56 protein-coding genes and 2 pseudogenes (1 of these 58 cut by a window edge) are annotated in these 55,329 nt (G+C 61.7%); 34 read left to right on the forward strand and 24 right to left on the reverse strand.

From position 1 onward, the window contains the following. Window positions 1-497: 497 nt before the first annotated feature. Window positions 498-1,700 carry a pyridoxal phosphate-dependent aminotransferase gene (locus GGD57_RS10350; RefSeq protein WP_097610875.1) on the reverse strand — a complete coding sequence of 401 codons (1,203 nt, stop codon included), beginning with the start codon at window positions 1,698-1,700 and terminating at the stop codon, window positions 498-500. A gap of 512 nt (window positions 1,701-2,212) precedes the next feature. On the opposite strand from GGD57_RS10350, the pseudogene GGD57_RS10360 reads away from it, so the two are divergent. The 3 genes and pseudogenes from GGD57_RS10360 to GGD57_RS10370 form a co-directional block, all read left to right on the forward strand. Next, window positions 2,213-2,458, forward strand: a pseudogene (locus GGD57_RS10360) (marine proteobacterial sortase target protein); the annotation flags it as partial. Beyond that, window positions 2,448-2,705 (forward strand): annotated as a pseudogene (locus GGD57_RS10365) (class GN sortase); the annotation flags it as partial. The pseudogenes GGD57_RS10360 and GGD57_RS10365, both read left to right, overlap by 11 nt. A 115-nt stretch (window positions 2,706-2,820) precedes the next feature. Beyond that, window positions 2,821-3,963: a PQQ-dependent sugar dehydrogenase gene (locus GGD57_RS10370; protein WP_184469385.1), complete on the forward strand. Its 1,143-nt coding sequence runs from the start codon at window positions 2,821-2,823 to the stop codon at window positions 3,961-3,963. 4 nt (window positions 3,964-3,967) lie between these two features. Here the strand turns inward: GGD57_RS10370 and GGD57_RS10375 are convergent, their stop codons facing one another. Beyond that, window positions 3,968-4,441 carry a DUF3052 domain-containing protein gene (locus tag GGD57_RS10375; RefSeq protein WP_184469387.1) on the reverse strand — a complete coding sequence of 158 codons (474 nt, stop codon included), beginning with the start codon at window positions 4,439-4,441 and terminating at the stop codon, window positions 3,968-3,970. A gap of 97 nt (window positions 4,442-4,538) precedes the next feature. On the opposite strand from GGD57_RS10375, the gene GGD57_RS10380 reads away from it, so the two are divergent. The 3 genes from GGD57_RS10380 (at window position 4,539) to GGD57_RS10390 (ending at window position 6,733) form a co-directional block, all read left to right on the forward strand. Then, window positions 4,539-5,429, forward strand: a complete 891-nt coding sequence (locus GGD57_RS10380) for a DMT family transporter (RefSeq protein WP_184469389.1) — start codon at window positions 4,539-4,541, stop codon at window positions 5,427-5,429. A 485-nt stretch (window positions 5,430-5,914) separates the two neighbouring features. Next, window positions 5,915-6,130, forward strand: coding sequence for a cold-shock protein (locus tag GGD57_RS10385; RefSeq protein WP_003561293.1), 216 nt, complete (start codon window positions 5,915-5,917; stop codon window positions 6,128-6,130). A 147-nt stretch (window positions 6,131-6,277) separates the two neighbouring features. Then, a complete protein-coding gene (locus GGD57_RS10390; protein ID WP_085739007.1) occupies window positions 6,278-6,733 on the forward strand; it encodes a BA14K family protein in 456 nt (151 codons plus the stop codon). A 56-nt stretch (window positions 6,734-6,789) separates the two neighbouring features. Here GGD57_RS10390 and GGD57_RS10395 read toward each other — a convergent pair whose 3' ends face one another. The 3 genes from GGD57_RS10395 to GGD57_RS10405 are packed head-to-tail and all read right to left on the reverse strand — an operon-like array spanning window position 6,790 to window position 9,383. Continuing rightward, on the reverse strand, window positions 6,790-8,166 hold the full coding sequence (locus GGD57_RS10395; RefSeq protein WP_184469391.1) for an ATP-binding protein: 1,377 nt from the start codon (window positions 8,164-8,166) through the stop codon (window positions 6,790-6,792). Window positions 8,167-8,189: 23 nt separating this feature from the next. After that, window positions 8,190-8,891 carry a response regulator gene (locus GGD57_RS10400; protein ID WP_010068070.1) on the reverse strand — a complete coding sequence of 234 codons (702 nt, stop codon included), beginning with the start codon at window positions 8,889-8,891 and terminating at the stop codon, window positions 8,190-8,192. Continuing rightward, complete coding sequence (locus GGD57_RS10405; RefSeq protein WP_184469393.1) at window positions 8,892-9,383, reverse strand: MarR family transcriptional regulator; 492 nt, start codon at window positions 9,381-9,383, stop codon at window positions 8,892-8,894. A 126-nt stretch (window positions 9,384-9,509) separates the two neighbouring features. Between GGD57_RS10405 and GGD57_RS10410 the strand changes: the two genes are divergently transcribed. Then, complete coding sequence (locus tag GGD57_RS10410) at window positions 9,510-9,776, forward strand: hypothetical protein (protein WP_184469395.1); 267 nt, start codon at window positions 9,510-9,512, stop codon at window positions 9,774-9,776. Window positions 9,777-9,814: 38 nt separating this feature from the next. Here GGD57_RS10410 and GGD57_RS10415 read toward each other — a convergent pair whose 3' ends face one another. Together GGD57_RS10415 and GGD57_RS10420 are read right to left on the reverse strand one after the other, a co-directional pair. Next, window positions 9,815-10,084: a hypothetical protein gene (locus GGD57_RS10415; RefSeq protein ID WP_184469398.1), complete on the reverse strand. Its 270-nt coding sequence runs from the start codon at window positions 10,082-10,084 to the stop codon at window positions 9,815-9,817. Between the two features lie 185 nt (window positions 10,085-10,269). Beyond that, complete coding sequence (locus GGD57_RS10420; RefSeq protein WP_184469400.1) at window positions 10,270-10,887, reverse strand: DUF1236 domain-containing protein; 618 nt, start codon at window positions 10,885-10,887, stop codon at window positions 10,270-10,272. A gap of 287 nt (window positions 10,888-11,174) precedes the next feature. Between GGD57_RS10420 and GGD57_RS10425 the strand changes: the two genes are divergently transcribed. Further along, complete coding sequence (locus GGD57_RS10425; protein ID WP_184469402.1) at window positions 11,175-11,828, forward strand: MBL fold metallo-hydrolase; 654 nt, start codon at window positions 11,175-11,177, stop codon at window positions 11,826-11,828. A gap of 191 nt (window positions 11,829-12,019) precedes the next feature. On the opposite strand, the gene GGD57_RS10430 is transcribed toward GGD57_RS10425, so the two are convergent. From GGD57_RS10430 to GGD57_RS10445, 4 genes are all read right to left on the reverse strand, one after another. Beyond that, window positions 12,020-12,361, reverse strand: a complete 342-nt coding sequence (locus GGD57_RS10430) for a tRNA-binding protein (RefSeq protein WP_184469404.1) — start codon at window positions 12,359-12,361, stop codon at window positions 12,020-12,022. Window positions 12,362-12,372: 11 nt separating this feature from the next. Further along, window positions 12,373-13,200 carry a pyrroline-5-carboxylate reductase gene (proC, locus tag GGD57_RS10435; protein ID WP_184469406.1) on the reverse strand — a complete coding sequence of 276 codons (828 nt, stop codon included), beginning with the start codon at window positions 13,198-13,200 and terminating at the stop codon, window positions 12,373-12,375. Window position 13,201: 1 nt separating this feature from the next. After that, entirely contained in the window at window positions 13,202-13,702 is a 501-nt protein-coding gene (locus tag GGD57_RS10440; RefSeq protein ID WP_085737921.1) for a YbjN domain-containing protein, read from the reverse strand. A 476-nt stretch (window positions 13,703-14,178) separates the two neighbouring features. Further along, on the reverse strand, window positions 14,179-14,439 hold the full coding sequence (locus tag GGD57_RS10445) for an accessory factor UbiK family protein (RefSeq protein ID WP_010065892.1): 261 nt from the start codon (window positions 14,437-14,439) through the stop codon (window positions 14,179-14,181). A gap of 202 nt (window positions 14,440-14,641) precedes the next feature. Here GGD57_RS10445 and lgt point away from each other — a divergent pair, with 202 nt between their 5' ends. The 6 genes from lgt to GGD57_RS10475 all read left to right on the forward strand — a co-directional run bounded on the left by lgt (window position 14,642) and on the right by GGD57_RS10475 (window position 20,622). Then, window positions 14,642-15,490 carry a prolipoprotein diacylglyceryl transferase gene (gene lgt / locus GGD57_RS10450; protein WP_184469408.1) on the forward strand — a complete coding sequence of 283 codons (849 nt, stop codon included), beginning with the start codon at window positions 14,642-14,644 and terminating at the stop codon, window positions 15,488-15,490. Between the two features lie 16 nt (window positions 15,491-15,506). Beyond that, window positions 15,507-16,607, forward strand: coding sequence for a class I SAM-dependent methyltransferase (locus GGD57_RS10455; protein WP_184469409.1), 1,101 nt, complete (start codon window positions 15,507-15,509; stop codon window positions 16,605-16,607). Between the two features lie 111 nt (window positions 16,608-16,718). Next, window positions 16,719-17,513: a peptidoglycan editing factor PgeF gene (pgeF, locus tag GGD57_RS10460; protein WP_184469411.1), complete on the forward strand. Its 795-nt coding sequence runs from the start codon at window positions 16,719-16,721 to the stop codon at window positions 17,511-17,513. Window positions 17,514-17,518: 5 nt separating this feature from the next. Next, window positions 17,519-18,670: a M24 family metallopeptidase gene (locus GGD57_RS10465; protein ID WP_184469413.1), complete on the forward strand. Its 1,152-nt coding sequence runs from the start codon at window positions 17,519-17,521 to the stop codon at window positions 18,668-18,670. Between the two features lie 104 nt (window positions 18,671-18,774). Next, on the forward strand, window positions 18,775-19,584 hold the full coding sequence (locus GGD57_RS10470; protein ID WP_184469415.1) for a hypothetical protein: 810 nt from the start codon (window positions 18,775-18,777) through the stop codon (window positions 19,582-19,584). A 105-nt stretch (window positions 19,585-19,689) separates the two neighbouring features. Next, complete coding sequence (locus GGD57_RS10475; RefSeq protein WP_085737927.1) at window positions 19,690-20,622, forward strand: ribose-phosphate pyrophosphokinase; 933 nt, start codon at window positions 19,690-19,692, stop codon at window positions 20,620-20,622. A 213-nt stretch (window positions 20,623-20,835) separates the two neighbouring features. Here the strand turns inward: GGD57_RS10475 and GGD57_RS10480 are convergent, their stop codons facing one another. Beyond that, a complete protein-coding gene (locus GGD57_RS10480; protein ID WP_184469417.1) occupies window positions 20,836-22,422 on the reverse strand; it encodes a hypothetical protein in 1,587 nt (528 codons plus the stop codon). 46 nt (window positions 22,423-22,468) lie between these two features. Here GGD57_RS10480 and GGD57_RS10485 point away from each other — a divergent pair, with 46 nt between their 5' ends. The 6 genes from GGD57_RS10485 to GGD57_RS10510 all read left to right on the forward strand — a co-directional run bounded on the left by GGD57_RS10485 (window position 22,469) and on the right by GGD57_RS10510 (window position 28,002). Next, on the forward strand, window positions 22,469-22,630 hold the full coding sequence (locus tag GGD57_RS10485; RefSeq protein WP_184469419.1) for a hypothetical protein: 162 nt from the start codon (window positions 22,469-22,471) through the stop codon (window positions 22,628-22,630). 206 nt (window positions 22,631-22,836) lie between these two features. Next, the gene (locus GGD57_RS10490; protein ID WP_184469421.1) at window positions 22,837-23,442 is read left to right on the forward strand and encodes a 50S ribosomal protein L25/general stress protein Ctc; all 606 of its coding nucleotides are present in this window, start codon (window positions 22,837-22,839) and stop codon (window positions 23,440-23,442) included. Window positions 23,443-23,634: 192 nt separating this feature from the next. Continuing rightward, entirely contained in the window at window positions 23,635-25,986 is a 2,352-nt protein-coding gene (locus GGD57_RS10495) for an EAL domain-containing protein (RefSeq protein WP_184469423.1), read from the forward strand. A 25-nt stretch (window positions 25,987-26,011) separates the two neighbouring features. Next, entirely contained in the window at window positions 26,012-26,725 is a 714-nt protein-coding gene (locus GGD57_RS10500; protein ID WP_184469660.1) for a substrate-binding periplasmic protein, read from the forward strand. 87 nt (window positions 26,726-26,812) lie between these two features. Beyond that, on the forward strand, window positions 26,813-27,544 hold the full coding sequence (gene pth, locus GGD57_RS10505) for an aminoacyl-tRNA hydrolase (protein WP_184469425.1): 732 nt from the start codon (window positions 26,813-26,815) through the stop codon (window positions 27,542-27,544). Continuing rightward, window positions 27,541-28,002, forward strand: a complete 462-nt coding sequence (locus tag GGD57_RS10510) for a GNAT family N-acetyltransferase (protein WP_184469427.1) — start codon at window positions 27,541-27,543, stop codon at window positions 28,000-28,002. The genes pth and GGD57_RS10510 overlap by 4 nt, the downstream gene beginning before the upstream one ends. A gap of 11 nt (window positions 28,003-28,013) precedes the next feature. On the opposite strand, the gene clpS is transcribed toward GGD57_RS10510, so the two are convergent. Continuing rightward, the gene (gene clpS, locus GGD57_RS10515; RefSeq protein WP_184469429.1) at window positions 28,014-28,325 is read right to left on the reverse strand and encodes an ATP-dependent Clp protease adapter ClpS; all 312 of its coding nucleotides are present in this window, start codon (window positions 28,323-28,325) and stop codon (window positions 28,014-28,016) included. 319 nt (window positions 28,326-28,644) lie between these two features. Here clpS and ychF point away from each other — a divergent pair, with 319 nt between their 5' ends. Beyond that, window positions 28,645-29,748 (forward strand): redox-regulated ATPase YchF, encoded by a 1,104-nt coding sequence (gene ychF, locus GGD57_RS10520; RefSeq protein WP_085737931.1) that lies wholly within the window; start codon window positions 28,645-28,647, stop codon window positions 29,746-29,748. A gap of 130 nt (window positions 29,749-29,878) precedes the next feature. On the opposite strand, the gene GGD57_RS10525 is transcribed toward ychF, so the two are convergent. Continuing rightward, window positions 29,879-30,949, reverse strand: coding sequence for a hypothetical protein (locus GGD57_RS10525; protein ID WP_184469430.1), 1,071 nt, complete (start codon window positions 30,947-30,949; stop codon window positions 29,879-29,881). A 294-nt stretch (window positions 30,950-31,243) separates the two neighbouring features. On the opposite strand from GGD57_RS10525, the gene GGD57_RS10530 reads away from it, so the two are divergent. Both GGD57_RS10530 and GGD57_RS10535 read left to right on the forward strand, forming a co-directional pair. After that, complete coding sequence (locus GGD57_RS10530) at window positions 31,244-31,732, forward strand: MaoC family dehydratase (protein WP_184469432.1); 489 nt, start codon at window positions 31,244-31,246, stop codon at window positions 31,730-31,732. Then, window positions 31,729-32,196, forward strand: coding sequence for a MaoC family dehydratase (locus GGD57_RS10535; protein ID WP_184469434.1), 468 nt, complete (start codon window positions 31,729-31,731; stop codon window positions 32,194-32,196). Before GGD57_RS10530 ends, GGD57_RS10535 begins: the two co-directional genes overlap by 4 nt. A gap of 20 nt (window positions 32,197-32,216) precedes the next feature. On the opposite strand, the gene GGD57_RS10540 is transcribed toward GGD57_RS10535, so the two are convergent. From GGD57_RS10540 to petA, 4 genes are all read right to left on the reverse strand, one after another. Continuing rightward, window positions 32,217-32,759, reverse strand: a complete 543-nt coding sequence (locus GGD57_RS10540; RefSeq protein ID WP_184469436.1) for an adenine phosphoribosyltransferase — start codon at window positions 32,757-32,759, stop codon at window positions 32,217-32,219. 217 nt (window positions 32,760-32,976) lie between these two features. Further along, a complete protein-coding gene (locus tag GGD57_RS10545) occupies window positions 32,977-33,864 on the reverse strand; it encodes a cytochrome c1 (protein WP_184469439.1) in 888 nt (295 codons plus the stop codon). 25 nt (window positions 33,865-33,889) lie between these two features. Continuing rightward, window positions 33,890-35,170: a cytochrome b gene (locus tag GGD57_RS10550; protein WP_184469441.1), complete on the reverse strand. Its 1,281-nt coding sequence runs from the start codon at window positions 35,168-35,170 to the stop codon at window positions 33,890-33,892. Window positions 35,171-35,184: 14 nt separating this feature from the next. Next, window positions 35,185-35,763, reverse strand: coding sequence for a ubiquinol-cytochrome c reductase iron-sulfur subunit (gene petA / locus GGD57_RS10555; RefSeq protein ID WP_184469443.1), 579 nt, complete (start codon window positions 35,761-35,763; stop codon window positions 35,185-35,187). 285 nt (window positions 35,764-36,048) lie between these two features. Here petA and GGD57_RS10560 point away from each other — a divergent pair, with 285 nt between their 5' ends. After that, a complete protein-coding gene (locus GGD57_RS10560) occupies window positions 36,049-36,981 on the forward strand; it encodes an endonuclease/exonuclease/phosphatase family protein (protein WP_184469445.1) in 933 nt (310 codons plus the stop codon). On the opposite strand, the gene GGD57_RS10565 is transcribed toward GGD57_RS10560, so the two are convergent. Continuing rightward, a complete protein-coding gene (locus GGD57_RS10565) occupies window positions 36,937-38,850 on the reverse strand; it encodes an ABC transporter ATP-binding protein (protein WP_184469447.1) in 1,914 nt (637 codons plus the stop codon). The genes GGD57_RS10560 and GGD57_RS10565 overlap by 45 nt on opposite strands. 161 nt (window positions 38,851-39,011) lie before the next feature. On the opposite strand from GGD57_RS10565, the gene GGD57_RS10570 reads away from it, so the two are divergent. Continuing rightward, complete coding sequence (locus tag GGD57_RS10570) at window positions 39,012-39,242, forward strand: CopG family ribbon-helix-helix protein (protein ID WP_010065514.1); 231 nt, start codon at window positions 39,012-39,014, stop codon at window positions 39,240-39,242. 101 nt (window positions 39,243-39,343) lie between these two features. On the opposite strand, the gene GGD57_RS10575 is transcribed toward GGD57_RS10570, so the two are convergent. Further along, entirely contained in the window at window positions 39,344-41,200 is a 1,857-nt protein-coding gene (locus GGD57_RS10575) for an ABC transporter ATP-binding protein (RefSeq protein ID WP_085739010.1), read from the reverse strand. 391 nt (window positions 41,201-41,591) lie between these two features. Between GGD57_RS10575 and GGD57_RS10580 the strand changes: the two genes are divergently transcribed. After that, a complete protein-coding gene (locus GGD57_RS10580) occupies window positions 41,592-42,053 on the forward strand; it encodes a tRNA (cytidine(34)-2'-O)-methyltransferase (protein ID WP_184469449.1) in 462 nt (153 codons plus the stop codon). A gap of 191 nt (window positions 42,054-42,244) precedes the next feature. Next, window positions 42,245-43,891 carry a Na/Pi cotransporter family protein gene (locus GGD57_RS10585; RefSeq protein WP_184469451.1) on the forward strand — a complete coding sequence of 549 codons (1,647 nt, stop codon included), beginning with the start codon at window positions 42,245-42,247 and terminating at the stop codon, window positions 43,889-43,891. Between the two features lie 3 nt (window positions 43,892-43,894). Here GGD57_RS10585 and GGD57_RS10590 read toward each other — a convergent pair whose 3' ends face one another. Continuing rightward, window positions 43,895-44,155, reverse strand: coding sequence for a hypothetical protein (locus GGD57_RS10590; protein ID WP_184469453.1), 261 nt, complete (start codon window positions 44,153-44,155; stop codon window positions 43,895-43,897). Window positions 44,156-44,330: 175 nt separating this feature from the next. Here GGD57_RS10590 and hemF point away from each other — a divergent pair, with 175 nt between their 5' ends. The 3 genes from hemF (at window position 44,331) to GGD57_RS10605 (ending at window position 45,913) form a co-directional block, all read left to right on the forward strand. Next, window positions 44,331-45,242: an oxygen-dependent coproporphyrinogen oxidase gene (gene hemF / locus GGD57_RS10595; protein WP_184469455.1), complete on the forward strand. Its 912-nt coding sequence runs from the start codon at window positions 44,331-44,333 to the stop codon at window positions 45,240-45,242. Between the two features lie 103 nt (window positions 45,243-45,345). After that, complete coding sequence (locus tag GGD57_RS10600; protein ID WP_064840017.1) at window positions 45,346-45,615, forward strand: hypothetical protein; 270 nt, start codon at window positions 45,346-45,348, stop codon at window positions 45,613-45,615. 112 nt (window positions 45,616-45,727) lie between these two features. Next, entirely contained in the window at window positions 45,728-45,913 is a 186-nt protein-coding gene (locus GGD57_RS10605) for a DUF1059 domain-containing protein (RefSeq protein WP_184469458.1), read from the forward strand. Between the two features lie 70 nt (window positions 45,914-45,983). Here GGD57_RS10605 and GGD57_RS10610 read toward each other — a convergent pair whose 3' ends face one another. Genes GGD57_RS10610 through GGD57_RS10620 form a run of 3 tightly spaced genes read right to left on the reverse strand, consistent with a single transcriptional unit; the run spans window position 45,984 to window position 48,504 of the window. Beyond that, the gene (locus GGD57_RS10610; protein ID WP_184469460.1) at window positions 45,984-47,237 is read right to left on the reverse strand and encodes a CCA tRNA nucleotidyltransferase; all 1,254 of its coding nucleotides are present in this window, start codon (window positions 47,235-47,237) and stop codon (window positions 45,984-45,986) included. Continuing rightward, window positions 47,234-47,884, reverse strand: coding sequence for a CoA pyrophosphatase (locus GGD57_RS10615; protein ID WP_184469462.1), 651 nt, complete (start codon window positions 47,882-47,884; stop codon window positions 47,234-47,236). The genes GGD57_RS10610 and GGD57_RS10615 overlap by 4 nt, the downstream gene beginning before the upstream one ends. Continuing rightward, a complete protein-coding gene (locus tag GGD57_RS10620; RefSeq protein WP_184469464.1) occupies window positions 47,881-48,504 on the reverse strand; it encodes a DUF1285 domain-containing protein in 624 nt (207 codons plus the stop codon). The genes GGD57_RS10615 and GGD57_RS10620 overlap by 4 nt, the downstream gene beginning before the upstream one ends. 158 nt (window positions 48,505-48,662) lie before the next feature. On the opposite strand from GGD57_RS10620, the gene GGD57_RS10625 reads away from it, so the two are divergent. The 4 genes in view from GGD57_RS10625 to GGD57_RS10640 are tightly spaced (at most 13 nt apart) and all read left to right on the forward strand, a layout consistent with a single transcriptional unit that may run on beyond the window. Then, window positions 48,663-49,673: an AAA family ATPase gene (locus GGD57_RS10625; protein WP_088681904.1), complete on the forward strand. Its 1,011-nt coding sequence runs from the start codon at window positions 48,663-48,665 to the stop codon at window positions 49,671-49,673. Window positions 49,674-49,686: 13 nt separating this feature from the next. Beyond that, the gene (locus GGD57_RS10630; RefSeq protein ID WP_088681903.1) at window positions 49,687-50,607 is read left to right on the forward strand and encodes a DUF58 domain-containing protein; all 921 of its coding nucleotides are present in this window, start codon (window positions 49,687-49,689) and stop codon (window positions 50,605-50,607) included. Beyond that, window positions 50,604-53,417 carry a DUF4159 domain-containing protein gene (locus tag GGD57_RS10635; RefSeq protein ID WP_184469466.1) on the forward strand — a complete coding sequence of 938 codons (2,814 nt, stop codon included), beginning with the start codon at window positions 50,604-50,606 and terminating at the stop codon, window positions 53,415-53,417. The genes GGD57_RS10630 and GGD57_RS10635 overlap by 4 nt, the downstream gene beginning before the upstream one ends. Window position 53,418: 1 nt before the next feature. After that, on the forward strand, window positions 53,419-55,329 hold the 5' portion of the coding sequence (locus tag GGD57_RS10640; RefSeq protein WP_184469468.1) for a hypothetical protein. Its footprint extends 159 nt past the window's final position; the window shows 1,911 of its 2,070 coding nt (coding positions 1-1,911); it begins with the start codon at window positions 53,419-53,421; the stop codon falls past the right edge of the window.

Genomic DNA, 55,329 nt, shown 5'->3' on the forward strand with positions numbered 1-55,329 from the left:
GCCAGATCGGCGAGCTTCGCTGGCGCGACCATCTGAGACCATTCAAATCCGATAACCATCGGCTTCCCCTTCCGCTCCTTCGGCCCTTCGTTTGCGCCAAGGCGCTCCCTACTACGGCCTCTGCTGACTTCTCGCTCCGGCTCTGCACCGTCGCCCTTTCAGGCGCAAAGCGAGATCTCCCCAGGTAAGAACGCACTCCTTCACTGCACGACCGCCGGATTTACGCCACCGCCCCTTGGTCACGAGAGCTTTGCGGTCATTAGCCCGCTCGCCCTGGTCGGCACCGCCTCATATCCGGTTCTTGTCCATCGGCCCGCAGTTGCGATCCACGCTTCCTCCCCACGGTCAGTCACCCTTCCGCAGTTGCGCTTCTCTTCGTTCGCCATGACCAGCTTACGGTGGGACTTCCACCCACAAGAGTGCGCCCATGCTGGGCGCACTAAATAAAAGGCCCACCGTCACCGGCAGGCCTTGGATCGAAGTTATCGCGGTTCGCTTTACTTGCAGGCGCCGCAGAAGCGCTGGATGCGGCGGCAGGCTTCCTCAAGCAGATCTTCCGATGTCGCATAGGAGATGCGGAAGTTCGGGCCAAGGCCGAAGGCCGAGCCGTGAACGACGGCAACGCCTTCCGATTCCAGAAGCTCGGAAACGAAATCCTCATCGGTCTCGATGACCTTGCCCGAGGGCGCCGTCTTGCCGATCAGGCCTTTGCAAGAGGGGTAGACGTAGAAGGCGCCTTCCGGCACCGGGCAGACGATGCCCTTGGCCTGGTTCAGCATCGAAACGACGAGATCGCGGCGGCCTTCGAAGATCTTTTTGTTCGCAGGAATGAAGTCCTGCGTGCCGTTCAGCGCTTCGACAGCCGCCCACTGGGCGATCGACGTCGCACCCGAGGTCTGCTGCCCCTGGATCATGTCCATGGCCTTGATGAGCTGGAGCGGGCCGGCGGCATAGCCGATACGCCAGCCGGTCATGGCATAGGCCTTGGAGACGCCGTTCATCGTCAGCGTCCGGTCATAAAGACTGGGCTCTACCTCCACGGGCGTGACGAACTTGAAGTCGCCATAGGTCAGGTGCTCGTACATGTCGTCGGTCAGCACCCAGACATGCGGATGCTTGACCAACACGTCGGTCAGCGCCTTCAGTTCGTCATGCGTATAGGCCGCACCCGTCGGGTTGGACGGCGAATTGAAGATGAACCATTTCGTCTTCGGCGTGATCGCCTTTTCGAGATCGGCGGCCTGAAGCTTGAAATTGTGCTCCTGGGTGGCCGAAACGAAAACCGGCGTGCCGCCGCAAAGCGCCACCATTTCCGGATAGGACACCCAGTAAGGCGCCGGGATGACGACTTCGTCGCCGGGGTTCAGCGTCGCCATGAAGGCGTTGAACAGGATCTGCTTGCCGCCGGTGCCGACGATCGTCTGCTCCCAGGAATATTCCAGGCCGTTCTCGCGCTTGAACTTGGCGGCGATCGCCTTGCGCAGCTCGGGGATACCGGAAACCGGCGTGTACTTCGTCTCGCCGCGGTTGATCGCGTCGATGGCGGCCTTCTTGATATTCTCGGGCGTATCGAAATCCGGCTCGCCGGCGCCGAGGCCGATCACGTCGCGTCCTTTCGCTTTCAGCTCGCGCGCTTTCTGGGAAACGGCGATGGTGGCTGAAGGCTTCACACGGGAAAGAGCATCGGCAAGGAAGGCCATGATATCGGTCCTATTGGTTGAAACGGGCAGAAAGCCGGGACCGGAGTTCTGCGGTTAGCTCTATGTCCAATGTATGACGGCATTTCAAGCGCAAAGGCGTCATCGAGACATGATTCTTATTGATCGTTTCGCCGCACGGGCGAGCCGGCCCGCCCCGCGCACATCGGGCGTTGGCTCGCCGCCACGACCTGAACCTCGACACGGCGATCTCGCGCTATCAGGACCGCGAATTCGCCATCGCCACCAATAAGCCGCAACAAATGCCGCGCGCCGCCGCAATTCGGTCGTCAGCGCGCCGAGATCGAAGCATCATCTGCCGGTCTCCGAAATTGGTTATTGAGGGTATGCCAATGTTTCTGGACGATGAGTTTGCAATCCGGCTCATGCGCATGCGCCGGATTTCCGTTCTGTTTCTTGTCGTCGCTACCGCCTTTATTGCCTGCATCGCGGCAATACCGGGGCTTGCCTCCGCCGCCCGCGCCGCCGAGACGCAGCAGGTCTCCACCGAGTTCGCAGCCCTTGTCCGGCCAAATGGCATCGCCATCGATGTCTCCGGTCCTTTCGCCGAGGCCGCCACCATGATCGCACAGAAGTCCTCGACCGTGAACCTGCCGCAGACGGCAACGCGCGCTGACGAACAGATCGCCCGCGGCCTCACCGTGCTGCTCCTGGCGCTGATGGCGGCGAGCGGGCTGGCAGTCTGGCGTCGTCGCCTCAAGGGCATTGTCGTGATCGGAGCCAAGCGCGATGGTCGCTAGATCAGCTGCAAATGAGAGTGAGGGAGCGGCCGAATTCGAGCCGCTTCCGACTTATCTGGAACTCGCCCTGGCCGCCGCCACGGCCCACGACGCACCGAAGAGGCGGCGAAGGAAAGGTTTTTTCCTCTGGCGCCTTTCCTCGACCGAAAGAGCGATCGCCTTTGCCATTGCCGGTCTTGCCCTTTACGGCCTGGCGCTGATTGGCGACGGTTTCCTGCTGAAGGCGAAGGCCGAACTGATCGACATCAAGACGACGGGTGCCGTTCAACCGGCAAACACAAAGCCGTTATTGCAGTCCGAATGAGGGTTGAAGCCACCCTCTCCCCACTCCACGTTCATCGTGAGAGACGACGGGGAAGCCAATGAAGAGAATGTCCGCCTTCCATTTCGCCGCAGCGCTGGTCCTGTTCGGCGCCGTATCGGCCGGTGCGGTCGATACCGTCAACACACAAGGGCCTGCCGTCCGTGTCGACAAACTGGCCGACGGCCTCGAGCATCCCTGGGCGGTCGAAGTCTTGCCCGATGGCGCCTATCTCGTCACCGAGCGGCCGGGCCGCATGCGGATCGTCCGCGACGGCAAGCTCTCCGACCCGATCGGCGGCGTGCCCAAAGTCAGCGCCCGTGGCCAGGGCGGCCTGATGGACGTGGCGCTCGCTCCGGACTTTGCCAAGAGCCGCAAACTCTATTTCACCGCCGCCATCGCCAATGGGCAGGGTTCCGGCACCGAAGCCTTCAGTGCTACACTTTCCGCGGACGAGACGACGCTCGAGGCGGCGACGCCTGTTTTCACCATGCGGCGCTTCACGTCAGGCAACATCCAATATGGCTCGCGCATCGCGATCGCCCCCGACGGCACGCTCTTCATCAGCGTCGGCGATCGCGGCGACCGCGACCGCTCGCAGGACTGGCAGGACGATGCCGGCTCGATCATCCACATCAACAGCGATGGCAGCATCCCGGCGGACAATCCGTTCAGGGACGGCGGCAAGGCGCTGCCGGAAATCTGGTCGAAAGGCCACCGCAACCCGCAGGGCATCGCCATCGACGCCAAGGACGGCAGGCTCTACACCGTGGAACACGGCGCGCGTGGCGGCGACGAGATCAATCAACCCGAGGCGGGCAAGAATTACGGCTGGCCGATCATCACCTACGGTCGCGACTATTCGGGCGCCGAGATCGGCGAAGGCACCGCCAAGGAAGGGCTGGAGCAGCCGCTGCATTACTGGGATCCGTCGATCGCGCCGGGTGCGCTCGCCGTTTATCGCGGCGCGATGTTCCCGGAATGGGACGGCAATTTCCTGGTCGCAGCACTGAAGTTCCAGCTGCTCTCACGCATGCAGCGTGACGAGAGCGGCGCCTTCATTGCAGAAGAGCGCCTGTTCGAGGGCGAATACGGCCGAATCCGCGATATCGTCGTCGCGCCCGATGGCGCGCTGCTGATGGTCACGGATGAGGAGAACGGATCGCTGCTCAGGGTTTCGCGTGCTGAGGCCAATAACGGCTGAAAGATTACAACGTGCCGCGCAATTCCCTACGGATGACGAATTTCAGCCCCGACCAGATTTCGTCGACGGCGCAGACCTTGACGTCGACAAGGCCTGTGGGAAGAAGGATCTCTCGCAGCACGTCCTCGGTGACATCGGTCGGTACCCGCGAACTCTTCTTCGGCCAGGAGATCCAGAGCATGCCGTCCGGTTTGAGAGCACGCAAGAGCATTGGCGCGATTGCCTCCAGCGCCTCTCGTTCAGTCACAAAAAGATGCATATAATCGAAGGCCCGCCGAGGCGTTTCGGGAAGCGCAAGAGCGACCGAGGCAAAACCATCGAAGCCGTGGACGTCGTCGATCGTCTCGGGAACGCCGAGAAGGGCAGCAGTCTGCCCACGCACAAGGCCGAGCTTCCTGCCGAGGGGCGTGCCCGAATAGCCTGCCGTCACGGGCGTCGCCGCCATATCGTCGGCCGGCCGGCCCTTTCCGCCTTGCATGCCATCACCTCCATCGCCAAGTGTGAAGTCTTCACCCTTGCCTCTAGGAAATGCAACTGCTAACCGCTTGGGCACATCCCTTCCCCTTGAGGACGACATGACGCGCGCTCAGGCGAACCTCCTCCTATTGCTTGCGGCCGCCATCTGGGGCGGCGGCTTCGTCGCGCAATCGACGGCGATGAAGGCGATCGGCCCCTTCTGGTTCATCGCCCTGCGTTTTGCCGTCGCCACATTGGCCGTGCTGCCTTTCGTCACCTTTGAAGCGCGCAAAGCCAAGGTGAAGACAAGCCGACGCCATGCGACACTCTATGTCCTCACGGGCCTTGCCCTTTTCAGCGGCGCCGCCACCCAGCAGGTCGGGCTGCAGACGACGACGGTGACAAATTCCAGCTTCATCACCGGTCTCTATGTCGTCTTCGTGCCGCTGATCGCCGTGTTCTTCCTGCGCCGTGCCCCGCATTGGATCATCTGGCCAGGCGCGCTGATGGCGCTCGCCGGCATCTATCTCCTGTCCGGCGGTCATCTCTCGGCGCTTACATCAGGTGATCTGCTGACCGTCGTCTGCGCCGTCTTCTGGGCAATCCAGATCACCCTCGCCGGCACGACCGTTTCTGCGACCGGCAGGCCGCTCGCGCTCTCGGCCACGCAATTCGCCGTCACCGCGGTCTGCGCGCTTGCCGTTGCCGCAGCCGTCGAACCGATCACCCTGTCGGCGATTTGGGCGGCAGGACCAGAGATCCTCTATGTCGGCATCTTTTCCTCCGGCCTCGCCTTCGTGCTGCAGGTGATCGCTCAGCGCTATACCACGCCCTCGCAGGCTGCGATCTTCCTCTCTTCCGAGGCATTGTTCGGCTCATCGCTCGCGGCCCTCCTGCTCGGCGAAACGATGTCGGCGACGGGGTATACAGGTTGTGCGCTCATATTTATCGCTATGCTTGTAGTCGAGCTCGTACCCGGATTGGCTCGCCGCCGCCTGCCGGCCACCTGAACACGCGTCCAAATATGGGTGGATGTCGGATTCCAAAAAAAATTTACGGAACCCGGAAAGCCCGTTTACGTTGCATTTTTGGGGAAATCTGCTCGGAACTTATATTGCAGACGATATAAAACGTTAATCATTCCCTATCTTCGAAGAAAATTTTGCGTTTTTGCGCAAATCGGATATCCGCAGGGGTCTGCCCGACACGGCAGGCTAAAAACTTTTGCTTGCCAAAATCCTTTAAACGCAGCACTCTCAGCGCGTTCGGGCATTTTGCGAGCATGGGAAGTCCTTAAGTATTTGCGCGCCGGGAACGCTAATATCCCGGTCAGCCGGTTCCGAAAATGGCGGGCGAAAGTCCTGCCGGGAGCAGGCCGAGGTAGAGGGGACCTTTTTCTCACATTTCAAGAATTGCCTGCCAACGCCTCCCGCAAGGAGGCAATGCTATGATGCTGCCCGTGTGGATGGCGGGCAGAGAGAAAAGGACCTGAGGCATGGCAGAGACTGGCACTGTAAAATTCTTCAATACCGACAAAGGCTTCGGCTTCATCAAGCCGGACCGGGGCGGCGCCGATATCTTCGTTCACATTTCTGCCGTTCAAGCCTCCGGGCTGGCCGGCCTGACGGAAAACCAGAAGGTAAGCTTCGACACGGAGCCGGATCGCCGTGGCAAAGGCCCGAAGGCCGTCAATCTGCAGATTGCGGGCTGAACCCTTAACAAGGCTGTCGAATTCGAGTTGAAGCCCGGCAGCAATGCCGGGTTTTGTCGTTCAGCCTTCGTTCAGCTATAATTCTTTAGGACTATGACCATCGAGAAGGAGCCGGCGTTCGGTTTCCGGGATTAGGACTTGATGGTTATGAACAGGCTTGCCAAAACTCTTCTGCTGACGGCAACGGCTGCCGCGCTCACTCTCTCCGTCATCGGCGAAGCATCGGCCGGTGATCGCCACTGGCGCCATCATAACAACAACGACGCCCTCGTCGGCGGCGCCGTCGGCCTCGCCACCGGCCTGATTGTCGGCTCGGCGATTGCCAATAGCGGCCCGGTTTACGACGAACCTCGCTACATCGATCCGCCCTACGAGCCGGGATATTACGAGCCCGCTCCGGTCTACCGCGCCCCGCGCCGCGTCTACGTCGAGCAGCCGCAATATGTCGAACAGCCGCGATATTACGCGCCTGTCCGCGCCTCGGTGGAGCCCTGGTCGCCACAATGGGAGCGTTACTGCTCTTACCGTTACCGCTCCTTCGATCCGCGCAGCGGCACCTATATCGGCAGCGACGGTCGCAGCCACTTCTGCACCGCCGGCTGATCGCCCAATCACTCCTTATCCGAAGCGCCGCTTTTCAGCGGCGCTTTTGTTTTAGTTTAGGCAGGAATACGGATCGTTGCTCTCAAGCCCCCGAGCGGGCTGTCGCCGAGGGTGACGTTGCCGCCGTGGCTGCGGGCAATGTCGCGGGCGATCGCAAGGCCGAGGCCGGTGCCCGAAGCATCGAGGTTGCGCGCCGTATCCAGCCGGAAGAACGGCTTGAACACGTCCTCGCGGTTCTTTTCCGGAATGCCCGGCCCGTCATCGTCGAAAACCACCGTCAGCCATTTGGCGTTGTGCTTGGCCTCGATGTCGAGCCGGCCCGCATAACGACGCGCATTCGAGGCCAGGTTGGTGACGAGACGCATGAAGGCGTTCGGCCTGACGGATATGTCGTCGTCGCCTTCGATGGAATAGTTGAATGTCTTGCCGTGCAGGGCGAAATCGGATTCCAGCTTGGCGAAGATCTCGCTGAGCTTCAGTTCGCCGACATCCTCTTCGACCTCGCCGCGTGCGAAGGCCATGTAGGCCTCCAGCATCGTCTGCATATCGTTGACGTCGTCGTTCAGCCCATGCAGGTCGGGATTGTCGCCGGCAAGCGCCAACTGCAGTTTGAAGCGGGTGAGGATGGTGCGCAGATCGTGGCTGACGCCGGAAAGCATCGCGGTGCGCTGCTCGATCTGCCGCTCGATTCGCTCGCGCATCAGAATGAAGGCAAGACCGGCGCGCCGGACTTCGTCGGCACCGCGCGGATAGAAATTGTCGGGTTTCTGCCCCTTGCCGAAGCTTTCGGCCGCGCGCGCCAAGGTCAGGATCGGCCGGATCTGCCCGCGCAGGAAGAGGATCGAGATGCCGATCAGCACCAGCGAAGTGCCGACCATCCAGACGATGAAGATATGCGTGTTCGAGGCATAGGTCTGGCTGCGCTTGGTCAGCACCCGCAGAATCTTGTTGTCCAGCTTGATGCGGATTTCGACGAGATTCGAGTTGCCGACCGTGTCGATCCAGAAAGGCCGGTGGATCTCGTCAGTGATCTCGTCGCTGAGGATGCCGTCGAGGATCGAGAAGAACGGCTTGACGCGCGGCGGCGGCAGGTCGCCGTCCGGCTCGATCGAGATCTGCAGGCTGAGCTGGTCGCGGGCGATGCGGATGATTTCGCTATAGTCCGAATTCTGCGGATAGGTCTCGATGATCTCGATGATCGCCGCGATATCGCGGGTGACGGCAAGCGACAGCCGCTCCGTCACCATCTGCCAGTGGCGCTCCATGAAGACGGCGGCGACGACGGATTGCAGCAGCACCATCGGAATGATGATGATCAGCAGCGAGCGCGCATAAAGCCCGGTCGGCAGCCGTCTGCGCAACCAGCGCACGATCGAGCGCCAGCCCGGCTCAGAAGTGCGGTCTTCCCGCCGCAAGCTATCGATCGTCGCCATCAGCGCCGGTCCTGATCTTGAGTTTAATCGATGCTCAGCCTGTATCCGATGCCGCGCACGGTCTGCAGCCAGACGGGATTGGCGGGATCGTCCTCGATCTTACGCCGCAGCCGGTTGATCTGCACGTCGATCGTCCGCTCGCCGACCTCGGTGTCGTTGCCGATCAGTTCATGCCGGGGAATCGTGTCGCCGGCGCGCCGGGCAAAGAGCAGCATTATTTCCTGCTCGCGGTCGGTGAGTCGGATCACCTCGCTGGCCTTCTTCAGCTCCTTGCGGGTGAGCGAGAACGTGTAGGGGCCGAACATCACCTGTTCGATCTTCGGTCCCTCGCCGCCGGCATTGCGGCGCAGGATATTGTTGATACGCAGCACCAGTTCGCGCGGGTCGAACGGCTTGGAAAGATAATCGTCGGCGCCTGCTTCCAGGCCTTCGATGCGATTGCCCGATTCCGCCAGCGCCGTCAGCATGATGATCGGCACATTCTTGATGGCGCGAAGCCCGCGGGTGACCTCGATGCCGGATTCGCCGGGCATCATCACATCCATGATGATCAGGTCGAAATCCAGGCCCGCCAGCTTGCGCTGCGCCTCGGCGCCATCGGCGGCGACGGTAACGCGGAAACCGTTCTCCGCGAGATAACGGTTGAGCAGCGCGCGGATACGCGAATCGTCGTCGACCACCAGCAGATGCGCTGCATCGTCGGAAATACCTGTCTTGACCGCCATTCACTCCGCCTTCTGTCTGTCCCGCATCCCTCTGAGGAAAGCTTTTACGCCCTCCCGCACCTCCGCAGAAGCCCCTTCGAATGCCCGCTCAATGCGGCGCGATTGCGGCTCGGCAAGGGCAAGCGCCAGCTCTCGTCCCGATTTGGTCGGATAGAGCTTGCGTTGCCGCCGGTCCTCCGGGCCTGCCACCTGGCGAATATAACCTGAATCGATCAGCTGTTTCAGCACCCTTGCAAGGCTCTGCTTGGTGATCTTCAGCGTATCGAGAAGATCGGCCACCGTCATGCCTGGATTGCGGTTGACGAAATGCACGACGCGGTGATGTGCCCGGCCGAAGCCGCTCTTTTCGAGGATGGCGTCAGGATCGGAAACGAAGTCGCGATAGGCGAAGAAGAACAGCTCGATGATCTCGAAATCGATGATGTCGGTATCTTCCATCGGCGTGGCCAGCGGCTCTGGCTTGCCTGCTTTCGGGCCGGTCTGTCCTGACACTCGGCATTTCCTTTCTCATCCCGCACATATCTTCGGAAACCAAGGTCGGCCCGCAACTTCCGACGCAACAAAACAATTCCCCTTGCGTCTGTGGATAAAACGTAATGGGGGCAACAATCAACAGACATGGCGCAGGAAGGGCATCCGGCCCGATATCGCCGAATACCATTGCCGCGAGACTGCGCCCTGCGCCTGCGAAGGCAAGGGCTGCGCGGATATGACGATGCTCGATTATCGTGGCCAGGTCGACGTATCGACCGGGCCAACATTTTCTTCGTCAAGGACGGCGTCATTCACGCCGAGCCGTATCGCTTCACGCGGTCGACGATCTCCGAAACCCTGATCAACCACACCATGAAGGATGTTTATCCGACGGCGGTCGCCGCCGGATAATATCCGTCACGCGCTCAGTCCGGCCGGAGAGTCGAGCCTTACCGATGCGCCCGCGCCATGACCAGTCCGGCGAGCGTCGAGAGAATGCCGCCGCCGATCAGGCCGCCGATGCCGTCGGCGATCAGGCCGGTCATCGCCGCTTCCCCGCCGACCATGCTGAGCAGCATGCCGCCGCCCACACCGCCGATCGCGCCGGCGATCGTACGGGCGACGACGTTCATCGCCTGCTGTTTCAACGCGGCGCTCGCGGCATTGCCGCCGATGGCGCCGGCAATCAATTGCGTGACGAGCGGAAGTAACGCTTCCATGATTTCCTCCTCTGGCGATCTCCCCGATCGCCGATCCATACCGAACCTTCGGTATATTAGAATTTTATCATATTTCAGGAAAATGCGTGAGGAAAAATCAACCCATACGAGATTAAGGCGGCGGGAGGAGACACAGCGGCGGAGGCGGCCGAACGACCGCCTCGTTTTGCATTTTGCCGATCACGTCACTGATAGATATAGACGATCCGGCGCGTACCCGGATCGACCAGCACCGGCCGGTCGTTGATCCTGGTATAACGATATTCGTAGTCCGGGATCGTCTGGAAGGTGACGTCGGCGGGCACTTCCGCACCGACGACGACATCGCCGCCGAGCTGCACCGTCTGGCCGGGGTTGGTGTCGATATAGGTGCGAACCGTTTCCGGCGGAGTGATGGTTTCGACCGCCCCGACGGGACCGATCAATTCGTCGCCCGGCGCCGGCTGCGGGTCGGCGGGAACGACACTGGCGGTCGACTCATAGGTCACGACGGGAACGCCGATCTCGGCGCGGTGCTGTTCGACGATGACGGGGCTGCCGCCGCGGTCGACCTGCAGATAATCGGCATAGACCCAGCCGCGCATGCCATTGACGTCGACACGGCACCAGCGGCTGCCTTCGATGCAGCCGTCGAGCACCGCGGTCGAGCCACGCGTGGCAAGACCGACTGCCGGATATTGCGGGCCGGGGCCGGCGCGGACGTTGAGATCATTGACGGTCGTCGCCACCATCTCCGCCTGCGCAAGCCCGCCGCTCGCCAGGAGCACGGCTCCCGCCAGCAGAATGTTTCTCTTCAAGGTCATATGAGCGTCTCCTTGGTTTCGATGGGCGGACAACGCGTGGGCTTCCACGATGTTCCCAGGCACGCCGCAGCGCGAAACGCCGCTTGCGGAGTGCTTCTCACAAACCTTTGAAGACGTTGAATAAAGCCTGAATTTTTCGGCCGCCGGCATCACCATCGCGATGCATAAATTCTTATTGCAGCCGGTCTTTTAAGCGTGAGGCTCGCCGGAGAGGCAGAAGATTCCGGCTGCCCTTGCAGCCGTTTCGGATTATACCCTGAGCATCATAGACACCAAGCGAGGCATTTATGGACATGCTCCAGGCCGGCATCATTCCGGTGACACCTTTCCAGCAAAACTGCACGATCTTCTTCGATCCCGATACCAAGGAAGGCGTCGTCGTCGATCCGGGTGGCGACGTGCCGCTGATCCTCCAGGCGATCGCGCAAAACGGCCTGACCATCAAGGAAATCTGGCTGACCCATGGCCATCTCGATCATGCCGGTGGCGCCAGCGAACTGAAGGAGGCCTTGAGCGTCGACGTTGTCGGCCCGCATCAGGACGACCTGCCGCTATTGCAGAGGATCGAAACCCAGGCCGAAAAATACGGCATATCGGGATTGCGCAATGTCCTGCCTGACCGCTGGCTGAAGGATGGCGACAAGGTCTCCTTCGGCGCCCACGAATTCGAGGTCTATCACGCCCCCGGCCATGCACCCGGCCACGTCATCTATTTCAACCGCGCGCAGAATTTCGCCCATCTCGGCGACGTGCTGTTCAACGGCTCGATCGGCCGGACCGACCTGCCCGGCGGCAATCATCAGCAGCTTCTCGATTCGATCCGCGATAAGGTATTGCCGCTCGGCGACGACGTCGGCTTCATCTGCGGCCACGGCCCCGGCAGCCGCATCGGCGACGAACGGCGGAGCAATCCATTTCTGCAGGAAATCAAGCCGCGTTGAGCATCCGGCTCGGGCACATCGAGCACCAACCCGCGACGTCATCCTCGGCCTTGTGCCGAGGATCTACGCACATCAAATCAAGAACCTGAAAATAAACGTTTTTCTGCCAAGCAATTGCAGTACTCAAATGCTTGGCACCAAGCCCAACATGACGCAGGACAGCTTGTCAACGAACTGCTGCGAGCGCACGCTCACATCATCTTCCTGCCGTTCGGCACCGGCTGTTCGACAGCCGTAAGCACGATTGCGCCGTTCTCGTCCTCGAATCCCAGCGTCAGCACTTCCGAGCGGACCGGCCCGATCTGGCGCGGCGGGAAATTGACGACGCCGAGCACCTGCCGGCCGATCAGGCTTTCCAGCGTGTAGTGCACGGTGATCTGCGCCGATGATTTCTTGATGCCGATCTCGGGACCGAAGTCGATGACCAGCTTGTATGCCGGCTTGCGCGCTTCCGGAAAGGGACTAGCCTCGATAATCGTGCCGACGCGAATATCGACACGCTCGAAATCGGCGTAAGTGATCTCTTCGGCCATGCCGATCTCCCTCAGCCGGCCAGTTCCTCGGCCCGCTTGCGCGCCGCCGCAAGGGCCGCGTCGAACAGAGGCTGCATGCCGTCTTCCGCCATCAGCACGGCGAGCGCTGCCGCCGTCGTGCCGCCGGGAGACGTCACATTCTGCCGCAGCCGCGAAGCGTCGTCGGGGGACTGGTGCAAGAGTTCACCAGCCCCCGCGACTGTTTCCCGCGCAAGACGCATGGCGAGGTCCGCCTGCAAGCCGAGTTTACGGCCTGCCTCCGCCATGCATTCGACGAGATAGAACACATAGGCAGGACCGCTGCCAGAAAGCGCCGTCACCGCATCGATATCGGCCTCCTCGGGCACCCATTCGACCGGACCCGAGACACTGAGAAGCGAATGAACACGATCGCGCTGCTGATCGCTGACCCCGGCATTGGCAAAGGCGCCGGTGACGCCGCGCCCGACCATAGCCGGCGTGTTCGGCATGGCCCGCACCATGGCGGCTTTACCGAGATGTTTCTCGAGGAAACCGAGCGTCTTGCCGGCCGCGACCGAAACGACGACCGTTTCCGCGCCGACGGCGCTCTTCACATCAGGCAATACCGTCTCCATCACCTGCGGCTTGATCGCCAGGAACAGAACGCTCGCCTTCAGATCCGCCGGAACCGCGGTCAGATGCTTCGCGCCCGCCTCGCCGATCGTCGCAAGCATTGCCGGCGACGGGCCGGGATCGACGACGATGACGGCCGAGCCCGGGACGCCGCTCTTCAGCCAGCCGGAAAGCATCGCTCCGCCCATGTTTCCGGCGCCGATCAGGACGACGGGTTTTTCCGATGAGAAAGCATTTACCGGCATCTTATGCCTCGCCAACCGTTTCGAACAGCACGGCTTCCATCGCCTTGGCTGCGTCCATGCCGGACCAGACGACGAACTGGAATGCCTGGAAATAGGCCTCGCAGGTGTCGAGTGCGCTGGAGAGCAGCACCTCAACCTGGCGGTTGGTCGGCTCCGCACCGCCGGCCAGCAGCAGCGACTGGCGGAAAATGACGACATCCTCCTGGCGCCAGAGGTCGAAATGACCCATCAGCACCTGCCCGTTGATCGCAGAGAGCAGCTTGACCACCTCATTGACCCTGATGTCGGGAACTTTGATATCGAAGGCGCAGCCAAGGTGCAGCGCCTCGAATTCCTCCATCCAGGAGAAGGAGACATGATAGTCCGTCCAGCGGCCCTCGACCGTCATCGCGATCTCGTCCTCGCCGGACCGTTCGAACGACCAGTCGTTGTTTGATGCAACATACTCGATCATATCGACCGGGTTCGACTGACGCTCGACTTCCAATTCCATCAGGTTCATGCAGCACCTTCTTGACCGGAACGAATGCGACTAACTTGGTGTAGGAACACAAGAAAAGACACACGCAAATACCGGAACCACCACTCGGATGATCGTTGAACCGCTGCCAGACTTAACGCAGATAACCTGCCCGGAGCTTACCAAGTCGCTTCGAATCATCATTTAAAATCAGTGTATAATGCCCCTTGCCCCCTGCCAGCCCCCTGAGGGGAAAATAGGCCAGGCCGCTGTGGAAAGGCTCTTCGAAATTCAATTCAGAAGGGAGAATAAGCGACTCTGCGAATTGGCTTTTTTGGCAGTGTCCACAGGTGGAAAACTCACCCGATTTTTTTATGGAAGATGCGGCATGTGAGAATAAGGCCGCGCCGCATCTTGCGTCGTATCGAGACTTTGAAGTGTGCCGCGGTTTTTGCGATCACGCTGCGCGCAAAGACCTGAAGCGCGGGTCAGGCGAACTGAAAGATCGCGACCCCGCTTCAGCGCCCCTCGCCAGCAAGCTTCGCCTCAAGTGCGGCGATGCGGGCAGCAAGCGCCTCGTTCTCGTCGCGCGCCTTGATCGCCATCTCGCGCACGGCCTCGAACTCCTCGCGCTTGACGATATCCATGCTGTTCAGCCAGCGCTCGGCCTGGGCGTTGAAGGCGGTTTCGATCTCCTTGCGGACGCCCTGAGCGGCACCGGCCGCGTCGGTCATCAGCTTGGCGAATTCGTCCATGATGCGGTTCGTTCCGGTCGTCATGGCGTTTTTCTCCCTTGGCATGAGGTGAATTCAGCCCTTCAGGGCCTCGAGAATTGAGGTAGGGCTTCGCCATCGGCGATGCAAGCGCTTTGCGTCGGATAAGCTTACAGGAACCGGCTGCGAAAGAGCGATCACGAACAATGGACTTGACCGTCCGGGATCGCAGCGGCATGTTCCGCCGACCTCAACGGATGGGAAAACCTTGCCGATAGCCGCCGATCTCCTTGCCATCATGCCTTTTCCGGATATCGATCCGATCGCCTTTTCGATCGGTCCGCTGGCGATTCACTGGTACGGTCTAGCCTATGTCGCCGGCATCCTGCTCGGCTGGGCCTATGCGCGCCGCCTGGCCGCCAATGACAGCCTCTGGCCGGGCAATACATCGCCGATGACGAAGACGCAGCTCGACGATTTCATCGTCTGGGCAGCTCTCGGCGTCGTCCTTGGCGGTCGTCTCGGCTATATCTTCTTTTATGACCTCTCCGCCGTCCTGCGCCATCCCATCCGCGCGGTCCAGATCTGGAACGGCGGCATGTCCTTCCATGGCGGCCTGACCGGCACGACGATCGCCATGATCGTCTTTGCCCGCCGCAACGCCATCCCGATCTGGAGCCTGTTCGACATCGTCGCCACCGTCGTTCCCTTTGGTCTGTTTTTCGGCCGCATCGCCAATTTCATCAATGGCGAACTCTGGGGCCGGTTGACCGATGTGTCCTGGGCCGTGGTCTTTCCGACAGGCGGTCCCTTCGCCCGCCACCCGAGCCAGCTTTACGAGGCCGGCCTCGAAGGCATCGTTCTGCTCCTGGTGCTGGCCGCCCTCGTCTACGGCATGCGCGCGCTGAAGAGCCCCGGCTTCATCACCGGCGTTTTCGTCTGCGGCTATGCGCTGTCGCGCATCTTCGTCGAGTTCTTCCGCGAGCCCGACGCCCAGCTCGGTTACCTCCTCGGCACGAACTGGCTGACCATGGGCATGGTCCTCTCCTCCCCGATGATCCTGCTCGGCCTCTGGGCGATGCTGCGGGCTCGCCGCCAGGCTGCGTTGCAGCTTTAAGACGGCAGGACGCGACATGACCACCGCTCTAGGCGAAAAGATCAAGGCCATCATCCAGGCCAACGGCCCGATCAGCGTCACCGATTATTTCTCGCTCTGCCTGGCCGATCCCGAACATGGCTACTACCGCACCCGCGAGCCCTTCGGCCGTTCCGGGGATTTCGTCACGGCACCCGAAGTCAGCCAGATTTTCGGCGAGATGATCGGCGTCTTCATCGTCCATGCCTGGCAACGCCACGGCACGCCGGCGGACGTGCGCCTCGTCGAGATCGGTCCCGGCCGCGGCACCATGATATCGGATATGCTGCGCGTCATTGCCCGCATCGCCCCGCCTCTTTTCGAGACGATGAGCGTGCATCTCGTCGAAACCAGCGAGCGCCTGCGCGACGTCCAGAGCCAGACGCTCGAGGCCTACGGCGAAAAGGTCGCCTGGCATGACGGCTTCGACGAGGTGCCATCCGGCTTCACGCTGATCGCCGCCAACGAACTGTTCGACGCCATCCCGATTCGCCAGTTCGTCCGCACGCCGACCGGCTTCCGCGAGCGCATGGTCGGGCTCGATGCCAATGGCGAACTGACCTTTGCCGCTGGCGTCGCCGGCCTCGATCCAGCACTTCTTCCCGAACCGGTGCAGAACCTGCCGCTCGGCGCACTCTTCGAGATCTCGCCTGCCCGCCAGGCGGTGATGATGGCGATCTGCGAGCGGTTGCGCGCCTTCGGCGGAACGGCGCTCGCGATCGACTACGGCCATCTCGTCACCGGCTTCGGCGATACGCTGCAGGCCGTGCGCATGCATGAATTCGACCCGCCGCTCGCCCATCCCGGCGAAGCCGATCTGACGAGCCATGTCGACTTCCAGCAACTCGCCGAAACGGCGCTTGCGGCCGGCGTCCATCTGAACGGCGCCCTGCATCAGGGTGATTTTCTCACAGGTCTCGGCATCCTCGAACGCGCCGCTGCCCTCGGCAAGGATCGCGAGCCGCAGACCCAGCAGGTCATCCAGACTGCGGTCGACAGGCTCGCCGGCGCCGGTGAAGGCCGGATGGGCGAACTCTTCAAGGCGATGGCGGTTTCTCATCCCGCAGTCGACCTCATGCCCTTTCGTCCGGTGGATTGACAGGGCGCACGCGGCTGGTTCAACATTCCGGCCAAACAAGAACTTGAAGCGCGTCGCCGGTGCGATGCGCTTGGGATAATAACAAACCTCCTGAAAAACCCGGAATCACAGATGCAGGACGCGGCCTCTCCCGCACCGATCGAAAGTGCGCTGCTGAACGAAGCGGCCGGCGGCACCGTCCGCCACGGCTATTTCACCCGGGCCGGCGGCGTTTCCGAAGGGATCTATCGCGGCCTCAATGTCGGCCTCGGCTCCAGCGACGAACGCGACAAGGTTATGGAAAACCGCCGCCGCGTCGCTGCATGGTTCAGCCTGCCGGTCGAGCGGCTGGCGACCGTGCATCAGGTCCATTCCCCAGACGTCGCGACGATCGATGCCGATTACGACGGCGCCCGCCCCGAGGCGGATGCGATGGTAACGCGCACCCCCGGCATCGCGCTTGGCGTGCTTGCTGCCGATTGCGGCCCGATCCTTTTTGCCGATCCCGACAATCACGTCATCGGCGCCGCCCATGCCGGCTGGAAGGGCGCGCTGACCGGCGTGCTCGAAAATACCATCGCCGCCATGGAGGCGCTGGGAGCCGACCGCGCTCGCATCGTCGCTTGCCTCGGTCCCTCGATCAGCCAGGCGAGTTATGAAGTCGGACCCGAATTCATCGAACGTTTCCTCGCCGAGAATCCGGATTACCAGCGCTTCTTCGTACCTTCGGCAACATCAGGCCACGCCATGTTCGATCTGCCGGCACTGACCGTCGAGCGGTTGAAGCGGGCCGGCGTGCGCGCCGAAAGCCTCGGCCTCTGCACCTATCCGGATAGCGAACGCTTCTTTTCCTATCGCAGGACCACACATCGCAAGGAGCCGGATTACGGCCGCCAGATTTCAGCGATATCAATCAGGGAGACTTGAGCAGAATGGCACTCCACTTCGAAAAGGCCGAGTTCGCAAGCCGGCTTGCGCGCCTCACCGAGAAGATGAAGGAAGAAAAGCTCGATGCCCTGCTGCTCTTCGCTCAGGAAAGCATGTACTGGCTGACCGGCTACGACACCTTCGGCTACTGCTTCTTCCAGACACTGGTGGTCAAGAGCGACGGCACCATGGCGCTGATCACCCGCTCGGCCGATCTTCGCCAGGCGAGGCACACCTCGATCATCGAGGATATCCACGTCTGGGTGGACCGGGTCAACGCCGACCCGACGCTCGACCTGAAGAACCTGCTGGTCGAGATGGATTTGCTCGGCACCCGCATCGGTGTCGAATACGATACGCACGGCATGACCGGCCGCGTCGCCCGCCTGCTCGACGCGCAACTGACCGCTTTCGGCCAGATCGTCGACGCGTCCTACCTCGTCAGCCGCCTGCGCCTGGTCAAGAGCCCGACGGAGGTTGCCTATGTCGAGCGGGCCGCCGTTCTCGCCGACGACGCACTCGATGCGGCGATCCGGCTGACCAAGTCAGGCGCCGACGAGGCCGATATCCTCGCCGCCATGCAGGGCGCGATCTTTTCCGGCGGCGGCGATTATCCCGCCAACGAGTTCATCATCGGCTCCGCCGCCGATGCCCTGCTCTGCCGCTACAAGGCCGGCCGCCGCAAGCTCGACGCAAACGATCAGCTGACGCTCGAATGGGCCGGCGCCTATGCGCATTACCATGCCGCCATGATGCGCACGATCGTCATCGGCGAGCCGACGCACCGCCACCGCGAGCTCTACAATGCCTGCCGCGAGACCATCGAGGCGATCGAGACCGTGCTGAAGCCCGGCCATACCTTCGGCGATGTCTTCGACATGCATGCCAGGATCATCGACGAGCGTGGCCTTGCCCGCCATCGGCTGAATGCCTGTGGCTATTCGCTCGGCGCCCGTTTCTCCCCGTCCTGGATGGAGCACCAGATGTTCCATGTCGGCAATCCGCAGCCGATCGAGCCGAACATGTCGCTCTTCGTGCACATGATCATCGCTGATTCCGATACGGGCACGGCGATGACGCTCGGCCAGACCTATCTGACGACGGCGGATGCGCCGCGCACGCTGTCCCGCCACCCGCTCGATTTCATCGGACTTTAAAGGTCGAGCTTGCTCCGGCTAGAATCCGGAATTGACAGAGGACCTTGCCCGCCCGCATAAATTCGGGCGGGGCTGATGCGATTGTGGGAAGGACGGATCAAGGGATGACGCGAGCTGCGATTGTGCCCACGCTCCTGGTCGTCACGGCTCTGCTGACTGCCTGCAATACCACCGATGCACTGACGCCGCTGGTCGACATCGGCGATTCCTCAGCGAGCGCGCCATCGAACCCGGTCACGCAAAGCGAGGCTGAAAGCCTGGCAGGCACCCGCCAGCCGGCCTTCGCCGCAAATACACGGCAGGGCGGCTATCACCCGGCCTACGACCAGACGCAGCGAGCCTATCGGCCCGGTTCCGGTGCGCCCCCGACGACGATGCAGGCGCAGGCCGATGCTTTGTCGCGCAACGATTCCTCGCCCGCCGCCTCCGCCCCGATCGAAGGACAATCGCTGCCGCCGCCGTCAAGCGGCGGTGAACCTGCCGCTCCGGCGGCCGAGACGCGGCAGCCTCGACAGACAGCTGCCCTCAACCCCGGTCCCTCCGCCCGCGGCAATACCGTGCGCTTCCTGCCGATCATCGGCGCGCCGGTTCAGGCGGTGACCCCCCTTTCGCGCCAGCTCGGCTCCGAGGCTCGCGCGCACGGCCTGTCTATCAAAAGCTCGACGGATGCGAGCAGCGACTACATTCTCAAAGGCTATCTCTCCGCCTTCAGCGACGACGGCAAGGTCACCGTCGTCTATGTCTGGGATATTCTCGACAGTGGCGGCGGCCGCCTGCACCGCATCCAGGGGCAGGAAAGCGTGCCGACGGCCGCAGCCGATCCCTGGGCCGGCGTTCCGGCCTCGGTGATGCAGCAGATCGGCTCGAAAACCATCGCGGAATTCTCCTCCTGGCGGCAGACGCAGGGCGGTTAGTCACAAACTTTTTGCAAATATGAGAGCCTGTGGCGCCTTTGCCCTTGCATTCACGGGGAAGCTGGCTAAAAAGCGCGGCTATCAGCGCATAACAGGCGGACCAAAATGAAGGTTTTCGCAGGCAATTCGAACCGGCAACTCGCCGAAGCGATCTGCACCTATCTCAATGTTCCCTTGGGGAAAGCCAGTGTCCGAAGGTTTGCCGATCAGGAAATCTTCGTGGAAATCCAGGAGAATGTGCGCGGCGAGGACGTTTTCCTCGTGCAGCCCACCGCCTTTCCTGCCAACGACCACTTGATGGAACTGCTGATCATGATCGACGCGATGCGTCGTTCGTCGGCACGCCGCATCACGGCCGTCCTTCCCTATTTCGGCTATGCCCGTCAGGACCGTCGTGCTTCAGGCCGCACACCGATCTCCGCCAAGCTGGTCGCAAACCTGATTACCGAAGCCGGCGCCGACCGCGTCATGACGCTCGACCTCCATGCCGGGCAGATCCAGGGCTTCTTCGATATACCCACAGACAATCTCTTCGCCATGCCCGTGCTGACGCGCGACATCAAAAGCCATTATGACCTCAGCAATGTCGTGGTCGTCTCGCCTGATGTCGGTGGCGTGGTCCGCGCCCGCGCGCTTGCCAAGCGGCTGGACTGTCTTCTGGCCATTGTCGACAAACGTCGCGATCGGCCGGGTGAATCCGAAGTGATGAATATCATCGGCGACATAACCGGCAAGGACTGTCTGCTGATCGACGACATCGTCGATTCCGGCGGCACGCTCTGCAACGCTGCCGACGCGATGCTGGCCCAGGGCGCATCCAGCGTCACCGCCTATATCACCCATGGTGTCCTCTCCGGCGGCGCAGTCACCCGCGTCACGTCCTCGAAGCTGCGCGAACTGGTCATCACGGATTCGATCCAGCCGACAACGGCCGTGCTCTCGGCACCCAATATCCGCATTGTCACGACGGCGCCGCTGATCGGTGAAGCCATCAGCCGAACGGCGCAGGAAGAGTCCGTCTCCAGCCTCTTCGATTAAAAAGAGCCGGCATTCGCCGGCTCTTTCAATTTCTGCATCAGATGAAGGGCTATTGCCGGCATGCTCTCCGAGCCGCGTGAATTGCTGGCCGTGGATTGTCGCGCAGCCGCGTTCCTTGGCGACACGAGCCCGGAATAAGCCGTCACGCCGGTCGTTGATGCAAAAAGGCCGGCACAGGGCCGGCCTTTTCATTTCTGATCCAGATGAAAACACTCAAGGCTGCTGCGGCTGCGCAGGCACCGCGTCCTGATCCGGCTCCTGTCCCTGTTCCGGCTCCTGTTCCTGATCTGGCTCCAGTCCCTGATCTTGTTCCTGGTCCTGGTCTGTCTCCAGCCCCTGATCCGGACCATCCGGTCCCTTGATCTGCTGGCCATTGACCGCCACGGAACCATCGCGGCTGACACTGATGTCCCAGCGCGAACGGCCGTCCGCATCGGTCTTGGCAAAGCCCTTCACCATCATGATGCCGAACGAAACCTGATTGAGATCGGGATCCGTCTTTGCGAGTTCCTGAATGGCAGTGATCGTCTTGTCGAGATCGCGGGCAAGGATCGTCGCCTCCATCGAATAGTCCTTCTGGCTATCGACCCGCCCCTCGATCTTGCCCGTCATATCGACATCATAGACCTGCGACTTGGCGCTGATCTTCGGAAACTCCACGGTGAGCCGACCATCGCGGAACAGCTTCTTCGACATCTCCTCGCCGGTCTTTTCCGGCGCCGCATCATTAAGATCCGCTGCCATGAGGGCGTCGCCAAAGCTTGCGAAATCCAGGTTCGGAAGAGCAAGTTGGAAATCGAAGCTGGTGGGCATGAATGCCGAATAGGTTGCCGGCATCAGCGGCGTGTCGAGACTGATCTCCTGCGCGTTCATGCCGAAACCGAAACGCATGGCGTCACTCGGCCCGTCGATGGCGAGGTTATAGCCGAATGCCTTGGCGCCGCCCTTGCCCATCTCGCTGCTGACAGTCAGATCGTTGACCCCGATCGTCTCGCTGAACAAGGTCAGAAGCGGGAAGGCTTCCTTCACAATTCCCTTGATCTTGTCGCTGTTTTCCGGGCTCAACTTATCTTCATCGAGATGGTCGAGCACGAAGAAGACCATCTCGCGAATCTGTTTTGCCGGCAGACCGTTCACCTTGGCCTCGGCATTGATCGAGCCGGCACGGAATTCAACAGGCGGCATTTGCAGGCCGGAAACCTGCTCGACGAAACCCGACATCGAGCCGGTGCCGACAAAATCGACGCGTCCGTTGCCGCCTGCACTGTCCGACGAACTCAGCTTCTGATCCATGCCGGCGATGGTGGCATGAACTTCCTCGGTTTCGGACTTGCTTGATATCTTGATGTCCTTGGCCGCGAAGGTGCCCGAGCGCAGATAGCTGATCGCGGGGTCGAAGACGCCGGAATAAACAAGCGAAGCGATGGAATAGGTGAAATCCGTCGGCTTCTGATCCGGGCCTTTGAAGTGGCCGGAGACGTCAAACTTGTTGTCACCTTCGATGTTCCAGAGCCCGCTGTCGAGCGGCGTGGCGAACATCGAAAACGGAGTCAGCCCTTTGATCGTGAACTTCGCCGGATCGGCTTTGGCGAGCAGCTTGGCCAGATCGTAAATGACTTCGTAGCGCGTGCCCGCCGGATTGACTGATACAAGGCCGCTCTTCGCCAGGTCGGCCGGAAGCAGCTTCGTCAGAGTCTCCTTGACCGCATTGGCGCCGTCCTGGTTGATCTCCGCGCCCTCGGCCGTGGTGAAAAGGCAAAGGGCAAGCATGCTCGTTGCCGTGACAAGTTTGAGACGCATAGTCTGTTTTTCTCCTCAGCCGCTTTTTGATTGCGGCCATCCAAAGATGGCAACCGCGCTGATGTCAAGCCAAGTGGCGGCGCGTACTGGCAATTTTGCAGCGCGGGCGGGCGTGGATTACGAACAATTCAACGAGGTTCTTCTGGTCGAAACGGAAAGCGCGGATGCGGGCAGTCGATCCGGGCAGATTTGCCGTCTCGACAATTGAGCACCGAGGCGAAAGCCGGTATATCAGCGAAAAATCGCCGCAATCCGCAACTTGCCTTTCCGAGCGACTTATAATATAGGCCACCGGTCCGCGTAGACACCCTTGGAGGCAACGCGGATGAGGTTGGGGTATACCCGCCTCCGGTTCGTCGGAACAAGGCTTTCGCCCACCGCTGAACTCTCCAAATAACCTCGAAAGGAATAGCCATGAGCCAGGAAACTTACGAGCTCAAGGCCGAGGCGCGCGAACGGGTTGGTAAGGGGTCCGCCCGTGAACTTCGCCGCAACGGTTTGATTCCCGCTGTCATCTATGGTGACAAGCAGGCCCCCATTGCCATCGCTCTCAACACCAATGAGGTGACGAAGCGCATTCACGCCGGTGGTTTCATGACCACTGTGGCGACGATCGAAGTTGACGGCAAGAAGTTCAAGGTTCTGCCGAAGGACTACCAGCTCGATCCGGTCCGTGACTTCACGATGCATGTCGATTTTCTGCGCGTCTCCGGCAACACCCAGGTGACCGTCGAAATCCCGGTTCACTTCATCAACGAAGAGAAGTCCCCGGGCATCAAGGTCGGTGGCGTTCTGAACATCGTCCGTCACGAAGTCGAAGTCCATTGCCCGGCCGACGCGATCCCTGAATTCTTCAACGTTGACCTCAACGGCAAGAAGATCGGCGACAGCATTCATATTTCGGAAGTCACCCTGCCGAAGGGCGTCACGACGGTCATCGACCGCGACTTCACGATCGCGACCATCATTGCCCCGGCTGGCGGCGTTGATGAAGCTGCTGAAGGCGGAGCCGAAGCCTGATCGCTTCGACCAGTTTGTAAAGCATACGGCCCGCTTTCCCGTGAACTGGGAAGGCGGGCTTTTCATTGCCCGGCAAAGGCCTCCGTTTCAGCAAATTTAATATATTCGTGAAAGCATGCCCCGTCAGCTGCGATGAAGCCGGCCCGAACGCGCGACAGCAAATATGGCCGGCCTGGGGGAGTAAACGGAACCATGAGCAATTCCGTTGAGAACAGATTTTTTGGGATTGTTTGCGGAGCGCTGCTTGTTTTTGTCGCTCCTCTCTTTGTTCTCTTCCTTTTTCTTTCCTCGGAACGGGCCGACAAGGAAATACGCGACCATATTTCCGTTCTTCTTGTCGCCAATGCCCAGGCGCTGGCAAAGCCGCTCTGGGATCTCGATGAGGAAAGCGTCACGCAGATCAGCGCGACGGTCGTTTCCCAGGGCGCCATCGTCAAGGTCGAGGTGCGCGACCAGTCGGGTCAGCTCGACGTCAGCCAGTCCACCATTCCGCGCTCCTTCGACGGCAAGCTCGTGCAGGTGTCGCGCGCCATCATCTACAACACCGTCGACGGCCCGAAGAACCTCGGCAGCATCAGCGTTTATTATCCCGCGCTCGGCCTGTTTTCCGGCCTGAAGCAGGAAGAAGTCGTCTTCATCTCGATCTTCATCTTCGCCGTGCTCGCCGTTTTCGGCACGGCGCTGATCGGTAACCGGTTCTTCGTCATCCAGCCGCTTATGCGGCTGACCGCAGCGATCGAGGCCACCCGCCAGTTGGGCTCCCGTCATCATGTCGACTGGCAGTCGAACGATGAGATGGGCCGGCTTGCCCGCAGCTTCAACGAGATGCAGACAAAGCTCGAAAGCGAAGAAAAAGAGTTGAAGCTCGCCCACCGCCGCGCCACCGACATCTATAATCTGACGCCCGCCATGCTCTTCTCGCTCGATGAGGAAGACCGCATCACCGCCGTCAGCGACTACTGGCTGCTTGCCACGGGTTATAACCGCGCCGCCGTCATCGGCCGCAACTTCGCCGATCTCGTCACATCGGCCACCCGCGACAAGTTCGTCAGGCGCCGCCAGGCTGAAACTGGCATGACCGTCACCGTCAAGTTCGTCTGCCTGGATGGCCGCACCATGGACGTCCTCATCATGGAATCGGAGGCGGAAGCCGGCGCTCACGATCGCCTCTCGCTGTCGGTCATGACCGATGTGACCGAACTCAAGGCCTCCGAGGACCGCAATCACCGCCAGGCGATCACCGATCACCTGACCGGGCTTCTCAATCGCCAGGGCTTCGAAGCCGTCCTCGACAACAAGATCGCCGCCGCCGACGCGGCCGGCCAGGAGCTTGCCTGCCTCTTCGTCGATCTCGATCGCTTCAAGTGGATCAACGACAATATGGGCCATGCCGCCGGCGACATGGCGCTGGTCGAACTTGTCGAGCGCCTGAAGACCTTTCTTGCCCCCTCCGATGAGGCGGCGCGTCTCGGCGGCGACGAATTTGCCATCCTGCTGCCGGCCAAGGACGCCGAAAAACGTGCCAGGATGATGTGCGAGCAGATCGCCTCGATCTTCGAAACGCCGTTCGCCCCCGACATGCATCTGAGTGCTTCCGTCGGCATCGCCATTTATCCGCACCATGCCGCAACCGCGGCCGAACTGCTGCAGAAATCCGACCTGGCGATGTATGCCAAGAAGCGCGACGGCAAGAATGGCGCGCAGCTCTTCGACAACGCCATGCTCGACCGCGCCCGCAGCCGCGCCGAGATCGAAGCCAATATCGAAGCCGGCCTCGTCGACAACTGGTTCGAGGCTTTCCTGCAGCCGATCGTCAATCTGAACGGTCGCGGCATTGCCGGTTTCGAAGCGCTGATGCGCCTCAACCATCCGCAGAAAGGCTTGATGCCGCCGGCCGAAATCATCAGCGTCGCCGAAGAGACGGCAAAGATCGTCCGCGTCGGCAACGTCATCATGGAAAAGGCGATCGCCAATCTCGCGAAGATTTCCCGCATATCAGGCATGCAGGATACTTATCTCGCCATCAACTTCTCGCCGCTGCAGTTCGAGCCGGCGCTGCCGGCCCGCCTTGCCGCGATCGTCGGTCGCCATGGCATCCGCCCGGAACGCATCGTCGTCGAGATCACGGAAGCCGTGCTGATGCACGACAACCCACAAATCCGCATGATCGTCACGGAGCTTCGCCATTTCGGCTGCCGCATTGCGCTGGACGATTTCGGCACCGGCTATTCGTCGCTGAGCTATCTCAACCGCTTCCCGGTCGATATCATCAAGATCGACCAGTCGTTCACCCGCGCGATCAACGACGGCGACGACGACGTGCGCCAGAAGAGCCGCATGCTGATCGAAGGCATTACCACGCTCTCGCACAAGATGAACTGCACCGTCATCGCCGAGGGCATCGAGACCGAAGAGGAATGCCGCACGCTCCACCAGATGGGGCTTGATTATGGCCAGGGCTACCTCTTCCACCGTCCACAGCACGCTGCCGTACTCATCGAGGAACTGATGGCCTTGCAATCGGCCGTCGCGCGGGCCTCTTGAAGGAAGGATAAAGGAGATGATGACGATGAAAAAGCTCCTGCTTCTCGCATGTCTGGCGCTGCCCTGCACCGCCCATGCGCAAACGGTGACCTTCACAACCGAGGACTATGCCCCCTTCAATTATCGGGACGGCAAGGAGATCAAGGGCGCGACCGTCGAGCAGGTCGAGAAGGTAATGGCCGCGATCGGCGTCGATTACACGATCGACATCATGCCCTGGGCGCGCGCTTTCAGCCTCGCCCGCACTGCGCCGATGACCTGTGTCTTTGCAACCGCTCACAATAGCGCCCGTGACTCATTGTTCAAATGGGTGGAACCGCTGCTCATCGACCGCAACATCCTGATTACCCGCAAGGGCTCGGGCGTCACCGCCAGCAATCTGGACGAGGCGAAGAAATATACGATCGGTACGCAGCGCGAGGATTATACCGAGACGATCCTGAAGGAGAAGGGCTTCACCAAGCTTGATGTCGCCAGCGACTTCAACGCGACGCTGCGCAAGCTGCTCGGCGGGCGCATCGACATGATGCCGATCTCCGAACTCTATTTCGAAAAGCTGAAGGCCGACCAGCCGGTGGAGATGGTCACCGTACTCTCCGCCCAGCCGATGGGCATCGCCTGCGAGAAGAGCTTTCCGGAAGAGCTGCGCGTGAAGATGCAGGCTGCTCTGGACAAGCTGATCGCCGATGGCGACCAGAAGCAGATCTTCCAGAAATACGGCATGAACCTGTCGGAGTGACTTCGACGGACACTGCCCTTTCGACTTGACTTTGGGTTCATTTCCAGATGGTGAACGGCGGGAAGTTCTAGCGAGGGAAGACCGACCATGCTGATCATCGCAGGTCTCGGCAATCCCGGCGGCAAATACGCCGGCAACCGCCACAATATCGGATTCATGGCCGTCGACGCCATTCATCGGCGCTACAGCTTCTCGCCCTGGTCGAAGAAGTTCAGGGCCGAAATCGCCGAGGGCGAGCTTGGCGGCGAAAAGGTGCTGCTGATCAAGCCGCAGACCTTCATGAACCTCTCCGGCGAGGCCGTCGGCGAAGCTATGCGCTTCTACAAGCTCCAGCCCGCCGATCTTGTCGCCATCTACGACGAACTCGATCTTCCCCAGGGCAAAGCCCGGCTGAAGACCGGCGGCGGCCACGGCGGCCACAACGGCATCAAATCACTGGACGCCCATTGCGGCAAGGAATACCGGCGGCTGCGCCTCGGCATCGGCCATCCCGGCGTCAAGGAAATGGTGCAGAACCATGTGCTCGGCGATTTCGCCAAGGCCGACAAAGTCTGGCTGGAACCGCTTCTCGATACGCTCGCCGACAATGCCGATATGCTGGTGCGAAACGAAGATTCGCAGCTGATGAACAAGATCGCGCTGGCGCTCGGCGGCAAGGCCGAGGAAGAAAAGCCGCGAAAGGAAAGCAAGAATAGCGACCAGAAACCGGCCGGCCAGTCGCATATCCGCCAGGCCCGCAACAGCAATCAGCCGAAGCTGCCAACCAGCGGCCCGATGGCCGAGATGCTGAAGAAGATGTTCGGCAACAAAGGGGAATGAAGCTCGTGCCGGACCGGGATTTCGCTATCCGCCGCGCTGCATCAGGCGATCTCCCGGGGCTGACCGTCCTCTACCAGCATCTGAACCCGACGGATCCGCTTCTCGACGAAGCCACGGCAGAAGAACGCTTCTCCGCCATACTCGCCCAGCCAGGCATGACGGTATTCATCGGCTTTGCCGGTGATTTGGCCGCTACCACCGCCACCCTGATCGTCGTACCGAACCTGACACGGAGCGGCGCCTCCTATGCGCTGATTGAAAACGTCATTACCCATGCCGATCATCGCCGGCATGGGTACGCCGGCGCCGTCATCAAACATGCCGTGAATGAGGCCTGGAAGGCCGGCTGCTATAAAGTGATGCTGCTGACCGGCTCCAAGAACCCGGCAACGCTGCGTTTCTACGAGAATTGCGGCTTCGTGCAGGACAAGACCGGCTATCAGATCCGCCGGCCCTGAGTTCAAGGGAGCTATTCCTCAGGCTCCGTGGTGAACATCAGCGGGAATCCCATCTCCTTGGCAAGGTCGATACCCTCCTTGGCCTTGGTCTCGGCAATATCCCTGGCGCAGACGACGACCACGCAGGAGCCGAGCTTGTGCGCCGTCATCATCACCCGGTAGCCCGTCTCCTCGCTCATGCGGAAAACGACCTTGAGGATCACGATGACGAATTCGCGCGGCGTATAATCGTCGTTGACGAGAATGACCTTGTAGAGCTTCGGCCTGTCCAGCTTCGGCTTCACCTTGGTCTTCGGTTTCAGGGCAATGTCATTGTCACTCATCGGAAAAATCCAGCCGTTGATGACATGGGGTCAGGAATTTCAAAACCAATTCATCGAGGTCGACGACGAATTTTCGACAGCCATCGTCGCGGTTGCCGGCGTTAAAACAGGCCGAACCTGACCACGGGCTTTGATAGAGAGATGGTCAGACGCATTCCGGCGAAATCCGCAATGCGTCAAAATCCTCGTTGCTTTCAAGAATAGGACAGCACCAATCGATCGACAAGTCAGCGACGGTAAAAGCTCTCTAAGACTTGACCATATTGCTCCTTTATCCCATAGGCAACCACAAGGAATTCAAGAACAGCAGGTTTTAGCCATGGGCTTCAAATGCGGCATCGTCGGTCTGCCGAACGTCGGCAAATCGACCCTCTTCAACGCGCTCACCAAGACGGCGGCGGCACAGGCGGCGAACTACCCCTTCTGCACCATCGAGCCGAACACCGGCGAAGTCGCCGTGCCCGATCCGCGCATGCGCAAGCTTGCCGACATTGCCAAGTCGAAGGAATTGATCCCGACCCGCATCTCTTTCGTCGACATCGCCGGCCTGGTGCGCGGCGCCTCGAAGGGTGAAGGCCTCGGCAACCAGTTCCTCGCCAATATCCGCGAAGTCGATGCGATCGTCCATGTGCTGCGCTGCTTCGAAGACAGCGACATCACCCATGTCGAAGGCCGCATCAATCCGGTCGCCGATGCCGAGACGATCGAGACCGAGCTGATGCTCGCCGACCTCGAAAGCCTGGAGCGCCGCACCGAGCAGACGCGCAAGCGCGCCACCAGCAAGGACAAGGATTCCATGGCGATGCTGCCGATCATGGAAGCGTCGCTGAAGCTGCTCAATGAGGGCAAGCCGGTGCGCACGCTGCTGTCGACGCTGGATGCCGAGGAAATCGCCATCCTCAAGGGGCTCAACCTCCTCACCTCACATCCCGTGCTCTACGTCTGCAACGTCGCTGAGGCCGAGGCTTCGACCGGCAATGAATTCACCGAGGCCGTCGCCGCCATGGCCAGGGAACAGGGTGCCGAAACCGTCGTCATCTCGGCGGCGATCGAGGCTGAGGTTGCCCAGCTTCCCGAGGAGGAGGCCAAGGAATTCCTCTCGGCCCTCGATCTGGATGAAGCCGGTCTCGACCGGCTGATCCGCGCCGGCTACAAGCTGCTCCACCTCATCACCTATTTCACCGTCGGCCCGAAGGAAACGCGCGCCTGGACGATCGAGCGCGGCACGAAGGCGCCGCAGGCCGCCGGCGTCATCCATTCCGATTTCGAGCGCGGCTTCATCCGCGCCAACACCATCGCCTATGACGACTACATCAAGTTCAACGGCGAAGTCGGCGCCAAGGATGCCGGCAAGGCGCGCGACGAAGGCAAGGAATACGTCGTCCAGGACGGCGACGTCATCCACTTCCGTTTCAACACGTGACCGAGCGACGCTGCCGCCTAAGAAGAGGATGATTTTAGGCCGAAGCGGCCTTAAATCTGAATCCTGTTCTAAATTAATAAGTTAGAGCATGATGTCGCCGAAAACCGCTCACACTTTTCGGCATCATGCTCTAGCCCGGCGGCAGCCTGTTTGCGATTGCCGGCGGCAGTGCGCGCAGCACCTGCCGTCGAAGCGGCATCCAGCCGGTGCCGATGATCAATACGATTGCCCCGACAACGATCAGCGTCGTGAAGATATAGGTGTCGACCGTGGCGCTCCCGTGCCGGAAGACGCTGAAGATTGCAACGCCGAGCGACAGCAGCCCCGAAGTGACGAAGGCGCGGCGGTCGATGACGAGGCCGATCAGCATCAGCGCCGCCACCGTCGCGACGACCACAGGCGTCCGGGCCGACATGTTCGTCAGATCAAAGATACGGCCGCCTTCCCCGAGAGACAGCAGCGAAACAGTGCTATAGAGCAGCGCCGGCGCCGCGCCGAGGTGCAGCCAGAAAGCGATATCCGACCGGGTCGTCCGGCGCAGCCGGTCGCCGAGGTCAAAATAGAGCGCCGTCGCGAAGAGGCCGAGCGCGCAGACGAGAGAAACCGCAGCCAGCACCGCAAGATGGTCGACGAAAAATGCGGGGTTGCCGCTTAGCCATTGCACCAGGCGCAAAAGCAGGGTGAGCACCAATGCAAGCGTCGACATGATCGAGAGTGCCAGCGCCAAGGGCACGCGATAGCGGGCATAGTAAACGCCGAGAAGGATCGGGAAGCCGGCAACGAACTGCGTCAGATCAGCCCCGATTTCGGAGGTCCAGGGCGTTAAGACGTGGGACATCAGCAAAAATATCCAGCACAACAGCGCAATCGTCAGGCTGACGGCCGGCAAGGCGAGCCGCTGGCGGTGCACCAGGATTTCCGAAAGCACGATGATGGCGGGCGGCACGGCGTAAAGCGGCGCAAGACCCCAGAGGCCGGCGAGCGCCACGATAACGCCGATGGTGATGAGCACATCGTGGAAGCCTCGCACGAAACGCGGCGTCTCCGTATCCGACCAGGCCGGCTCCTCGGCGGCCATGACAGGCGCCCCGGCGACGGCCACGCCGCGCTCGATGAGAAAAGGCAAAAGGCTCCCACCCGCTTCCGGCGAAATCAGCTCTTGGCGCACGGCCTCGTCTAGGATCGACTTTAGTTCCGTCATACCCGGTTATCTCCCCGGAATCGTTTGAGCCCGCGCGGATGCTATTGTAAGCACTAGAGCATGTCGCGCAAAAGTGTGCAGCGGTTTTGAGGCAACGACATGCGTAAAAACAAAGATCTAAAGCGCGAGAAGCGAATCTGAAAGATCGCAACGCGCTTTAGAGCATGATGCCGAAAAGTGTAAGCGGTTCGGGCGACACCATGCTCTAACTCTTTAATGTAGAACAGGATTCAGATTTTAGGCCGACCGGCCGAAAACATCCTGTTCAAGGCGCTGCATATGGCGGGAGAACGAATGTCGGTAGAAAAGCTGTCTTTCGAGGATTTTGAACCCGGACGCCGTTTCCCCCTCGGCCCCAAGCTGGTGCTTGCCGAAGAAATCATCGAATTCGCCAGCGAATTCGACCCGCAGCCGATGCATGTCGACGAGGCCGCCGGCCGCGCCAGCATTCTCGGCGGGCTCGCCGCCTCCGGCTGGCATACGTCTGCGATGCTGATGCGCATGATGGCCGACAGCTATATCCTCAACGCGCTCTGCGAGGGTGCACCGGGTATCGATCTGATGGAATGGCGAAAGCCGGTGCTGGCAGGCGATACGCTACAGGGCCACTCGACCGTGCTCGAAGCCCGGCCGATGCGCTCCCGCCCCGGCATCGGCATCGCCAAGTTCCGCCACGAGTTGGAAAACCAGCGCGGCGAACTCGTTTGCCTCTCGGAGAATTCGGTCATGATCCGCATGCGCCCTGCGCCAAGCCTCAGCACGAGCCCGGAGGCATCGGCATGAGAATGTCCGAACTTTGCGCCGCCGGCGAGAAGGCCGAGATCGGCAGCTACACCTTCACCGAGGAAAACATCATCCGCTTTGCCAGACGCTACGATCCGCAGCGTTTTCACATCGACAAGGAAGCGGCCAAGGATACTCTTTTCGGCGGCCTTTGCGCCTCGGGCTGGCACACCACCGCCGCCTGGATGCAGACTTTCCTCGCCTTCTGGAAAAGCCAGGCCATCGCGCTTGCGCAAAAGGGTCTGACGGCGCCGAACCTCGGTCCCTCGCCGGGCTTCCAGAAACTACAATGGCTGCGGCCGATCTTCCCGGGCGACGTCGTGACCTATTCCGTCGCCCTCCTCTCCAGCCGGCCGCTCGCGTCGCGGCCGGGCTGGCACCTCAACACCATCCTCTGCGAGGGCATCAATCAGAACGGCGATCCCGTCATGCGCTTCGAAAGCGGCGTGCTGGAATTCGACTGACGCGGGCGCAGGATCCTGCCTCAGTGTCCGGAGAATTCGACCAGCGTGTGCACGTTGACGCCGAGTTCTTCCAGCTTCCTGCGGCCGCCGAGATCCGGCAGGTCGATCACGAAGCAGGCGCCGACCACTTCCGCGCCGATCTGGCGCAGCAGTTTGGTCGCGCCGACGGCCGTGCCGCCGGTGGCGATCAGGTCGTCGACCAGGATCACCTTCTCGCCCGGCTGAACCGCATCGCGATGCATCTCCATTTCGTCGACGCCATATTCGAGGCTATAGGCGATGCGCACGGTGTCGTGCGGCAGCTTGCCCTTCTTGCGGATCGGCACGAAGCCGGAGGAAAGCTGGTGCGCCACCGCGCCGCCGAGGATGAAGCCGCGGGCCTCCATGCCGGCAATCTTGTCGATCTTCGTGCCGGCATAGGGCTGCACGAGTTCGTCGACTGCCCGGCGGAAAGCCCGCGGGTTGCCGAGCAGCGTGGTGATGTCGCGGAAGATGATGCCGGGCTTGGGATAGTCTGGAATGGAGCGGATGCTGGATGCAAGCTCCGAAGTCGTATTGTCCATGGAAAGTCCGTATTCTGCTAAAGCATGTCGCGCAAAGTGTGGAGCGGTTTTGCGCCGACGACATGCGCAAAACCAAAACCTAAAGTGTGTGCCAAGCGAATCTGCGAGATCGCGACGCGCTTCAGGGCAAGAAACTGGCCGCACTCTATCAATTGCCAGGGGCGGAACCAACAAAAAAGGCGGCCGAGGCCGCCTTTTGAATGTTCGTCGGGAACGCTCAGTGATCCTTGTTGGCGTAGACCGAGCGCTTCGTCAGATAGATCAGCAGCGTGAAGATCGCCAGGAAGATCATGACCATGAAGCCGGTGCGCTTGCGCTCCTCGAGATGCGGCTCGGCGGCCCACATCAGGAAGGCGGAGACATCTCTCGAATACTGGTCGACAGTCGCCGGCGAGCCGTCGTCATAGGTCACCTGGCCGTCGGAGAGCGGCTTCGGCATGGCGAGAACGGCAGCGGCATGGAAATAGGGGTTATAATGCCCACCCTGCGGCACCTGGAACCCTGCCGGCGGCTCTTCATAACCGGTCAGCAGCGCGTGGATGTAATCCGGGCCGTTTTCCTGATACTGCGTGAAGATGTCGCCGACAAAACGCGGGAAGCCGCGCTCGACTTCGCGGGCCTTGGCGATCAGCGAAAAGTCCGGCGGAACCGCACCATTGTTGGACGCGGCGGCGGCCTCGGCATTGGCGAAAGGCGCCGGGAAGTGGTCGGAAGGGACCGCCTTGCGGGTAAACATCTCGCCGGCGGCATTCGGCCCGTCCTGGACCTCGTAGTTTGCGGCGAAAGCCTTCACCTGCGCCTCGGAATAACCAAGCTCGCCGAGCATGCGGAACGGCACCAGGTTCATCGAATGGCAGGCGGAACAGACTTCGGTATAGACCTTGAGGCCGCGCTGAAGCTGAGCCTTGTCGTAATGACCGAACGGACCGGCAAAAGTCCACTCTTCCTCCTTCGGCTCCTTCAGCGGATAGTGCGGCGTCGCGCCTTCCTCGTGATGGGCGGCAGGTGCTGCTCCGTTCGCGGGCGCCGCTTCCTCAGCGAGGGCGGCGCTGCCGAGAAGAGCCGCGACGGCGAGCGGCAGAATGCTTGCAACAAGCGTTTTCATATTTCCGTTTCCTTCCGTCGCTCGCTTACGCATTGGCCGCCGCACCGGCGGCTGCTGTCTTGTTGCGCTTTTCGAGCACCGCTTCGGTGATCGAGTTCGGGATGCGGCGCGGCGTTTCCACCAGGCCGAGAACTGGCATCGCGACCAGGAAGAAAGCGAAGTAGAGCAGCGTGCAGATCTGCGAGATCGTCGTGAACAAGCCTTCCGCCGGCTGCGAGCCGAGCCAGCCGAGGATGATCGCATTGATCACGAACAGCCAGTAGAACAGCTTGTACCAGGGACGGTAGACGGCCGAGCGAACCTTGGAGGTGTCGAGCCAAGGCAGGAAAAACAGCACGATGATCGCACCGAACATCACCAGCACGCCGCCGAGCTTGGAATCGATCGGACCGACATTGAAGGTGATCGAACGCAGCATCGCGTAGAACGGCAGGAAGTACCATTCCGGAACGATGTGGGCGGGCGTCTTCAACGGGTCGGCCGGAATGTAGTTGTCGGCGTGGCCCAGGAAGTTCGGCAGGTAGAAGACGAAATAGGCGTAGACCAGCAGGAAGATCGAGACGCCGAACGCATCCTTCATCGTCGCATAGGGCGTGAAGCGCACAGTGTCGGTCTTCGTCTTGACCTCGACGCCCGTCGGGTTGGTCTGGCCGGTGACATGCAGCGCCCAGATATGCAGGACGACGACGCCGGCGATCATGAAGGGCAGCAGGTAATGCAGCGAGAAGAAGCGGTTCAGCGTCGGCTGATCGACGGCAAAGCCGCCGAGCAGGAACTGCTGGATCCATTCGCCGACCAGCGGGAAGGCCGAGAAGAAGCCGGTGATGACGGTCGCGCCCCAGAAGGACATCTGCCCCCAGGGCAGAACATAGCCCATGAAGCCGGTCGCCATCATCAGCAGGTAGATGACGACGCCGAGGATCCAGAGGATTTCGCGCGGCGCCTTGTAGGAACCGTAGTAGAGGCCGCGGGCGATGTGCAGGTAAACGGCGACGAAGAAGAACGAGGCGCCGTTGGCATGCATGTAGCGCAGCAGCCAGCCGTGGTTGACGTCGCGCATGATCTTTTCAACGGAGTTGAAAGCCAGCGTCGTGTCGGCGGCATAATGCATGGCGAGCGTGACGCCCGTCAGGATCTGCACGATCAGCATGACAGCGAGCATAGCGCCGAAAGTATAGGCATAATTCAGGTTTCTGGGAACCGGATAGGCGATGAAGCTGTCATAGACCATGCGCGGCAAAGGCAGGCGCGCATCGACCCATTTCTCAAGGCCGGTTGACGGCTCGTAGCTGGAATGGCCACTCATTAATCAGTCTCCCCTCAACCGATCTTGATTTTGGTATCGGATATAAATGAAAAGGTCGGAATCGCCAGGTTCTGCGGCGCAGGACCCTTACGGATGCGGCCGGCCGTATCGTAGACCGAGCCATGGCAGGGACAGAACCAACCATTGTATTCGCCGGCCTGACCGAGCGGAACGCAACCGAGATGGGTGCAGGTACCGATCATGACGATCCAGTTTTCCTTGTCCTTGCCGCCGGAACGATCGACACCGGTTGCCTGAGCATCGGCAGGAAGGTTCGCATTGCGCGCGATCGGATCCTTGAGGTCCGCCAGCGGAACGTCGGCGGCGGCCTTCACTTCCTCGGGCGTACGGTTGCGGATGAAGATCGGCTTGCCGCGCCACTTGACCGTCAACGACATGCCGGGCTCGAGGCTCGCAACATCGACTTCGATAGAGGCGAGTGCCAGTGTCGATGCATCCGGGCGCATCTGGTCGATGAACGGCCAGGCAACCGAAACGGCGCCGACAGCGCCCGCCATACCAGTGGTGAGATAAAGGAAATCACGGCGAGTAGGCTCTGTCGAAGCCTCGCTTGTCGTTACGTGTTCGCTCACGGCCTAACCATCCTCTGCGCAATTATTGCGGAATTCCGCCCTGCCCCCTCTGCCGGCGAATCGATCTGGACACAATTCGGCCATAGATTCCCCGGCAATCCGGCGCGTTCTAAGCTTGATCGCAAATTATGTCCAGCCTTGGCAAGGGGACGAGGGCACAATGTCGCGGGAATTTCCGAGGATTTTTTTAAGGCAAACACAAGCTTGCCATTATGCTGCATTGCAACAAAAGGGCCGCCATGATAGGCGCGATGGCAGCCACGCCAGCGAGCCGGACCGGAACGAATGAGAGACACGATTTTTTGCGTATTCAGCGTTCTCACGACGCTCGTCCTCGCTGTCGTCTCGCTGCGCTACGTCAGAGATTTCTATCTGCTTTCCTTCTTTTACAGCTTCCAGGTCCATCTGGCGGTGGCCGCAGCGGCAGCGTCTATCGCAGCCCTTCTCGTCAAGCGGCACTGGTATGGGGTGCTGACACTTAGCCTATCCGTGGTCCTTGCCGTCCATGGCGTCATGATGATGCGCGAATTCGCCGAGCCCGCTGTCGAAGAAAACCGCTCGGCCCTCTTCAAGCTGATGTCCTTCAATATCGAGAACGATAATTTCGCGAACGGCGCCGCAATCGCCGACATGGCCATCGCCTCCGGCGCCGATGTCGTCAACATCCTGGAAGCCGAACCGGTTTTGTCGGAACTACCGCGGCTCTTGAAGACCTATCCCTATTACATCGGCTGCGGTGTCGGCATGCAGGAATGCGATACGCTGGTGCTGTCGAAGCGTCCGCTGATCGAACCCCGCATCCGCAACCTCGGCCTGCTCTGGCGCAACCGGTTGACGATATCGACCATCGACTTCGATGGTCAGAAGGTCAACTTCCTCGCGGCGCACCTCACCAAACCCTATTATGACGAATTCCACGGCCTGGAGATCTGGGATCTCGCGGAGATCATCCCTTCCCTGCCGGGGCCGCTCGTGCTTGCCGGTGATTTCAATACGTCGATCCTGGCGCCCGACGTGCAGTGGCTCATGCGCGGCCAGGGCCTCGGAACGGTATCGCTGGAGCCGGCGACATGGCCGATTAGGGCAGGCGCCTTCGGCATTCCGATCGATCACGTCTTCAGCAAAGCGCCGCTGCGGCTGAAATCGGTCCGCCGCATCCAGGACAGTTTCGGTTCAAATCATTTTGGCCTGATGGCGGAATTCGTCGTCGATCCCTGAGTTCTGATCGTCGTCCGCCGCCAGGAAACCGCCGGACTGACGCGCCCAGAGCTCGGCATAAAGCCCGCCGCGGCGAAGCAGTTCGTCGTGGCTGCCCTCCTCGATGATCCGGCCGAGATCGACGACGATCAACCGGTCGAGTGCGGCAATCGTCGACAGCCGGTGGGCGATGGCAAGCACGGTCTTGCCCTCCATGATCCGATGAAGATTGGACTGGATCGCTTCTTCCACTTCCGAATCGAGCGCCGACGTCGCTTCGTCGAGAACGAGGATCGGCGCATCCTTCAGCATGACCCGGGCAATGGCGATGCGCTGGCGCTGGCCGCCCGACAGTTTGACGCCGCGTTCGCCGACATGCGCATCGAAACCTTTGCGGCCTTGCTGATCCTGCAGGCGCTCGATGAAATCGATGGCTTCGGCGCGCCTGGCTGCTTCGACCAGCCGCTCCTCGCCGGCATCCGGACGTCCGAACAGGATATTGTCGCGCACCGAACGATGCAGCAGCGACGTGTCCTGGCTGACGACGCCGATCTGCATCCTGAGAGTTTCCTGTGTCACGGCCGATATATCCTGGCCGTCGACGAGGATGCGGCCGTCCTGAATATCGTAGAGGCGCAGCAAGAGGTTCATCAGCGTCGATTTCCCGGCACCGGAACGGCCGACGATCCCGACCTTTTCGCCCGGGCGGATGGTGAGCGAGAAATTTTCGACGACCGGCCGGTGATCCTTGCCGTAGCGGAAGGAAATATTGTCGAAACGAATGCCCGGCTGCCGGATCACCAAGCTCTTCGCATCGGCCCGATCGACGAGCCCCAGCGGCTGGGAGATCAGCTCGGCGGCATTCTGGATGGTGCCGAGATTGCGCATGATGCCGTTGAACTGCGTCATCATCCGTCCGAGCAGGAAATTCAGCCGGAGCACCAGCGCCAGCGAGAAGGCCACCGCCCCGGAGCTGACCAGGCCGCGCAGCCAGAGATCGACGCTCAGCCCCGCCATGGTGACGATCATCAGGCCGGAAAGCAGCGCCATCGAAGCCCGGACACCGGTGATGAACCGGGTAAAGCGCAGCACCGTATCCTGATAGATGTCGAAGCCCTGCCGCATATAGCGGTCGCTCTCCTCATCGCGGGCAAACAGCTTCAGCGTCTGCATGTTGCTGTAGGAATCGACCATCCGGCCGTTCAGCATCGATGCGGCTTCCGCCGTTTCGCGCGAATGATGGCGGATCCGTGGAACGAAGTGGCGGGCAAGCAGGGCGAAGGCGCCAAGCCAGAACAGCACGACGGCGGCGAGGGAAAAGTCCAGCCGGGCGACGAGCGCGAGCGTCGTGACGGCATAAATGCCGACGAACCAGACGCTTTCCATCAGCGAAGTCACGAGATCGCCGGTCGCCTGCCCTGCCGACCAGACCTTGGTGACGATGCGTCCGGAGAAATCGCTCTGGAAGAACGACAAAGACTGCCGGGAGACATGGAGATAGGATTGCCAACGTGCTAGATTATAAAAACCAGGCGTGATCACCTGCTGGTCCACAAGCGCGATCAGGAAGGCGACGACGAAGCGCACGATCCCGATGAGAGCGAGCATGCCGAACAGCTCGCCGCCATGGGCTGCGAGAAGACCGCTCCAGCCGGTGCCGGGCGTGATGCTGCCGAGGATATCGACCAGCCGCCCGACGAACCAGAAGAGCGCCGCCTCGATCGCCGCCGACATGCCGCCGAGAACGAGCATGGCGATGAAGGGCATCTTCGCCTGGCCGATATAGAACCAGATGAATCCGAGCGTCGAGCGCGGAGGCTGAAGATCGGCGCGCGGACGAAACGGATCGATCCAAGTCTCGAACAGGCGTAGGATAGGGCTTAAGATCATGGAAGCGATATAGGCGGATTAGGAGGACCGGCAAAGAGAATGAAATGCCGAGAAACCTTATATTTTTGTAATGATCGATAACATCGGCGGCATCGCTATTGATTGCCCCCGAACCGGTCACAATCTGACACTACGATGGCGCTTCACCGGAGATAAGTTTCATGGAAACGAAAATGCTCGATGCGCATATTCCGCTTCCGCTTGCAGAGAGGCTCGACGCCCTCGCCATCGACCTGGCGCTGCCGCGCGACGAGATCGTCACCGAGGCCCTTGCCGCCTGGCTCGACCAGGAAGAGCGCCGCCGCATCGTGGCGCTGCGCACGATCGCAGCCGCCAACACCATTGTTATCGTCGAACATGACCGGGTGATCGACTGGGCCGACAGCCTTTGAACGCATAAGAGGCAGACGCGCGTAGATCTTTCGGCAACCCTCCGGCAAATTCAGAGCCACCTTAAGAACCTCCCCACTTTCGCAGGGAGGGCCTTTTCATCTCATTCCGCCGCCTCTTCCGCTTCCTCGGCGTGATCGGAGAGGAAGCCGCCGGATTGACGGTTCCAGAGGTCGGCGTAGATGCCGCCATTTTCGATCAGTTCGCCGTGCGAGCCGGCCTCGATGATCCGCCCCTTGTCGAGCACGATCAGCCGGTCCATCTCCGTCAGCGTCGAAAGCCGGTGAGCGATCGCGATCACCGTCTTGCCCTCCATCAGGGCGAAGAGGTTTTCCTGGATCGCCGCCTCGACTTCCGAGTCGAGCGCCGAGGTTGCCTCGTCGAGCACCAGGATCGGCGCGTCCTTCAGGAAGACGCGGGCAATCGCGATGCGCTGCCGCTGGCCGCCGGAGAGCTTGACGCCGCGTTCGCCGACTTGCGCGTCGAGCCCTTCGCGCCCCTGCATGTCGACGAGCCCCTCGATGAACTCCCAGGCATTGGCGCGTTTGGCGGCCTCGATCACCTCGGCATCGGTCGCCTCCGGCCGGCCATAGGCGATGTTGTCGCGGATCGAGCGGTGCAGCAGCGAGGTGTCCTGCGTCACCACGCCGATCAGCGAGCGCAGGCTTTCCTGCGAGACGCCTGAAATATCCTGCCCGTCGATCGTGATGCGGCCGCCCTCCAGATCGTAGAAGCGTAAGAGCAGGTTCATCAGCGTCGTCTTGCCGGCGCCCGAGCGCCCGACGAGACCGACCTTCTCGCCCGCCTTGATGTCGAGCGACAGATTGTCGATGACACCCTTGCTCTTGCCGTAGTGGAACCGGATTCGCTCGTAGTGGATCGCGCCCTTCTTCGCCGTCAGGACAGGAGCGCCCGGCTTGTCGACGATGTCGTGCTGCTTGCTCATCATCTCCATGCCGTCATAGACCGTGCCGATATTCTCGAACAGCGCCGAGACTTCCCACATGATCCATTGCGACATGCCGTTGACGCGCATGGCAAGACCGATGGCAATGGCGATCGCACCGACCGAGATCGCCCCGTTCAGCCAGAACCAGATCGACAGGCCCGAGACGACGAAAAGCGCGACGCAGTTGTTCAGGTAGACGCTGATGTGGAAGAGCGTCACCTTGCGCATCTGCTTGTGCACGGTCTGCAGGAACTCGTCCATGCCCTCCTTGGCGTAGACCTCCTCGCGGCCGGCATGCGAGAAAAGCTTGACGGTGGCGATGTTGGTGTAGCTGTCGACCACGCGCCCCGTCATCATCGAGCGCGCATCCGCCTGCGTCGCCGCGATCTTGCGAAGCCGCGGCACGAAATAAGAGACGATGCCGATATAAACGGCGAGCCAGACGAGGATCGGGATCATCAGCCGCCAGTCGGCCGCCGCAATGACGATGATCATCGTCAGGAAATAGCTGACGACATAGACGAAGACGTCGAGGATCTTCATCACCGTTTCGCGCACGGCAAGCGAGGTCTGCATCACCTTTGTCGCGACACGCCCGGCAAACTCGTTGGCGAAGAACGTCATGCTGTGACGCAGCAGGAAGCGGTGCATCTGCCAACGGGCGCTCATCGGATAATTGCCGAGCAGCATCTGGTGCATGATGAGGGAATCGAGGCCGGCGGCCAGCGGCAAGCCGACCAGCACCAACGCCGCCATCCAGAAAAGCTTGTGGCCCTCCGTCTGCAGGAAGGTGGCGCGGTCGGCATTGGTCAGCCAGTCGACGATATCGCCGAGAAACTGGAAGAGCGCCACTTCGCCGACGGCGATCGAGGCTGTCAGCATGGCCATCAGGCAGAGCCAGGGTGCAGCCGGCTTGCTGTAGTGCCAGCAAAAGGCAAAGAGGCCCTTCGGCGGAGCGACGGGCTCCTCGCTCGGAAAGGGATTGAGTCGCTGTTCGAACCAGCCAAACATGAAATTGCTCCGAAACGTCAGCGTTTCGGCTCCCGGCTTCGCGCCATCCCGGCGCCATGCAAGCACATATGGGAACCGAACGTTCAAGGGGCGAGGCTGAAACAGCCGCACAATGGATCAAGAAGGGGATTTCAGGAAGAAATGCGCACTAGCGGCGCCATGTCGCCTTGATCGGCATCACGGCGGGAAAGCGCATATGGAGCAAAATATTCATGTCGGCCCTCCCTGCTGGCGATTGAAGACGTGCATGGATACCGCGAAAACCGCGAAATTTCCAGCCCCCCAATGGCGTAAATTGAACATCTCGGGACCAAAATGGCCCCCGTTGCTCCGAAACGACAGTTGGATTACGCCTCTCGCGTCGAAACGAAAATTAAAAAGGCGGCGCGTCATGACGAACCTAAGACTGGCACTCTACCAGCCGGATATTCCCGGCAACACAGGCACGATCCTGCGCCTTGCCGCCTGCCTCGGCTTCGCGGTCGATCTGATCGAGCCCGCCGGTTTCGACGTCTCCGACCGCAATTTGAAACGCGCCGGCATGGATTATATCGCCGCCGCTGCGCTGACCCGCCATGTCAGCTGGGACCGCTTCGAGGCATGGCGTCTCACCACCGGTCGTCGCCTGATCCTCGCTTCGACCAGAGCCGCTGATCGCTACACCGACCTTGTCTTCCGCCCCGACGATATCCTGCTTTTCGGCCGCGAAAGCGCCGGCGTGCCCGATCCGGTGCATGAAACCGCAGACGCCCGCATCCTGATCCCGATGGTCGAAGGCCAGCGCTCGATCAATGTCGCCGTCTCGGCCGCAATGATCGTCGGCGAGGCGATGCGCCAGACCGTCTGGGCCTGATCGACACCACCTTGGCGGAACGGCCGACCTCCATGTGTCGCAAAATGACGTTGTCAATCCGTCAAACGGGTCTATATTTATTAGCCGAGCAATTAAAAGAATCACATTGCTTCCATGATTTCAACAGCTTCGGAAGGCAAAAGCCGGACATGCGCGTCTCCAGGCCTACGAAAGAAGAATAAAAACAACAAATGGACTCCACAATCATCATGATCAACCTGTTCGGCGCCGTGGCTCTGCTGCTGTTCGGCCTCGCGCAGGTGAAGGATGGCGTGTCCAGGGCTTTCGGCGCCCGCCTGAGAACGGGGCTGGCAAGCGGCACCCGCGGCGGCCTTCGTTCTTTTTTGTCAGGCCTCGTCGCAACCGTCGCGCTGCAGAGTTCCACGGCAACGGCGCTGATGACCGCATCCTTCGTCGAGCGTGATCTGATCAAGCCGCGCATGGCGCAGATCGTCCTGCTTGGCGCCAATGTCGGCACCGCGATCACCGCCTGGATCGTCGCGACCGGCATCGAATGGCTCTCTCCCCTCTTGATCCTGGCCGGCATCGTGCTTTACCGCCGCCGCTCCAGCGCAAGTCAGGGCGGCGGCGCAGCGCTGATCGGCATCGGGCTGATGCTGCTGTCGCTGCACCTTCTCGGCCTCGCGACCGAACCGATGCGCGCTTCTCCGGCTCTCGCAGCCTTCATCGGACTGTTGGATGGCGCCCTGCCGGTGGCGCTGCTCTTCTCGGCAGCCCTCGCCTTCCTGTCCTCCTCGAGCCTCGCAGTGGTGGTACTGATCCTGTCGCTCGCATCGGCCGGCCTCATCTCCCCCGAACTCGTCATCGTGCTCGTGCTCGGCGCCAATCTTGGCGGCGCGATACCGCCTGTCATTGCGACTTTCTCCGGCCCGGTTTCGGCCCGACGCGTCACCCTCGGCAATCTCATAGTGCGCACCATCGGCTGCATCCTCGCCCTGCCGCTCGCAGGCTATGGGGCGGAGCTCATCCAGATGCTGCCTTTCGGGCCCGCCAAGCTGCCGGTCGATGCACATCTGGCCTTCAACCTTCTGCTCGCAGCACTCGCCTGGCCCTTCTCACGGTCGCTCGCCACCCTGATGGTGCGGCTGGTGCCGGATCAACCCGAGCCTGACAACGCCCCGAAATATCTGGATGCGCAGGAGCTTTCGACGCCCGTCATTGCCCTTGCCAGCGCCACCCGCGAAGTGCTCGGCATAGGCGATCTCGTCGAACGCATGCTGATCCGGGTTTCCGAAGCCTTCGAGCAGAATGATGCCTCCAAGCTAACCGAGATCACAGCTCTCGAAGAGCGCGTCGATCGGCTGCAGCAAGCTGTGAAAGTCTATCTCTCGAAGCTCGGCCGCGAGGGGCTCAGTGACGAAAACGCTCGCCGCTCGATCGTCGTCATCGATTATGCGATCAATCTCGAACATATGGGCGATATCATCGAAAAAGGCCTCTTGGAGCAGGTGGCCAAAAAGATCTCCCTCGGGCTCAAATTTTCCGACGACGGTCACCAGGAGCTGCGCAAGCTGTTCGATCTGACGATTGACAATCTGCGTGTCGCCCAGACGATCTTCGTCACCCGCGATTTCAATCTCGCGCGGCAGATGATGGAGGTGAAGGTCGAGGTCCGCCGGATGGAAAAACAGTCGGCCGAGCATCATCTCGAACGCCTGCGAGACGGGCGCGCCGACAGCCTGCAGACCAGTTCGCTGCATCTCGACATGCTGCGCGACCTCAAACGCATCAACGCCCACATCGTCTCTGTGGCGCATCCGATCATGGATGAAAGCGGCCTGCTGATCGAAAGCCGGGTGCGGCCCGCAGCAGAGTAACGGTCAGTCGGCCGAAGGCAGGCGGCGCATGGTGAATTCGATGTGGTCGCCGTCGAGCTGGCGCCAGCTTTCCACCTCCGTCCAATAAGCCGCTTTCGGATATTCGTCGAACCATTCGCGCGCCTTGGCGCGGGCATCGATGAGGGCGAGGCAATATGTCTGACGGACGAAATGGTCTTTCTTGCGGGGAGGATTTTCCGCCCGGTGTCTTGCCATTCTGCGCTTCAGGCCGTCGAAGGACGGAGGTCCTGGAATTTTTGCCATCAAACCTACCTCTTGTGAAAAGGTAATATCGAAATCCTTGATTTGCGAGTCGAATCTTGGCTGCACCCACCCGTACCGCCGGCTTGGCGAGATGCGGCGCCACCTGCTAAACCGAACCTGCAATCAAGAATGAGCGAGTCGTGTCCTGAAAGGGACCGGTCGCTGGAGGCGTGACATGGAAAGACCGGAACTGCCGATCGGCCTGCCTGAGGACATCGAAGAGAAGAAGGCGGCTGCCCGCAACTGGTTCGAGGGATTGCGCGATACGATCTGCGCCTCCTTCGAGGCAATCGAGGATGAACTGGAAGGGCCGCTCTCCGACCAGGAACCCGGCCGCTTCGTCGCCAAGGACTGGTCGCGCGAAAACGGCGCCGGCGGCGGCGGCCGGATGTCGATGATGGAAGGCCGCGTCTTCGAAAAGGTCGGCGTCCACACCTCCACCGTCCATGGCGAGTTCTCGCCGGACTTTCGCGGCCAGATACCCGGCGCCAAGGATGATCCGCGTTTCTGGGCCTCGGGCATTTCGCTGATCGCCCATCCTGTCAACCCAAATGTTCCCGCAGTGCATATGAATACGCGCATGGTGGTCACATCGAGCCGCTGGTTCGGCGGGGGAGCCGACCTGACGCCGGTGCTGTCGCGCCGCCGCACACAGGAGGACGAGGACAGTCAGCTCTTCCACAAGGCCATGGAGATTGCCTGCCGCAACCACGCCGTCGCCGATTACGATGCCTACAAGGCCTGGTGCGACGACTATTTCTTCCTGAAGCATCGCAACGAGGCGCGCGGCATCGGCGGCATCTTCTATGACTGGCTGCATTCGAGCGAGGAAGCCGGCGGCTGGGACGCCGATTTCGCCTTCACGCGCGATGTCGGCAGGGCCTTCGCCATGGTCTACCCGAAGATCGCCCGCTCCAACTTCAACAAGCTGTGGACGGAGGCCGACCGCGACGAACAATTGATCCGCCGGGGCCGTTACGTCGAATTCAATCTGTTGTATGATCGCGGTACCATCTTCGGCCTGAAGACCGGCGGCAACGTCGAATCCATTCTCTCGTCATTGCCCCCCGTCGTCCGCTGGCCATGAGACTGTGATATCTCATCGATAAATTCGAGGTGATAGACCTTCAAGAAAAATCAGTGCGTCCTAACTTTATATGTATGTGCGTAACAATCGGAGGAGGATTGTCATGACGATACAAAGTGGCTCGCCTGCGTCCACGGATGTCCAGGAAACATCCCGTACGATCGACACATCCGAGTTTTTGACGCGCATCGCCGAGAAGCTACGGGCCAAGAGCGGCTCGGATCTGCCATTGTCCTGCTTCATCGAGCAGGTCAAGCTGCAACTGGCCGGCGGAAAATCGCCGGAACAGCTGCAGAACGAAGCAGCAGCCGCCAACAGCAACATGCCCGGCCAGCTTTCGGATACCTACAAAGCTTGGGCGATGCCCGACTGAAAGACCTTCTCCGGTCGACACCTCATGCCGGCCGGAACCTTCTCTTCCTCCGCACATTCATCAATCGCGTGAAAGCGCGAGAGCCGTTGCGTTCCAGACAGAGGAGAAAACCATGCGACTTTTCGAATGCGGCACGCTCGTTCCCGGCTGCGCCTGGCACACCCGGGCGGATAATGACGCAGAAGTGGTCCGCCGCGCCGTCGAGCACCTGAAGGCCGCTCACGGCGAAACGACCATACGCGAAAACATGGTTGACAACATCAAGGCACGCATCCGCGACGAGGCCAGCGCCGCCTGAGAGCCGGTGCCCACGTCCTGGCGGCAACGACTATGACAGCGTCGCATCCACCGGATGCGACGCATGATCCCTATTGGATGCGTTCCTGCAGCCGGGCGAGCAGCGCTGGCCGGTCGGAGGTGAAATTCTCCTCCACCCACTGATGTTCCAGCGCCGCCAGCAGTTCGCCGACGCGCGGGCCGGATGCGATGCCCGCCGCAATCACATCGCCGCCATTCAGAGGAAATTGCGGCTTCCTCCAGTTCGTGGCCTGATCCAGGAGCTTGCCGAGCCGCGCCGAGCGCGCCATTTCGGCAAGATCGCCCTCGGCCTTGCCGCGCGCCACGCCGAGCGCCAGCTTCAGCCGCATCGTGATGCCATCCGGGCCGTTGCGGTAGAGCAGCCGCTCGAAGGCGGCCGGCGATATCTCGTCGTTGACCGGCGCCGCTTTCGCCCAGGCCGTCAGAGTGGCCGCTTCCGCATTCGAGAGCTTCAGCCGGGCAGCAAGAGCCTCCAGCCGCGCCGCATCGGGCGGCACGATCGCCGCAAGGCGCAGCAGCGGATCGGGCGTCCAGCCGAGCGCCTTCTCGGTTGCGACCAACGAAGGGATCGCATCGATCCCCCATCGTTCCGATTCCGGCAGGATTTCCGTCAGCACCGCCACCTGCCGCATCCAGAGCAGCGCCCGGCCGGGATCGCCGGCACCGAGCAGCTTCCGAAGCTCCGACCAGACGCGCTCGGCCGAGAGCGTCTTCAGTTTCGAACGCGCCGCCGCACAGGCCTTCAGACCCTCCGCATCCGGCCGTCCGGAACCGTAATAGGCGAAGAAGCGGAAGAAGCGCAGGATGCGCAGATGGTCTTCGGCGATACGCCTCGTCGCATCGCCGATGAAGCGTATGTTGCGCGTCTCGATGTCCGCCAGCCCGCCGACGAGATCCACCACCTCGCCCTTGGCATCGGCATAGAGCGCGTTGATCGTCAGGTCGCGCCGTTCGGCATCGGCCTTCCAATCGGTGCTGAAGGCGACCTTGGCGCGGCGTCCGTCGGTCTCGACGTCAGTGCGCAGCGTCGTCACCTCGAAGGGCTTGCCGTCGATGACGAGCGTCACCGTGCCGTGTTGCAGCCCTGTCGGCACCGCCTTGATGCCGGCCACTGCTGCCCGCTCCATGACGATTTCGGGCGTCAGCGTCGTGGCAATGTCGATATCGCTGACCGGCAGGCCCATCAGGCTGTTGCGCACCGCGCCGCCGACGACACGTCCTTCCCCCTCATCGGTATTGAGAAGTGCCAGGACCCGGGCGAGCGCCGGATCACGGAACCATGCCTGGTCGGCAATGCCGGTCATGCATAAAGCCTTTCATAGAGCGTGCGGACGATGCCGGCGGTGATGCCCCAGATCATTCTGGTTTCATAGGGCATGCGGTAGAAATGCCGGTCGATGCCGTCGATGACGCGCCTGTCGCGGTTGTGATTGGCCGGGTTCATCAGGAAGGAAAGCGGCACCTCGAACACGTCGTCCACCTCGGCCGGGTTCAGCGTCAGCGCGAAACCCCGCTTGACGACGCCGAGCACGGGCGTGATGCGGAAGCCGGTCGAAGCGAGGTAATTCGGCAGCCTGCCGACCGTCTCGACGTAGGAACCGGGCAGGCCGATTTCCTCCTCCGTCTCGCGGATCGCCGCCATTTCGGGCGAGATATCGGCCGGATCGATCGAACCGCCGGGAAAGGCGATCTGGCCGGAATGTTTGCGCAGCGTCGCCGTGCGCTTGGTGAAGATCACACGCGCTTCCTCGCCGTCGTCGACGACAGGCACGAGCACGGCGGCATCGCGCAGCTTGAAGGTCGCGACCTCCTCCACGATATCGGGATTGAGGATATGGTCACCGTGATCGCGCCAGGCATGGTCGACAGGCCCGCCATTCTGATTGAGCGCACGGCGGCGGAATTCAGCTGCTGAAAACAGCGGATAACGTTGGGTGATCGCATCGTTCATCGGGAAAGCGCATCCAGTTCGTCGGCCGGCATGACGGGGAAGACCTCGCCGGCGGAGCGGACCGCAAACATCGGTCGCCCCTCCACGTCGAGCGTCTCGCCGAGTGCCGCCAGTTCATACATCACCGCACGCGACACCAGCGCCTCCAGCCGCCCGCGCACGTGCAGATAGGGTTTCAGTTCGGCATTGCCGCCGGCAATGGCAAAGCGCAGCCGATGTTCTCCTCCCGCCTCCACGACATCGCCGACATTGGTGCGGAACGTCAGCACCTGATCACCCTCCCGCATCGTCACGCTCATCTCCACCGCGACGAACGGCGCGTCGACGACCCTGATCCCGACCTTTTCCACAGGAGTTACGAGATAGGTCTTTTCGTCCTCATCCTTTCTCAAAACCGTCGAAAACAGCCGCACCAGCGCCGGCCGGCCGATCGGCGTGCCCATGTAGAACCAGGTGCCGTCGGCTCTGATCTCCATGTCGATGTCGCCGCAGAAAGGCGGATTCCACCGCTCGACCGGCGGCAACCCGCGTTTTTTACCGCTATTTTCGGCAGACGCGCGCGAAATCAGCGCGGCAAGCCCCGCTGCATCCGCCTGTCCGCTGATTTCTTCGGCTGCCATTCTTCCGTCCCGGTTTGTCCTTAACGAAGTGAAGTCACGAGATAGTCATTCGTAACGAACTTGTCAGCCCGTCGCATCTCCATAACTCTATCGAGTATGAGGCAGATGTATAAGTCCGCCGATTCGCTGCCGAATGATTTCAGCCGTTGGAGATGCCCATGGGTATGATGAAGACCGAAGCCAGCCTCGATGAAAAGGCGATCGTCGCCGCCGCCGAGAAGGCGCTCTCCGATATCGCCGCCATCCGCGGAGAAGTCTCGAAGGTGATCTTCGGTCAGGAAAGCGTCGTTGAGAACACCATTCTCGCCGTGCTCTCCGGCGGCCATGCCCTGCTCGTCGGCGTCCCCGGCCTTGCCAAGACCAGGCTGGTGACGACGCTCGGCGAAGTGCTCGGCCTTGCCGCCAACCGCATCCAGTTCACACCCGACCTGATGCCTTCGGATATTCTCGGCTCCGAAGTGATGGACCAGGACGACACCGGCCGCCGCTCCTTCCGTTTCGTCAAGGGCCCGGTCTTCGCCCAGCTGCTGATGGCCGACGAGATCAACCGCGCCTCGCCGCGCACCCAGTCGGCGCTTCTGCAATCCATGCAGGAGTATCATATCACCATCGCCGGCCAGCGCTACGACCTTCCGGCCCCCTTCCATGTGCTCGCCACCCAGAACCCGCTGGAGCAGGAAGGCACCTATCCCCTGCCGGAAGCCCAGCTCGACCGCTTCCTGCTGCAGGTCGACGTCAACTATCCCGAGCTCGCCGCCGAGCGCCAGATCCTGCTCGAAACCACGGGCCTCGGCGAAACCCGGCCGGAAGCCATCATCGATGCGCAGCGGCTGATCGAGATCCAGACCCTCGTCCGCCAGATGCCGGTGAGCGAAACGGTCGTCGACGCCATCCTTTCCCTTGTGCGCTCCGCCCGCCCCGGGCAGGGCAATGCCTCGACCGACAAGAACGTCGCCTGGGGTCCAGGCCCGCGCGCCGGCCAGGCGATGATGCTCTGCGCCCGCGCCCGCGCGCTCTATGAAGGCCGCCTCGCCCCGTCTCTCGACGATATCTTCGCGCTCGCCGAACCCATTCTCCAGCATCGCATGGCGCTGACCTTCGCCGCCCGCGCCGAAGGCATGTCGGTGCGCGACGTCATCGCCGGACTGGTCAAGCAGGCAAAGGGATAAGGAAGCCGGACGCGTGGCATCTATCGGACAGATCGTCAATCCGACGTCAGGCAGCGATGCCCTTTCCCGCGCAAGGCAGCGGGCCGCCCTCATGCCGGATTGCCTGGTGGAAGCCAAGCGCATCGCCAACACGGTGATTGCCGGCTGGCATGGCCGCCGCAAGCGCGGCATCGGCGAGAATTTCTGGCAGTTCCGTCCCTATGCCGAAGGCGAGAGCCTGTCGCGCATCGATTGGCGCCGCTCCGCCCGCGACGACCATACCTATGTGCGCGAGCGCGAATGGGAGGCGGCGCATACGATCTGGCTCTGGTGCGACATGTCGCCCTCGATGATGTACAAGTCGAGCTACGGCAACGTCTCCAAGGAAAGCCGCGCGCTGGTGCTCATGCTGGCGCTTGCCGAAATCCTCTCCCGTTCCGGCGAGCGCATCGGCTGCCCCGGCATCATGGAACCAGCCTCCACGCGCAACGCCGCCGAACGCCTGGCATCGGCGCTGGTACACGCACCGCTGACCGGCGGCCTGCCGGAAACGGCGATGATCCGCGGCTGGAGCGATCTCGTGCTGATCGGCGATTTCCTCGACGACGCGCCTGCGATCATGGAGCGCCTCGGCCCGCTCGCCCGCCGCGGCCTGCGCGGCCATGTGGTCGAGATATCGGATCCCGCCGAAGAGATCTTCCCCTATAGCGGCCGCACCGAATTCACCGATCCGGAGAGCGGCGCCAAGCTGGTTTCCGGCCGCGCCGAACATATCCGCGAGGCCTATCGCAACGCCTATCTCGCCCGCAGGGAAAGCCTCGGCCAGTCGCTGCGCCATCTCGGCTGGACCTTCACGGCCCACCGCACCGATCATCTTGCTTCCGAGGCGCTGGTCGCGGTGCATATGTATCTCTCCGGCATGCCGGCCAAGGCGACGCATGGAGGGCAGCTGTGAACGCCCTTCCCTTCGCTTTCGCCTATCCCGCCATTCTCGGCGCGCTGATCGCGCTCCCGGTCATCTGGTGGCTGCTGCGGCTGACCCCGCCGCGCCCGAAGGCCGAGGTCTTCCCGCCGCTGAAGATCCTCGCATCCGTGCTGAAGCGCGAGGAGACGCCGGCGCAAAGCCCCTGGTGGCTCACCTTGCTGCGCATGCTGCTCGCCGCCGTCATCATCCTGGCGATCGCCGATCCGGTCTTCAATCCGCGCACCAGCTCGCTCGCATCGGGCGGCCCGCTCGTGCTCTTCGTCGACAACAGCTGGGCGGCCGCACCCGATTGGGAGCGCCGCATCCAGACCGCCGACGCCCTGGTGGACGATGCCGAATCCGCCGGCACACCGGTATCGATCGCCTTCACCGCAGATCCCACGAACGATGCCGTGCCCGGCACGGCGGCGAGCGCCCGCGACAAGCTGCGCGCCGCCGAGCCGCGGCCGCTGGTCCCGGACCGCGAGCGCGCTTTCCAGGCGCTGCGCGCGGCGCTGAACGGCGTCAAGCCCGGCACCCTCGCCTTCCTGAGCGACGGCGCCGCCGCCAAGGCAGACGACCCCACGGTACGCAGACTCGCCGAACTCCAGCCCGCCGATCTCCGCCTGATCGAGGGCGATGCCGCACGGACCGTCGCGATCACCGCGGCCAACAATGCGGCCGATGCCATGACCGTCAAGGTTACACGCCTCAACGCTTCGCATGCCGCATCGGTGGCGCTGAACGCCGTCGATAGCCAGGGCCGCTCGATCGCCAACGGCAGGGTGGATTTCCGTCCCGGCCAGAGCGTTGCAACGAGTTCGATCACCGCACCATTCGAGATGCGCAACGATTTCGCCCGCGTCAGCGTCGATAACGGCGCAACGGCGGGTGCCGTCCATCTTCTCGACGACGCATTCAAGCGCCGCCGCGTCGTCTTGCTGTCGGGTGCTGGCGGGGATGAGTTCCAACCGCTGCTCTCGCCGCTCTATTATATCCAGCGGGCACTGCAGCCGTATGCCGATCTGATCCAACCCAGCGATTCAGATCTCTCGGTCGCCATACCGAAACTTCTCGCCAGCAATCCCTCCATCATTATCATGGCCGATATCGGCCGGCTGCCGGAGGAGACCTACGAACCTCTGACCCGCTGGATATCGAACGGCGGTATGCTGCTGCGTTTCGCTGGCCCGCGCATGGCGGCAGCCCCTGCAGACGATCCGCTGATCCCGGTCATCCTGCGTCAGGGAGAACGGGCGCTGGGCGGCACATTGTCCTGGAGCGAGCCGCAGTCGCTTGCCGAATTTCCGAGTTTCGGGCCTTTTGCCGGCATAACGCGCCCTGCCGATGTCGTCATCAAGCGGCAGGTGCTTGCCGAACCGACGCCCGATCTTGCCGAACGCACCTGGGCGAGCCTGGCTGACGGCACGCCGCTGGTGACGATGAAACAGCTCGCCTCCGGCCAGATCGTCCTGTTTCATGTCACTGCGGAAGCGACCTGGTCCGATCTGCCGATCTCAGGTACTTTCGTCGACATGCTGCGCCACCTGCTGCAGATATCGCGCTCGGGCGGCGTCACTTCGGAGGCGCGCGGCAATGCGCGTGTCTCGGAGACCCTGCCGCCGTTCCGTATGCTGACGGCCAAGGGCACGCTCGTCTCCGCGACGGGCGCGGCGCGCCCCCTCATCCCACAGGCAGGAACCGAACCGACGGCGAATTTCGACAACCCGCCCGGGCTCTACGGTTCGGAGGATGGTTTCACTTCGCTGAACGTATTGCCCGAGAATGCCGAACTGACGCCGCTCGACACGGCCGGCACCAATGCCGTGCGCGAAGGCCTGATCGGCGGAGAAAGCTGGTCGGCGAAGCCCGCGCTCTTTCTCGCAGCCTTTCTGCTGCTGCTCGCCGATAGCCTGGTCGTCCTCTTCATGAACGGCGCGTTTTCACGCTCGCGCCCGGCTGTCCGCACAGCGGCGATGATCGCTGTTGCGCTCAGCGCCGGCTTTCTCATGCAACCCGGCACGCTTCATGCCAACGACTCCCGGCCCGGCGACGATCTCATCCTGCAGAGGCTCGACAACACGCACCTCGCCTATGTCGTCACCGGTGAACAGGACGTCGACAATATATCCGAGCGCGGGCTCGAGGGACTGACCCAGTTCCTGACCTTTCGCACGACGCTGGAGCCGGCGCCGCCCGTGGGCATCGACCTCACCAAGGACGAGCTTGCCTTCTATCCGATCATCTACTGGCCGGTTTCGGCGACGGCGCCGATGCCGTCTTCGGCGGCGATCAGCCGCATCGACGCCTATATGCGCAATGGCGGCACCGTGCTTTTCGACACGCGCGATCAGATCAGCGCATTGGACAATGGCGGCAATGTCAGCGCCAACGGCCAGAGGCTGCAGCAAATCCTCGGCAATCTCGACATTCCGCCGCTCGAGCCGGTACCGTCGGATCACGTGCTGACGAAATCCTTCTATCTCCTGTCGAGCTTTCCCGGTCGTTACGCCGGCAGCCCCCTGTGGATCGAGGCCCGGCAGGGCGGCCGCGAAGCGACCGAAAAATCGGCGGCGACGGCCGACGGCGTTTCGCCGATCCTGATCACCGGCAATGATTTCGCCGGTGCCTGGGCAATCGACGACAACGGCATACCGATGCTGCCGACCGTGCCGTCGGACGAAACGCAGCGCGAATATGCCTATCGTTCCGGCGTCAACATCATGATGTACATGCTGACCGGCAACTACAAGACCGACCAGGTTCATGTTCCCGACCTGCTCGAACGGTTAGGGCAATGAGATGACGTTCGATTTTTCGCCCTTCCTGCCTTGGCCGGTTCTGGCCGCACTGGCTGCCGTCAGCGCGATCATCGCCGGCCTGGCGATTTGGCGCGGCATTCGCGGCGCCTGGATCCGGACGCTGGCGGCACTCGCCATGCTGGCCGCCCTTGCCAATCCCGTCCTGCTGCAGGAGGACCGGGACCAGCTGTCGACCATCGTCCCCGTTCTCGTCGATCGAAGCCAGAGCCAGCAGACACCCGATCGCGTCAAGATGACCGACGATGCGCTTGCAGCCTTGAAGGGACAGCTCGCCCGCTTCCCCCAGATCGAACCCCGCTTCGTCGATGTCGAAGGCGACGTCAATTCCGACGTGCCGTCAACCCGGCTGTTCGACGCGCTGTCGGCCAACATCGCCGATATCCCGCCCGCCCGTATCGGCGGCGCCATCATGCTGACCGATGGCGAAGTCCATGATGTTCCGGCCACCAACCAGGCGCTCGGTTTCGACGCGCCGATCCACGGCCTCATCACCGGCAAGGCCAACGAATTCGATCGCCGCATCGAAGTCATCAAGGGGCCGCGCTTCGGCATCGTCAACGAGGAGCAGCAGGTCGTTCTGCGCGTCTTCGACGACGGTCCGAGCCCCGGCGGCACGGCCGATGTCACGGTGAAGCTGAACGGTGATGAGATCGCCAACCTGCAGGCGACACCCGGCCAGGATACGCCCTTCTCCTTCAAGGTGCCGGCCGGCGGCAGCAACGTGCTCGAATTCTCGGTCGCGGCCCTTCCCGGCGAGGTCACCACCGCCAACAACCGCGCCGTCCACGTCATCGACGGCATCCGCCAGAATCTCCGCGTCCTGCTCGTCTCCGGCGAACCGCATGCCGGCGAGCGTGCCTGGCGCAACCTGCTGAAATCCGATGCCTCCGTCGATCTCGTCCACTTCACCATCCTGCGTCCGCCGGAAAAGCAGGACGGCACGCCGATCAACGAGCTGTCGCTGATCGCCTTCCCGACACGTGAACTCTTCGTCGACAAGATCAAGGATTTCGACCTGATCATCTTCGACCGCTACCAGCACCGCGGCGTGCTGCCGCTGCTCTATTACGATTACATCGCGCAATATGTCGACAATGGCGGCGCGCTGCTGATCGCCGCCGGTCCAGAGCATGCCGGCCCCGATTCCATTGCACTGACGCCGCTTTCCTCGGTCCTGCCGGCAACGCCCACCGGAGAGATGATCGAAAAAGCCTTCTATCCCCGCCTCTCCGAGGAAGGCCGCAAACATCCCGTCACCCGCGGCCTGGATGGTTCGGGCGAAGATCCGCCCCATTGGGGCCGCTGGTTCCGCAGCGTCGATGTCGACCCACCGCAGGGCGAGACGATCATGCTCGGGGCAGACAACCATCCGCTGCTGGTGCTGAACCGCGCCGGCCAGGGCCGCGTCGCCATGCTGCTTTCCGATCAGGGCTGGCTGTGGGCGCGCGGTTTCGAAGGCGGTGGTCCGAATGTTTCGCTCTATCGCCGCATCGCCCATTGGCTGATGAAGGAGCCGGCGCTCGAGGAAGAAGCGCTGACGGCGCGCGCCTCCGGCCGAACCCTTGAAGTCACGCGCCAAACGATCGGCGACAATCCCGGCAACGCCACCGTGCGTTATCCCTCCGGCAAGACCGAAACCCTGGCGCTCACCCAGTCCGAACCCGGGCTCTACAAGGCCGAGAAGCGGATGGACGAAATCGGCCTCTTCGAAATCCGCAACGGCAAGCTATCGACACTTGTGCACATCGGCGCCGTCGACGCACCTGAGTTCAAGGCGATGATCTCGACGACCGATGTGCTGAAGCCGGTCGCCGACAGAAGCAAGGGTCTCGTCACCCGCGTTGCCAATGAAAAGGGCGCGATCAGCGTGCCGCCGATACTGCCGGTGCGC

It is taken from the genome of Rhizobium esperanzae (genome assembly GCF_014197615.1).
Lineage (GTDB): Bacteria > Pseudomonadota > Alphaproteobacteria > Rhizobiales > Rhizobiaceae > Rhizobium > Rhizobium esperanzae_A.

Excerpts from the sequence above, each read along its gene's own strand:
- GGD57_RS10350 (WP_097610875.1), bottom strand. The coding sequence starts at position 1,700 with ATGGCCTTCCTTGCCGATGCTCTTTCCCGTGTGAAGCCTTCAGCCACC.
- GGD57_RS10370 (WP_184469385.1), top strand. The coding sequence starts at position 2,821 with ATGAAGAGAATGTCCGCCTTCCATTTCGCCGCAGCGCTGGTCCTGTTC.
- GGD57_RS10375 (WP_184469387.1), bottom strand. The coding sequence starts at position 4,441 with ATGCAAGGCGGAAAGGGCCGGCCGGCCGACGATATGGCGGCGACGCCC.
- GGD57_RS10380 (WP_184469389.1), top strand. The coding sequence starts at position 4,539 with ATGACGCGCGCTCAGGCGAACCTCCTCCTATTGCTTGCGGCCGCCATC.
- GGD57_RS10385 (WP_003561293.1), top strand. The coding sequence starts at position 5,915 with ATGGCAGAGACTGGCACTGTAAAATTCTTCAATACCGACAAAGGCTTC.
- GGD57_RS10390 (WP_085739007.1), top strand. The coding sequence starts at position 6,278 with ATGAACAGGCTTGCCAAAACTCTTCTGCTGACGGCAACGGCTGCCGCG.
- GGD57_RS10395 (WP_184469391.1), bottom strand. The coding sequence starts at position 8,166 with ATGGCGACGATCGATAGCTTGCGGCGGGAAGACCGCACTTCTGAGCCG.
- GGD57_RS10400 (WP_010068070.1), bottom strand. The coding sequence starts at position 8,891 with ATGGCGGTCAAGACAGGTATTTCCGACGATGCAGCGCATCTGCTGGTG.
- GGD57_RS10410 (WP_184469395.1), top strand. The coding sequence starts at position 9,510 with ATGGCGCAGGAAGGGCATCCGGCCCGATATCGCCGAATACCATTGCCG.
- GGD57_RS10415 (WP_184469398.1), bottom strand. The coding sequence starts at position 10,084 with ATGGAAGCGTTACTTCCGCTCGTCACGCAATTGATTGCCGGCGCCATC.
- GGD57_RS10420 (WP_184469400.1), bottom strand. The coding sequence starts at position 10,887 with ATGACCTTGAAGAGAAACATTCTGCTGGCGGGAGCCGTGCTCCTGGCG.
- GGD57_RS10425 (WP_184469402.1), top strand. The coding sequence starts at position 11,175 with ATGGACATGCTCCAGGCCGGCATCATTCCGGTGACACCTTTCCAGCAA.
- GGD57_RS10430 (WP_184469404.1), bottom strand. The coding sequence starts at position 12,361 with ATGGCCGAAGAGATCACTTACGCCGATTTCGAGCGTGTCGATATTCGC.
- proC (WP_184469406.1), bottom strand. The coding sequence starts at position 13,200 with ATGCCGGTAAATGCTTTCTCATCGGAAAAACCCGTCGTCCTGATCGGC.
- GGD57_RS10440 (WP_085737921.1), bottom strand. The coding sequence starts at position 13,702 with ATGAACCTGATGGAATTGGAAGTCGAGCGTCAGTCGAACCCGGTCGAT.
- GGD57_RS10445 (WP_010065892.1), bottom strand. The coding sequence starts at position 14,439 with ATGACGACCGGAACGAACCGCATCATGGACGAATTCGCCAAGCTGATG.
- GGD57_RS10455 (WP_184469409.1), top strand. The coding sequence starts at position 15,507 with ATGACCACCGCTCTAGGCGAAAAGATCAAGGCCATCATCCAGGCCAAC.
- pgeF (WP_184469411.1), top strand. The coding sequence starts at position 16,719 with ATGCAGGACGCGGCCTCTCCCGCACCGATCGAAAGTGCGCTGCTGAAC.
- GGD57_RS10465 (WP_184469413.1), top strand. The coding sequence starts at position 17,519 with ATGGCACTCCACTTCGAAAAGGCCGAGTTCGCAAGCCGGCTTGCGCGC.
- GGD57_RS10470 (WP_184469415.1), top strand. The coding sequence starts at position 18,775 with ATGACGCGAGCTGCGATTGTGCCCACGCTCCTGGTCGTCACGGCTCTG.
- GGD57_RS10475 (WP_085737927.1), top strand. The coding sequence starts at position 19,690 with ATGAAGGTTTTCGCAGGCAATTCGAACCGGCAACTCGCCGAAGCGATC.
- GGD57_RS10480 (WP_184469417.1), bottom strand. The coding sequence starts at position 22,422 with ATGCGTCTCAAACTTGTCACGGCAACGAGCATGCTTGCCCTTTGCCTT.
- GGD57_RS10485 (WP_184469419.1), top strand. The coding sequence starts at position 22,469 with ATGGCAACCGCGCTGATGTCAAGCCAAGTGGCGGCGCGTACTGGCAAT.
- GGD57_RS10490 (WP_184469421.1), top strand. The coding sequence starts at position 22,837 with ATGAGCCAGGAAACTTACGAGCTCAAGGCCGAGGCGCGCGAACGGGTT.
- GGD57_RS10495 (WP_184469423.1), top strand. The coding sequence starts at position 23,635 with ATGAGCAATTCCGTTGAGAACAGATTTTTTGGGATTGTTTGCGGAGCG.
- GGD57_RS10500 (WP_184469660.1), top strand. The coding sequence starts at position 26,012 with ATGAAAAAGCTCCTGCTTCTCGCATGTCTGGCGCTGCCCTGCACCGCC.
- pth (WP_184469425.1), top strand. The coding sequence starts at position 26,813 with ATGCTGATCATCGCAGGTCTCGGCAATCCCGGCGGCAAATACGCCGGC.
- GGD57_RS10510 (WP_184469427.1), top strand. The coding sequence starts at position 27,541 with ATGAAGCTCGTGCCGGACCGGGATTTCGCTATCCGCCGCGCTGCATCA.
- clpS (WP_184469429.1), bottom strand. The coding sequence starts at position 28,325 with ATGAGTGACAATGACATTGCCCTGAAACCGAAGACCAAGGTGAAGCCG.
- ychF (WP_085737931.1), top strand. The coding sequence starts at position 28,645 with ATGGGCTTCAAATGCGGCATCGTCGGTCTGCCGAACGTCGGCAAATCG.
- GGD57_RS10525 (WP_184469430.1), bottom strand. The coding sequence starts at position 30,949 with ATGACGGAACTAAAGTCGATCCTAGACGAGGCCGTGCGCCAAGAGCTG.
- GGD57_RS10530 (WP_184469432.1), top strand. The coding sequence starts at position 31,244 with ATGTCGGTAGAAAAGCTGTCTTTCGAGGATTTTGAACCCGGACGCCGT.
- GGD57_RS10535 (WP_184469434.1), top strand. The coding sequence starts at position 31,729 with ATGAGAATGTCCGAACTTTGCGCCGCCGGCGAGAAGGCCGAGATCGGC.
- GGD57_RS10540 (WP_184469436.1), bottom strand. The coding sequence starts at position 32,759 with ATGGACAATACGACTTCGGAGCTTGCATCCAGCATCCGCTCCATTCCA.
- GGD57_RS10545 (WP_184469439.1), bottom strand. The coding sequence starts at position 33,864 with ATGAAAACGCTTGTTGCAAGCATTCTGCCGCTCGCCGTCGCGGCTCTT.
- GGD57_RS10550 (WP_184469441.1), bottom strand. The coding sequence starts at position 35,170 with ATGAGTGGCCATTCCAGCTACGAGCCGTCAACCGGCCTTGAGAAATGG.
- GGD57_RS10560 (WP_184469445.1), top strand. The coding sequence starts at position 36,049 with ATGAGAGACACGATTTTTTGCGTATTCAGCGTTCTCACGACGCTCGTC.
- GGD57_RS10565 (WP_184469447.1), bottom strand. The coding sequence starts at position 38,850 with ATGATCTTAAGCCCTATCCTACGCCTGTTCGAGACTTGGATCGATCCG.
- GGD57_RS10570 (WP_010065514.1), top strand. The coding sequence starts at position 39,012 with ATGGAAACGAAAATGCTCGATGCGCATATTCCGCTTCCGCTTGCAGAG.
- GGD57_RS10575 (WP_085739010.1), bottom strand. The coding sequence starts at position 41,200 with ATGTTTGGCTGGTTCGAACAGCGACTCAATCCCTTTCCGAGCGAGGAG.
- GGD57_RS10580 (WP_184469449.1), top strand. The coding sequence starts at position 41,592 with ATGACGAACCTAAGACTGGCACTCTACCAGCCGGATATTCCCGGCAAC.
- GGD57_RS10585 (WP_184469451.1), top strand. The coding sequence starts at position 42,245 with ATGGACTCCACAATCATCATGATCAACCTGTTCGGCGCCGTGGCTCTG.
- GGD57_RS10590 (WP_184469453.1), bottom strand. The coding sequence starts at position 44,155 with ATGGCAAAAATTCCAGGACCTCCGTCCTTCGACGGCCTGAAGCGCAGA.
- hemF (WP_184469455.1), top strand. The coding sequence starts at position 44,331 with ATGGAAAGACCGGAACTGCCGATCGGCCTGCCTGAGGACATCGAAGAG.
- GGD57_RS10600 (WP_064840017.1), top strand. The coding sequence starts at position 45,346 with ATGACGATACAAAGTGGCTCGCCTGCGTCCACGGATGTCCAGGAAACA.
- GGD57_RS10605 (WP_184469458.1), top strand. The coding sequence starts at position 45,728 with ATGCGACTTTTCGAATGCGGCACGCTCGTTCCCGGCTGCGCCTGGCAC.
- GGD57_RS10610 (WP_184469460.1), bottom strand. The coding sequence starts at position 47,237 with ATGACCGGCATTGCCGACCAGGCATGGTTCCGTGATCCGGCGCTCGCC.
- GGD57_RS10615 (WP_184469462.1), bottom strand. The coding sequence starts at position 47,884 with ATGAACGATGCGATCACCCAACGTTATCCGCTGTTTTCAGCAGCTGAA.
- GGD57_RS10620 (WP_184469464.1), bottom strand. The coding sequence starts at position 48,504 with ATGGCAGCCGAAGAAATCAGCGGACAGGCGGATGCAGCGGGGCTTGCC.
- GGD57_RS10625 (WP_088681904.1), top strand. The coding sequence starts at position 48,663 with ATGGGTATGATGAAGACCGAAGCCAGCCTCGATGAAAAGGCGATCGTC.